This window comes from Streptomyces longisporus (genome assembly GCF_039532765.1).
Lineage (GTDB): Bacteria > Actinomycetota > Actinomycetes > Streptomycetales > Streptomycetaceae > Streptomyces > Streptomyces longisporus.
This window is the reverse complement of sequence record NZ_BAAASG010000028.1, coordinates 280443-336427: the sequence shown is the minus strand read 5'-3', so window position 1 is coordinate 336427 and position 55985 is coordinate 280443. Positions and strand designations below refer to the sequence as shown.

Annotated in this window: 51 protein-coding genes and 1 pseudogene (3 of these 52 running past the window's edge); 22 read left to right on the top strand and 30 right to left on the bottom strand. The window is 70.5% G+C overall.

From position 1 onward, the window contains the following. A protein-coding gene (locus ABD355_RS42535) for an ATP-grasp domain-containing protein (protein ID WP_344406655.1) crosses the window boundary here: on the top strand, positions 1 to 30 show its final stretch. 843 nt of this gene lie to the left of the window's left edge; only the last 30 of its 873 coding nucleotides appear in the window; its start codon lies beyond the left edge, outside the window; it ends in the stop codon at positions 28 to 30. Here the strand turns inward: ABD355_RS42535 and ABD355_RS42530 are convergent. From ABD355_RS42530 to pgfA, 10 genes are all read right to left on the bottom strand, one after another. Next, positions 1 to 622, bottom strand: partial view of a hypothetical protein gene (locus ABD355_RS42530; RefSeq protein ID WP_344406654.1) — the 5' portion only. Its footprint begins 5 nt before the window's first position; the window shows 622 of its 627 coding nt (coding positions 1-622); it begins with the start codon at positions 620 to 622; the stop codon falls past the left edge of the window. The two genes, ABD355_RS42535 and ABD355_RS42530, sit on opposite strands and share 35 nt — an antisense overlap. Then, positions 588 to 1424, bottom strand: coding sequence for an FkbM family methyltransferase (locus ABD355_RS42525; RefSeq protein WP_344406652.1), 837 nt, complete (start codon positions 1422 to 1424; stop codon positions 588 to 590). The genes ABD355_RS42530 and ABD355_RS42525 overlap by 35 nt, the downstream gene beginning before the upstream one ends. Beyond that, on the bottom strand, positions 1421 to 1645 hold the full coding sequence (locus ABD355_RS42520; RefSeq protein WP_115908341.1) for a Trm112 family protein: 225 nt from the start codon (positions 1643 to 1645) through the stop codon (positions 1421 to 1423). The genes ABD355_RS42525 and ABD355_RS42520 overlap by 4 nt, the downstream gene beginning before the upstream one ends. Next, positions 1642 to 2574: a hypothetical protein gene (locus ABD355_RS42515; protein WP_344406651.1), complete on the bottom strand. Its 933-nt coding sequence runs from the start codon at positions 2572 to 2574 to the stop codon at positions 1642 to 1644. The genes ABD355_RS42520 and ABD355_RS42515 overlap by 4 nt, the downstream gene beginning before the upstream one ends. Before the next feature lie 13 nt (positions 2575 to 2587). Further along, positions 2588 to 3337 carry a class I SAM-dependent methyltransferase gene (locus tag ABD355_RS42510; RefSeq protein ID WP_344406649.1) on the bottom strand — a complete coding sequence of 250 codons (750 nt, stop codon included), beginning with the start codon at positions 3335 to 3337 and terminating at the stop codon, positions 2588 to 2590. Further along, positions 3334 to 4719, bottom strand: a complete 1386-nt coding sequence (locus ABD355_RS42505; protein ID WP_344406648.1) for a condensation protein — start codon at positions 4717 to 4719, stop codon at positions 3334 to 3336. The genes ABD355_RS42510 and ABD355_RS42505 overlap by 4 nt, the downstream gene beginning before the upstream one ends. After that, entirely contained in the window at positions 4716 to 9053 is a 4338-nt protein-coding gene (locus tag ABD355_RS42500) for an alpha-(1->3)-arabinofuranosyltransferase (RefSeq protein WP_344406647.1), read from the bottom strand. The genes ABD355_RS42505 and ABD355_RS42500 overlap by 4 nt, the downstream gene beginning before the upstream one ends. After that, positions 9050 to 9853 carry a class I SAM-dependent methyltransferase gene (locus ABD355_RS42495; protein WP_425585861.1) on the bottom strand — a complete coding sequence of 268 codons (804 nt, stop codon included), beginning with the start codon at positions 9851 to 9853 and terminating at the stop codon, positions 9050 to 9052. Before ABD355_RS42495 ends, ABD355_RS42500 begins: the two co-directional genes overlap by 4 nt. 23 nt (positions 9854 to 9876) lie before the next feature. Beyond that, positions 9877 to 11064: a glycosyltransferase family 4 protein gene (locus tag ABD355_RS42490; protein ID WP_344406646.1), complete on the bottom strand. Its 1188-nt coding sequence runs from the start codon at positions 11062 to 11064 to the stop codon at positions 9877 to 9879. Between the two features lie 206 nt (positions 11065 to 11270). Further along, complete coding sequence (pgfA, locus tag ABD355_RS42485) at positions 11271 to 12245, bottom strand: cell envelope lipid trafficking protein PgfA (RefSeq protein WP_344406644.1); 975 nt, start codon at positions 12243 to 12245, stop codon at positions 11271 to 11273. 199 nt (positions 12246 to 12444) lie between these two features. Here pgfA and ABD355_RS42480 point away from each other — a divergent pair, with 199 nt between their 5' ends. Together ABD355_RS42480 and ABD355_RS42475 are read left to right on the top strand one after the other, a co-directional pair. After that, on the top strand, positions 12445 to 12597 hold the full coding sequence (locus ABD355_RS42480) for a hypothetical protein (RefSeq protein ID WP_344406642.1): 153 nt from the start codon (positions 12445 to 12447) through the stop codon (positions 12595 to 12597). A 3-nt stretch (positions 12598 to 12600) separates the two neighbouring features. Beyond that, positions 12601 to 13845, top strand: a complete 1245-nt coding sequence (locus ABD355_RS42475) for a PucR-like N-terminal domain-containing protein (RefSeq protein ID WP_115908349.1) — start codon at positions 12601 to 12603, stop codon at positions 13843 to 13845. Here the strand turns inward: ABD355_RS42475 and ABD355_RS42470 are convergent. Continuing rightward, positions 13842 to 14876 carry an NAD-dependent epimerase/dehydratase family protein gene (locus tag ABD355_RS42470; RefSeq protein WP_425585860.1) on the bottom strand — a complete coding sequence of 345 codons (1035 nt, stop codon included), beginning with the start codon at positions 14874 to 14876 and terminating at the stop codon, positions 13842 to 13844. The two genes, ABD355_RS42475 and ABD355_RS42470, sit on opposite strands and share 4 nt — an antisense overlap. A gap of 128 nt (positions 14877 to 15004) precedes the next feature. Here ABD355_RS42470 and ABD355_RS42465 point away from each other — a divergent pair, with 128 nt between their 5' ends. After that, positions 15005 to 15778, top strand: a complete 774-nt coding sequence (locus tag ABD355_RS42465) for an IclR family transcriptional regulator (protein WP_344406641.1) — start codon at positions 15005 to 15007, stop codon at positions 15776 to 15778. Beyond that, on the top strand, positions 15775 to 16620 hold the full coding sequence (locus ABD355_RS42460) for an SMP-30/gluconolactonase/LRE family protein (RefSeq protein WP_344406640.1): 846 nt from the start codon (positions 15775 to 15777) through the stop codon (positions 16618 to 16620). The genes ABD355_RS42465 and ABD355_RS42460 overlap by 4 nt, the downstream gene beginning before the upstream one ends. On the opposite strand, the gene ABD355_RS42455 is transcribed toward ABD355_RS42460, so the two are convergent. Genes ABD355_RS42455 through ABD355_RS42445 form a run of 3 tightly spaced genes read right to left on the bottom strand, consistent with a single transcriptional unit; the run spans position 16610 to position 19822 of the window. After that, positions 16610 to 18013, bottom strand: a complete 1404-nt coding sequence (locus ABD355_RS42455; RefSeq protein ID WP_344406639.1) for an FAD-dependent oxidoreductase — start codon at positions 18011 to 18013, stop codon at positions 16610 to 16612. The genes ABD355_RS42460 and ABD355_RS42455 overlap by 11 nt on opposite strands. Beyond that, positions 18006 to 19235: an MAB_1171c family putative transporter gene (locus ABD355_RS42450; protein ID WP_344406638.1), complete on the bottom strand. Its 1230-nt coding sequence runs from the start codon at positions 19233 to 19235 to the stop codon at positions 18006 to 18008. Before ABD355_RS42450 ends, ABD355_RS42455 begins: the two co-directional genes overlap by 8 nt. Then, entirely contained in the window at positions 19232 to 19822 is a 591-nt protein-coding gene (locus ABD355_RS42445) for a toxin-antitoxin system, toxin component family protein (RefSeq protein WP_344406732.1), read from the bottom strand. Before ABD355_RS42445 ends, ABD355_RS42450 begins: the two co-directional genes overlap by 4 nt. Positions 19823 to 20154: 332 nt before the next feature. On the opposite strand from ABD355_RS42445, the gene arfA reads away from it, so the two are divergent. Next, complete coding sequence (gene arfA, locus ABD355_RS42440; RefSeq protein ID WP_344406637.1) at positions 20155 to 21666, top strand: arabinosylfuranosidase ArfA; 1512 nt, start codon at positions 20155 to 20157, stop codon at positions 21664 to 21666. Here arfA and ABD355_RS42435 read toward each other — a convergent pair. Beyond that, entirely contained in the window at positions 21653 to 24646 is a 2994-nt protein-coding gene (locus ABD355_RS42435; RefSeq protein WP_344406635.1) for a glycoside hydrolase family 35 protein, read from the bottom strand. The genes arfA and ABD355_RS42435 overlap by 14 nt on opposite strands. 91 nt (positions 24647 to 24737) lie before the next feature. Here ABD355_RS42435 and ABD355_RS42430 point away from each other — a divergent pair, with 91 nt between their 5' ends. After that, on the top strand, positions 24738 to 25196 hold the full coding sequence (locus tag ABD355_RS42430; protein WP_344406633.1) for an RrF2 family transcriptional regulator: 459 nt from the start codon (positions 24738 to 24740) through the stop codon (positions 25194 to 25196). 4 nt (positions 25197 to 25200) lie between these two features. On the opposite strand, the gene ABD355_RS42425 is transcribed toward ABD355_RS42430, so the two are convergent. After that, positions 25201 to 25695, bottom strand: coding sequence for a DUF3515 family protein (locus ABD355_RS42425; RefSeq protein ID WP_344406632.1), 495 nt, complete (start codon positions 25693 to 25695; stop codon positions 25201 to 25203). Between the two features lie 117 nt (positions 25696 to 25812). On the opposite strand from ABD355_RS42425, the gene ABD355_RS42420 reads away from it, so the two are divergent. From ABD355_RS42420 to ABD355_RS42410, 3 genes are all read left to right on the top strand, one after another. Further along, positions 25813 to 26280, top strand: a complete 468-nt coding sequence (locus ABD355_RS42420; protein ID WP_344406630.1) for a hypothetical protein — start codon at positions 25813 to 25815, stop codon at positions 26278 to 26280. Beyond that, positions 26277 to 26834 carry a TlpA family protein disulfide reductase gene (locus ABD355_RS42415; protein ID WP_344406629.1) on the top strand — a complete coding sequence of 186 codons (558 nt, stop codon included), beginning with the start codon at positions 26277 to 26279 and terminating at the stop codon, positions 26832 to 26834. The genes ABD355_RS42420 and ABD355_RS42415 overlap by 4 nt, the downstream gene beginning before the upstream one ends. 160 nt (positions 26835 to 26994) lie before the next feature. Beyond that, entirely contained in the window at positions 26995 to 27645 is a 651-nt protein-coding gene (locus tag ABD355_RS42410) for a DUF4360 domain-containing protein (RefSeq protein WP_344406628.1), read from the top strand. 52 nt (positions 27646 to 27697) lie between these two features. Here ABD355_RS42410 and ABD355_RS42405 read toward each other — a convergent pair whose 3' ends face one another. Beyond that, a complete protein-coding gene (locus tag ABD355_RS42405) occupies positions 27698 to 27955 on the bottom strand; it encodes a DUF397 domain-containing protein (RefSeq protein ID WP_344406627.1) in 258 nt (85 codons plus the stop codon). Continuing rightward, a complete protein-coding gene (locus ABD355_RS42400) occupies positions 27952 to 28737 on the bottom strand; it encodes a helix-turn-helix domain-containing protein (protein WP_344406625.1) in 786 nt (261 codons plus the stop codon). The genes ABD355_RS42405 and ABD355_RS42400 overlap by 4 nt, the downstream gene beginning before the upstream one ends. Before the next feature lie 169 nt (positions 28738 to 28906). On the opposite strand from ABD355_RS42400, the gene ABD355_RS42395 reads away from it, so the two are divergent. Continuing rightward, positions 28907 to 29401 (top strand): ATP-binding protein, encoded by a 495-nt coding sequence (locus tag ABD355_RS42395; protein WP_344406624.1) that lies wholly within the window; start codon positions 28907 to 28909, stop codon positions 29399 to 29401. On the opposite strand, the gene ABD355_RS42390 is transcribed toward ABD355_RS42395, so the two are convergent. The 8 genes and pseudogenes from ABD355_RS42390 to ABD355_RS42355 form a co-directional block, all read right to left on the bottom strand. Then, positions 29398 to 30993 carry a pyridoxal phosphate-dependent aminotransferase gene (locus tag ABD355_RS42390; RefSeq protein WP_344406623.1) on the bottom strand — a complete coding sequence of 532 codons (1596 nt, stop codon included), beginning with the start codon at positions 30991 to 30993 and terminating at the stop codon, positions 29398 to 29400. The genes ABD355_RS42395 and ABD355_RS42390 overlap by 4 nt on opposite strands. Before the next feature lie 190 nt (positions 30994 to 31183). Continuing rightward, positions 31184 to 32239 (bottom strand): annotated as a pseudogene (locus ABD355_RS42385) (aldose epimerase family protein); the annotation flags it as partial. Positions 32240 to 32297: 58 nt separating this feature from the next. Further along, a complete protein-coding gene (gene mmsB / locus ABD355_RS42380; protein WP_344406620.1) occupies positions 32298 to 33545 on the bottom strand; it encodes a multiple monosaccharide ABC transporter permease in 1248 nt (415 codons plus the stop codon). Continuing rightward, a complete protein-coding gene (gene mmsA / locus ABD355_RS42375) occupies positions 33542 to 35092 on the bottom strand; it encodes a multiple monosaccharide ABC transporter ATP-binding protein (RefSeq protein WP_344406619.1) in 1551 nt (516 codons plus the stop codon). Before mmsA ends, mmsB begins: the two co-directional genes overlap by 4 nt. 53 nt (positions 35093 to 35145) lie before the next feature. After that, positions 35146 to 36255 (bottom strand): multiple monosaccharide ABC transporter substrate-binding protein, encoded by a 1110-nt coding sequence (gene chvE / locus ABD355_RS42370; protein ID WP_344406618.1) that lies wholly within the window; start codon positions 36253 to 36255, stop codon positions 35146 to 35148. Between the two features lie 137 nt (positions 36256 to 36392). Beyond that, complete coding sequence (locus tag ABD355_RS42365) at positions 36393 to 37361, bottom strand: hypothetical protein (protein ID WP_344406616.1); 969 nt, start codon at positions 37359 to 37361, stop codon at positions 36393 to 36395. 113 nt (positions 37362 to 37474) lie between these two features. After that, the gene (locus ABD355_RS42360) at positions 37475 to 38482 is read right to left on the bottom strand and encodes a zinc-dependent alcohol dehydrogenase (RefSeq protein WP_425585859.1); all 1008 of its coding nucleotides are present in this window, start codon (positions 38480 to 38482) and stop codon (positions 37475 to 37477) included. After that, positions 38479 to 39642 (bottom strand): mandelate racemase/muconate lactonizing enzyme family protein, encoded by a 1164-nt coding sequence (locus ABD355_RS42355; RefSeq protein ID WP_344406615.1) that lies wholly within the window; start codon positions 39640 to 39642, stop codon positions 38479 to 38481. Before ABD355_RS42355 ends, ABD355_RS42360 begins: the two co-directional genes overlap by 4 nt. A gap of 256 nt (positions 39643 to 39898) precedes the next feature. Here ABD355_RS42355 and ABD355_RS42350 point away from each other — a divergent pair, with 256 nt between their 5' ends. The 6 genes from ABD355_RS42350 to yjfF all read left to right on the top strand — a co-directional run bounded on the left by ABD355_RS42350 (position 39899) and on the right by yjfF (position 47697). Then, a complete protein-coding gene (locus tag ABD355_RS42350) occupies positions 39899 to 40690 on the top strand; it encodes an SCO2400 family protein (protein WP_425585858.1) in 792 nt (263 codons plus the stop codon). Positions 40691 to 41746: 1056 nt separating this feature from the next. Continuing rightward, entirely contained in the window at positions 41747 to 42793 is a 1047-nt protein-coding gene (locus ABD355_RS42345) for a LacI family DNA-binding transcriptional regulator (RefSeq protein ID WP_344406612.1), read from the top strand. A 135-nt stretch (positions 42794 to 42928) separates the two neighbouring features. Further along, on the top strand, positions 42929 to 43933 hold the full coding sequence (locus ABD355_RS42340) for an ABC transporter substrate-binding protein (RefSeq protein ID WP_344406611.1): 1005 nt from the start codon (positions 42929 to 42931) through the stop codon (positions 43931 to 43933). 97 nt (positions 43934 to 44030) lie between these two features. After that, positions 44031 to 45569 (top strand): sugar ABC transporter ATP-binding protein, encoded by a 1539-nt coding sequence (locus tag ABD355_RS42335; protein WP_344406609.1) that lies wholly within the window; start codon positions 44031 to 44033, stop codon positions 45567 to 45569. Then, positions 45566 to 46675, top strand: a complete 1110-nt coding sequence (locus ABD355_RS42330; RefSeq protein WP_344406608.1) for an ABC transporter permease — start codon at positions 45566 to 45568, stop codon at positions 46673 to 46675. Before ABD355_RS42335 ends, ABD355_RS42330 begins: the two co-directional genes overlap by 4 nt. After that, positions 46675 to 47697 carry a galactofuranose ABC transporter, permease protein YjfF gene (yjfF, locus tag ABD355_RS42325; RefSeq protein WP_344406606.1) on the top strand — a complete coding sequence of 341 codons (1023 nt, stop codon included), beginning with the start codon at positions 46675 to 46677 and terminating at the stop codon, positions 47695 to 47697. The genes ABD355_RS42330 and yjfF overlap by 1 nt, the downstream gene beginning before the upstream one ends. A 112-nt stretch (positions 47698 to 47809) precedes the next feature. Here the strand turns inward: yjfF and ABD355_RS42320 are convergent, their stop codons facing one another. Further along, positions 47810 to 48256, bottom strand: a complete 447-nt coding sequence (locus tag ABD355_RS42320; RefSeq protein ID WP_344406604.1) for a MarR family winged helix-turn-helix transcriptional regulator — start codon at positions 48254 to 48256, stop codon at positions 47810 to 47812. 123 nt (positions 48257 to 48379) lie between these two features. Here ABD355_RS42320 and ABD355_RS42315 point away from each other — a divergent pair, with 123 nt between their 5' ends. Beyond that, positions 48380 to 49378, top strand: coding sequence for an NADP-dependent oxidoreductase (locus tag ABD355_RS42315; protein ID WP_344406603.1), 999 nt, complete (start codon positions 48380 to 48382; stop codon positions 49376 to 49378). 107 nt (positions 49379 to 49485) lie between these two features. After that, positions 49486 to 49905 carry an organic hydroperoxide resistance protein gene (locus ABD355_RS42310; protein ID WP_344406601.1) on the top strand — a complete coding sequence of 140 codons (420 nt, stop codon included), beginning with the start codon at positions 49486 to 49488 and terminating at the stop codon, positions 49903 to 49905. 83 nt (positions 49906 to 49988) lie between these two features. On the opposite strand, the gene ABD355_RS42305 is transcribed toward ABD355_RS42310, so the two are convergent. Further along, on the bottom strand, positions 49989 to 51140 hold the full coding sequence (locus ABD355_RS42305) for a serine hydrolase domain-containing protein (RefSeq protein ID WP_344406600.1): 1152 nt from the start codon (positions 51138 to 51140) through the stop codon (positions 49989 to 49991). 215 nt (positions 51141 to 51355) lie between these two features. Between ABD355_RS42305 and ABD355_RS42300 the strand changes: the two genes are divergently transcribed. Then, positions 51356 to 52219: a hypothetical protein gene (locus ABD355_RS42300; protein ID WP_344406599.1), complete on the top strand. Its 864-nt coding sequence runs from the start codon at positions 51356 to 51358 to the stop codon at positions 52217 to 52219. A 53-nt stretch (positions 52220 to 52272) separates the two neighbouring features. Then, the gene (locus ABD355_RS42295) at positions 52273 to 53088 is read left to right on the top strand and encodes an EI24 domain-containing protein (RefSeq protein WP_344406598.1); all 816 of its coding nucleotides are present in this window, start codon (positions 52273 to 52275) and stop codon (positions 53086 to 53088) included. Here ABD355_RS42295 and ABD355_RS42290 read toward each other — a convergent pair. Both ABD355_RS42290 and ABD355_RS42285 read right to left on the bottom strand, forming a co-directional pair. Then, a complete protein-coding gene (locus tag ABD355_RS42290) occupies positions 53066 to 54370 on the bottom strand; it encodes a pyroglutamyl-peptidase I (RefSeq protein WP_344406597.1) in 1305 nt (434 codons plus the stop codon). The genes ABD355_RS42295 and ABD355_RS42290 overlap by 23 nt on opposite strands. A gap of 122 nt (positions 54371 to 54492) precedes the next feature. After that, positions 54493 to 55449, bottom strand: a complete 957-nt coding sequence (locus tag ABD355_RS42285; RefSeq protein ID WP_344406595.1) for a LysR family transcriptional regulator — start codon at positions 55447 to 55449, stop codon at positions 54493 to 54495. A gap of 59 nt (positions 55450 to 55508) precedes the next feature. Here ABD355_RS42285 and ABD355_RS42280 point away from each other — a divergent pair, with 59 nt between their 5' ends. Next, positions 55509 to 55985: the 5' portion of an NAD(P)-dependent oxidoreductase gene (locus tag ABD355_RS42280; protein WP_344406729.1), read on the top strand. The gene runs 333 nt beyond the window's last position; the window shows 477 of its 810 coding nt (coding positions 1-477); it begins with the start codon at positions 55509 to 55511; its stop codon lies beyond the right edge, outside the window.

Sequence of the window (55985 nt, the reverse complement as noted above, 5' to 3'; positions counted from 1 at the left end):
GACGCGATTCTGGGGGCGGCCGGTCGCTGACCGCCACCCGCTGCAGCAGCCCCCAGGTGAACTCGGCGGCCACCTCCCGCCGCACGCCCTGCCCGTCCGGTGCCGTGAACGCCAGCCCCCACCGCGTGGGCGCCGTGCCCTCCAGGGGCCGGGCGGGGGCGAAGGCGCGGGCCACCTCGTCGACCGTGCAGGACCAGGGGGTGAGGTCGTCGAGGGTGCGCAGGGGCGGGCCAGGGGTGCCCGGGGCGCGGATCAGCCATTCGTTCCAGACGGCGCCGTTCGGGGCGAGCAGTACCTCGAAGCGCAGGTCCGGCCAGAGGGGAACGGGCCAGAGCAGGGCCTCGCAGTCAAGGTCGCCGATCTTGCGGTTGATCGTCGACTCGGGGGCGCCCAGGATCGAGCGGTACCGGGAGGCGGCGGCGCGGGAGCGCGGAGAGTGCAGCATCGCCTGCCAGCGCTTGTTGGCCTCCCTCATGTCGGCGATGGAGACGCCCAGTGCGCGGCGGGCGTCCTCCACCAGGTCCGGGTTGTGGTCGGCCATGCGGCGCAGCAGGACCAGCTGGAAGTCGAGGGGTGTGAAGGGGCGGCTAGCGGGGCGCTTGGCGGGCGGCATGGGAACCATGGTGGCGCACCGCGTCGGCGCCCGGACGGCGGCCGTCCGGGAGGAAGAGGACCGAGTTGACATAGCGCGGGTGCCTGCGGAAGGGCAGGACGCGGCCGAGCAGGCCCTGGGCGACGACGTGCGAGGTGCTCGCCTGATGGGCCTCCAAGGGGAACTTCGCCAGCGGCACCCAGCTCGATCCTGGCAGCACCCAGCCCTCGTAGCGGAGCAGCGAGAGGTAGGTGACGACCGGTGTGATCGGCTGGATCCGGCACTCCAGCTCGACGAAGAGGGCCGGGCGGTCGCGGGCCAGCAGGCCCGTGGCGCCGCGCAGCACCGCCAGCTCGTTGCCGTCCACGTCGATCTTGATGAAGCCGACGTCCCGCAGGCCGAGTTCGTCGAGGGTGACACAGGGGACGTGCAGGGCCCGGGCGTGGATGTCGCGGCGGACCAGCGAGGACACGCCCCGGTCGCCCGCGTCGTCCGCCGGGAGCCAGAGGCGGGCGGTGCCGGGGCGGTCGGAGGCGGCGGCCTGGACGACACGGACGTTCGGCGGGGCGGCGGAGGTGAGCAGACGGGCCAGATGGGGGACCGGTTCGACGGTCACCACCTGGCGGGCGCGGCCGGCCAGGCGCCGGGTCCAGGGGCCGTACCAGCCGCCCACGTCCACGGCGGTGCCGCAGCCGGGCGGGCACAGGTCGGCGAGCCGGGCCAGCTCGGGCTCGAAGCGCGGGTAGACCGCCCGGGCGGCGGCGGCGACCACGCGGACGGGCAGCAGGGGGGCGAGGTGGGCGGCCAGGGTGCGGGTCGGGGTGACGGTCACTGGGCCATCCGCTTGAGCAAGGCCTCGTGCTCGTCGTCCGACACCTGCTCCCCGGACGACGGCAGCAGCTGCGGGATGCCGTCGACGATGGGGTAACGGCGGTGCAGGCGCGGGTTGTACAGGGCCTCGGGGACGGCCGGGCCGTCCGGCCTCACGAGGTGCAGCGGGCCCTTGTCGAGCGGGCACGCCAGGATCCTCAGCAGCGGGTCGTCGGGGTTCATGGAGGGGTCAACTCCTTGGTGGCGACGGGGGGTTGGGGAGGCGGCGGAGGTGCGGGCTGATCGTGTCTGGGCATGGCCAGCAGGACGGAGACGGCGAGGACCGTGCCCGCAAGGCGCAGGGCGAGCCGCAGCGGGTCGTGCGGGAGCGCCTCGCCGAAGGAGAGGGTGCCGAGTACGGCCGTGTAGAGACTGGTCACCGTCGTGCACACCGGCACGATCAGCGAGGCCCGGCAGCGCTGCAGTGCGGCCTGCGACATCACCAGACCGAACGCGCCGGTGAAGAGGAGGAGATACGGGTACGGGGACTTGAGCAGGCCGACCACCGCACCGCCCAGCCCGCTCGACGTCAGACAGCTCGACACGCCCTTGATGGCGAGCGAGCTGACCCCGTAGAGCAGCCCGACGGCCACCCCGTACTCCACGCCCGTCGTCGGTGCGCGGTGTCGGTGGCGGGTGCGTCGCTCCGCGGCGCCGTACAGCCACACACCGCCCGCCAGCGACGGCACGCACACCAGCAGGATCAACTGGTAGGGCGCGCTGCGGCTGACCGTGTCCGAGCCCTCCTTGAGGGAGAGCACGACCATCAGCAGCGCGGCGAGGATCGCACCGAGCGCATACCGTTCCCGCCCGGTCGTCTCCTCGCCCAGCAGCCGGGCGGACAGCAGGACGAGGAGCACCAGACCGGAGACGAAGATGCCCTGGGCGGCGGCGATCGGCAGCGTCCGGTACACGACGAGCTGCGCGCCGAAACCGGAGGCGAGGGCGAGGGAGCCGCCGATCCACAGCGGGCTGCCCAGCACCAGTCTCAGCAGCCGGGCGGGGTTGCGGATCGTCACCTCGGGCAGCGCGGTGAGCGCCCGTTTCTCCAGGACGAAACCGAGGCTGTACAGGGTGTTCGCCAGCAGCGCCGCAGCTACTCCCCACCACATGACGTGCCCCCCTCTACGTCTTTGTCCTGCGCGCGTGCAGGAGAAGGATCGAGGCGAGCGAGGGTCTGGAGCAGGCCAGGCGGTCGAGGGGGCGCAGGGGCCGGGGTACGCCGTGGAAGGGGGCGCCCTTGAGGTCCACGATCTCGAAGCCGGACGCGGCGACGAACTCCCGTAGCGCCCGGGCGGTGTACAGCCGCAGATGTCCCACGACCTCCGTGCCCGGTCGGCCGTGGATCGCCCGCAGGCTGACCTCGGAGAAGACGGGCTGTACGCCGGCCAGCAGCAGGCCGCGGTTGTACCAGGCGGCCAGGTTCGGGGTGGAGAGCATCAGGTGGCCGCCCGGGCGCAGGATGCGGTGGATCTCGTCGAGGGCGGCGTCCGGGTCGACCAGATGCTCGATGACCTCGCTGAACAGCACGGCGTCCGCGGAGGCCGCCTTGAAGGGGAGCCCGCCGTCGGTGAGTTCGCCGCGGATGGCGTACGACAGATGGGTGCGGGCCCGTTTCAGGGCGTCCTGGGACCAGTCGACGCCGATGATGCGGTGGCCGGTCAGCAGCGGGGCCGCGGTGGCGGCCGCGGTGCCGTCGCCGCAGCCGATGTCGAGGATGGTGCGGGGTGCACCCGCGGCCGCCGGGCCGAGGGCGGCGGCGAGCATGCGGGCCTGGCGGAGGCTGCGGGGGGTGCCCGAGGCGACCGGGACGGCGGGGTCCTCGTAGAAGTCGCGCAGCTCGGGGCGGTGCACGGGGGCGGTGGTCGCGTTCACGGGGTCACCTCCGTGGCGTGCAGGTAGTGCTCGAACAGATCGCGCAGGTGCGCGCCGTCGCCGTGGCTGAGCAGGGCGCGGGACCAGCGCAGGGCGAGGTGGAGGCGGCCCGCGGTGGAGGCGGTGGTGACGGTGAGGCCGCGGGGCATACGGGCCGGCGCCGAGAACCAGACCGCGTGCGCGCGGCCCGCCTCCTCGCCGAAGTCGAGGGGGTACGGGATGCGGCCGATGTTGCTGAGGAGTGTCGTCGACGTCCAGGGGGCGGCTGCTCTGCGCAGGCCGCGGGTGAGGGCGGCGCGCCAGGCCACCGGGGTGACGGGGGCCGTGAGGAGGGCCGCGCCGTGGCCCAGTTGGGGGCGGGGGAGGGATTTGAGGGCGCGTGTGCGGGTTGCCGTGCGGCGCAGTAGGGCGGGCATGGCGGTGGGGCCGTGGGCGGCCAACTCCTCTGGGGAGAAGGGGACTTCGACGAGGCGGGTGCCGTTGCCCATGGGCATGGTGGCGTCTCGGGGGCGGTCGTCCACGGGCATCGTGATGCGGAGGGGGCGGGGGGGTGTGCCGTGTTCTCTGTTCCAGTGGGCGAGGGTGAGGGCCGTGGTGACCATGAGCTGGTCGTTGACCGTGTAGGGGGAGCCCTTGGGGCGGTGGGGGAGGGGGAGTTCGGTGACGAGCATGCCGTTGCCGGGGGAGGGCTCGGGGGTGCCTTGGGCCACCCTGGCGGGCGGGGACCAGTTGGACGGGGTGTCCATGGGGGGCTGGGGGGTTGGGTCGGGGGTGCGGGTGGGGGGTGCGGTGGGGTCGTTGTTGCGGCCGCCGTATATTTCCGCGGCGGTTGCCAGGACTCGGAGGCAGGCGGGGCCGTCCAGGGCGGTGTGGTTGATCGTGAGGAAGAGGACGGTGCCGGTGCCGTGTGCGGTGCCGACGTGGGTGCCCGCGCCCGCCGCTGCCGCCGTAGTGCCGACCGCGTCCGACGCCTCGCTGCCCTCCGCCGGTCCCGCCCCCTCCACCACCTCCAGTCGTATCGGTGGTGACAACGTCAGCGGTGGTGCCGTCGTCAGGGCTCGGGTTCGGGCGTCGCGCAGTGCCGATGGGCCCGTTGGGGGGAAGGTCACCACCTCTGTGTCCGGGGCGGGCGTCAGTTCCCACTCGTAGCGGCGGCGGTACCAGGGGCCGGAGGCCTCGCGCATCAGGATGCGGGGGTGGCGGTGAAGGGCGTCCGCGAAGGCTGTGCGGAGGCGGTCGCGGTCCAGGCGGCCCGGTAGGTGGACCTCGATGTGGACCGTTTCCGGTTCCTCCTCCTGGAGGCAGTGCCGGGCGACCTCGTCGACGACGGGGAAGGGGATGCGGCGGCCGTCGGCGCGGACGGCGTCTTCGAGTGCGGTCACGTGGGTTCGTCCCTCCCCCTGGGGGCTTTGGGCTGCTTGCGGAGCTGGAGCCGCGCGGTCGGCGGGTCGGGATCGGGTCCGCCGGGCCCGCGTGCCGAGACGGTCGGCCCGGAGTCCGGGGGCGGGGGTGGCGCTGTCGCGCTGCGCCGCCGCTGCGGCAGGGGGCGGGTCGGTGCCTGCGAACCCGGTACCGGCGGCAGTACCGCCGTGGACCCCGGTCCCTCGTCGGGCTCCCGTACGCTCACTACGCCCGCGAACAGCCCGACCAGCGCGAGCAGTTGGGCCGGGTGGCCGAAGGCGCCCTCGCCCGCGCCGACGGGCTCCCCGGCCCCCGTGGCCGCCGCGATCCCCGCCCCCGCGAGGGCGACGAACGCGACCGGCACGAGCAGCGCGTGCCGCCGGTACGCCAGCAGCGCCAGCGCCGGCACCAGCAGCGCGAACCAGCCGGCGATCAGCACCCCCACCACCGTCAGGGCCACCGTGCCGAGCCAGAGCCCGGGAAGCGGCGGTACCGGCTGCGGCGGGTCGGGGTTCGGAGAGCGGCGGCGCCAGACCACCAGCCCGACCAGGACCGCCAGGCCCACCGCACCGCCGATCAGGCCGCCCTGGTAGGTCGTCGCGGGCTCGTACGACAGCTTGACGGTGCCGCCCGCCCCGGCCGGGATCCGCCAGCCCTGCTGCCAGCCGTCGAGGCGGACCGGGGTCAGCTCCTTGCCGCCCAGGGTCGCCTTCCAGCCGTCGTTGTAGTTCTCGTACGTCGTCAGATACGTGGCCGCCCCGGAGCCGACCGTCACCTCGCGGCGGTCGCCCAGCCAGTCCCGTATCGTCAACGGCCGGTCCACGGCGGTGGGTTCGGTGACCGTGCCGCGGGTCAGGGTCACATCGGTGAGGGTGAGCGGTCCTGCGTCCCCGGCCTCGACTCGGTGCGTACCGGCTGCCAGCTCCACCTCGCCGTCATTGCGGCCCTGCCGGCAGAGCGTCACATCGACCGTCCGGCGTTCCGTCAGATCCCGTACCGTCCCCTTCGCGCTGGTCTGGTACAGCTTGCCGTCCACCGCGACGTCCGGCCCCTGCCCGCACGGCAGCGAGAAAGTGCGGGAGCCGCTGGGCTGCGGGGTGCGGTACTGGTCGAGCGCCGGGATGTACGCCTCGCTCAGGCCCACCGGGAGCTGCAGGTCCTCGTCGGCGACGGGGTTGTGCAGGGTCAGGGGTGCCGTCTGGGTGATCGTGATGTCCAGGTGGTCGGTGGTGATCGGGTCGAAGCGGGCCACGCCGTTCTCGTCGACGCCGGCGATGGTCGCGCCGTCGGGGGAGCTGATGTCCACCTGGGTGGGACGGGTGGACAGCCCGCCCGCGGGCGCCAGCACGATCTCCCCCACCGGCTGTTTGCCGTTCCAGCTCAGATGGATCGTCGGCCGGTCGCCCGCGATCCACGCCGTGGTCAGATCACCGTCGGTGAGGTTGCGCGCCGACAGACCCGCGCCGAGGGCCGCCGTGGAGTCGGCGGTGGCGACGATGCGGTTCTGCTGGTCGGGCGCGACCTCGTACAGCAGCTTGTCCAGCGCCTCTCCGCTGACCGGCACGGCGGCCGCCTTCACCTCGTACGTCCCCGCCGTGGGCGTGGTGAAGCGCCGGTGCAGGCCCGCCTCGGTGCCGGTCGCGGAGAGGCCGGTGGGGTCGGGGGTGCGGTGCAGGGAGATCAGCGTGGCGGCGGCGTCGGAGTCGTCCGCGTCCGTGGGCAGCCGCAGCAGCCGGGTCACCTGGACGTGCGGGAGGGCGATCTCGGAGAAGCCCGCCCCCGTCAGACCCGAACGGCGCTCCACCGACTCGACGATCGTCAGCTTCATCCAACTGGTCGCGCCCGCCGGTGCCTTGATGCTCTGCGTCTGGCCGTCCGGCCGCAGGAAACTGGTCCGGGCCCCCTTCTCCGTCTCCACCCGCACCTTCGTCGCGGCCGACCGCACGCTCTCCTGCGGCAGCGGGGTCACCTTGAACGAGGACGGCATGTCGTACGAGCCGGTGAAGCCGATCCGCAGCCACTGCCCGTCCGCCGAGCCGGGTGCGCCCTCCGCCCAGGCCGTGTCCGGGTTGCCGTCGAAGGCGTTCACCGGGTCGTACTGCGGGAGGTGGAAGAGCCAGTTGCCGCTGGAGGACGCCGTCACCGAGCGGGCACCGCGCAACTGGGCCACCGTCTGGTGGTCGAGCCCCTTGACCGGCAGGATCTGGTGCGGTTGCCTCCCCGCGTCCTGTACGGCGTCCGGTGCGTTCCGTTCAGAACTGGTGTACGTGTAGGAGGTGTTGCCGCTGACCAGCCCGAACCGGGTGTCCGCGCGGCGCAGCCCGTCGCCCACCACCTGGAGCGGCGGGGAGCCGAGCCCCGGGTGGTTGTCGCCGGTCAGCACGGTCGCACGGCCGCGCAGCTCGGAGGCGAGCGGCAGCAGAGCCTCGGGCCCGCCGGAGACCACCGCCGTGTCGGACACCGGCAGCAGATGGGCCTGGCCCGGTCGCGGGACGTCCTTGTCCGTGGGTTCGTAGATCTCGACCGCCCGCTGTCGCGGATAGAGCCCTTCCACCTGCAGCGGCGCGTCATGGGCGATACGGCCGCCGGTCATGACCGGCCCGAACCCGGTCACCCGGACATACCCCGACTGCTCCAAGGTCCGCTTCACCGTCGTCGTCGGCACGGAGCCGATCTGGTCGGGATCGAGGTCGTTGCGTACGACGACGTAGTAGATCCCCGCCCGGCTCAGGTAGTCGGCCAGCCCCGGCACGTCGCTCCCCGAGGCCAGCGCGTCCTCCACCGCGTCCATGGCCCGCCGGTTGCCGGGGGTGCCGAAGGGGACGTAATCCCTTTGTGCCCAGCGGGACTTGGCGAGGACGTCGAGGGGCTGGTCGATGGGGGAGCCCCAGGTGTAGATGCCGTGCGAGGTGGCCGGGACGACCAGGGCCCGGGAGTCGGGGGAGTACTTCTCCAGCCAACCGGCCGTGGTCTTCCAGTACTGGGGAAGCTCCTGGAAGGACCCCGGGTTGAGGATCGAGCCGTTGAGGTACGGCCACATCAGCCCCGGCAGGATCAGCACCGCAGCGACCAGCGGGGCGAACCGGCGCCCGCGCACCGGCCGGGCGCCCCGCGGCTCGGCCGCGATGCCCACCACATGCGCGAGCCCCAGCACCAGCGCCAGAGCCAGCCCGGTCTGGAACTTGTAGATGTTCCGGAAGGGGACGAGCCCGCCGTTCAGCCAGTCCTGCACGACCCCGTGGAAGGGTGCGCCGAACGCGCCGCCGTACCCGGCGAGCAGCACCACAGCCGTGGAGATCACGGTCAGCACCAGCCACCGCCGCTCCGGCATGTCCCGTCTCGCCAGGCCCGCCAGACCGAGCCCGGCGGCGAGCGTCGAACACACGACGACGACCACCGACGCGGCGACCGTCCACCCGGCCGGCAGCCAGGCCTGCCCGAAGTGCAGATAAGCGACCCAGTTGCCGGCCCCGCGCAGGGCCTCCGTCCCCGACATGGTGGCCGTCGTGGTCTGCGAAGTCTCCACGTACGGAAGGAAGTTCTCGCCGTAGACACCGAGCATGAGCAGCGGTATCCACCACCAGGCGGTCGCCACGATCACACCCGGCACCCACCAGGCGATCAGCTTGCGCTGCCGTGGCCCGGGCGGGCGGGAGAGCAGATACAGCCCGACCGGCAGCAGCGAGGCCAGGGTGGAGGCGCCGTTGACGCCGCCCATGAACGGGACGATCAGCGCCGAGCGCAGGGCGGCGACCCGGGCGCTGTACCGCTCGTTCGTCAGCGGCAGCAGCACCCAGGGCAGAAAGGCACCCGGCAGCGCGGCCGCGGACGTCGAGCCGACGACGATGGTGAAGACGGGCCACAGCGCATACGCGACCCCCGCGAGCAGCCGCGCCCCACTGCTCCCCACCCGCAGCCGCTCGGCCAGCCGCAGCGCACCCCAGAAGGCGACCGACACGATCAGCGACATCCACAGCCGCTCCGCCAGCCACACGGGCAGACTGATCGCGTGGCACAGCCAGTAGAACGGCAGCATCGGCCACAGATAGCCGGCGTACTGGTCCTGGATGCCCCCGAAGCTGCCCTGGTCGTGCCAGAGCTGCCCCAGACCGGAGAAGAAGGCACCAGGGTCGACCGTCACACCCAGCTTGGTGTCGAAGGTCTGCCGCCCCGGGTGCACCACCAGGAACAGCAGCAACGCCACGGCCCAGAACCCCACCAGCCAGCGCCGCGACCGCGGGCCCTCCGGCGGGCCCGCGGTGGCCGCGGTGGTGTGGACGGCTGCCGGAGGAGGGGCCTGGACCGTGGTCGTCATGGGGGACACCGCCGGAGGATGAGGAGAAGGTTCCAGGTGGCCACCTCACGTATCCCCGGCGCTTTCACGACGGTCTCCGCGAGGAAGGGCCAGTAGCGGGAGCGCGCCGAGACGACCGTGACGTCGTCGCGGGCGCGCACCTGCCGCAGGGTGGCGCCGATGTGCACGGCGAAGAGGTTCTCGCCGAGGGTGTGCTTGGCGGGCTTCCCGGTACGCCGCCGGTAGCGGGCGCGGGCCCGCTCGGCACCGAAGTAGTGCCACGGCGCCCACTCGTGACCGCCCCACGGGGACAGCCAGTTGGTGAACGACACATAGATCAGCCCACCGGGCCGCGTCACCCGGGCGAGTTCGCTGAGGAACGTCTGCGGATCGGCGACGTGCTCCAGGACGTTGGAGGAGAAGGTCACGTCCGCGACCCCGTCCCGCAAGGGCAACAGATACCCGTCGGCGACCACGGCCCCGCCGGGCGGCTTCTCGCCGAGTTCCCGCACGTCCGGCTCGAAGAGATAGGCCTTGGCGCCCCGCCTCCGGAACTCCTCCGTGAAGTACCCGCCCCCACCGCCGACGTCCACGACGGTACGGCCGTCGACGGCCCCGCCGTAGGCCTCGACCTGATCGGCAGCGTCACGGGCGAGCAGGGAGTAGCAGGCTTCGGGGTCGTCCTGTTCACGGCGGAAGGCCCGGAAGAGGGCGAGGGAGCGTCGAAAAGACGGATCCTTGAAACCGGGGTGTACTGGAGCGCCCCCGAAGGGGCGCGGGACTGTGTTGAATTTGCGGCTACCGCCGCGTGGGCGCGACAAGCCACGACGAACCCGCAGCCGACTCACGGAGCCCAGCCCCGCACAGCCTCCGCGGCCACCGCCCGAAACTGTCTCACCGTCCGATGCCAGCGATACCGCGCCGCCCGGTCACGGGCAGCCTTCCCCATGGCCTCACGCCGATGCCCGGACAGGGCAAGCGTGCACCAGGCGGCGGCGAACGAAGACTCCCCGTGCGCGAGCACGCCGGTCTCCCCGTCCACGACGGAATCCCGCAGACCAGGCACATCGAACGCAATCGTCGGCGTCTCACGGGTGGCGGCCTCGGTGACGACCAGCCCCCACCCCTCCACGGCAGACGGATGCAGCAACAGCCACGCCGCACACAACAGCCGATGCTTCTCCGCCTCGGAGACGTGCCCGACGAACTCCACGCCGGGCCCGGCAAGCTGCTCAAGCCGCCCCCGCTCGGGTCCGTCCCCGACGATGACGAGCCGACCCCCGGTCACGGGCCGCACCCGCTCCCAGAGCCGCAGCAGCAGATCGATCCGCTTGTACTCCACGAGTCTGCCCACCGCCACGAACAGCGGCTCGGCCGACCGGTCGGCTCGCGGCCCGGGCTCCTCCACGCCGTTGTGCACGACACGGATCCGGTCCCGCTCGACCCCGATCGCCCGCAGGGCATGCGCGGTCGAGGGAGAGACCGCGACCAGCAGGCTGCGATGTTGCGCACCGGTCAGCGCCCACTGCTCGAGTCTTCGGCCGATCCGCGCGGCTGGCGCGAGGGGTCCGCCGAACCGCATCTTCCACAGATCAGTGTGAACGTGGTTGACCAGGCACACCGTGGGCCCGCGGTGCCAGTAGGGCGCGAGGTACGGCATCCCGTTGCAGACCTCGACCAGCAGATCGGTCTCGCCGACCTGACGGGCGAAGGCGGAACGGGCACGCAGATAGTGGCCGAACTCGCCGCCGGCCGACACGACCCGGTAGTCCCGGAAGGCCGCGGGACCCCCGCAGATCAGGGTCACCTGGTGGCCGAGGTCGGTCAGCCCTTCGGCGAGCCGGTCGACCAGCAGCTCCGAGCCGCCGGCCGCCGGATTGTCGAGATCACGATGGGCGAGGAAAACGATTCGGCGCGGTTGTGGGGGGAGCGCCGAGGGGTGCTGCGGGGCCCGGGAGTGCGTGGCGCGGTGGGGGTCCCCCCGCCCGAGCGAATTCGAGGGTGGGGGAGGGGAAGGCACGTGCTGGGGCATGGGTGCTCCAACTCGTCTCAGGGTGCGGAACTCAGCAGTGGCTTTCCGGACTTGCTGTGGGGGGACTGAGCTCTTCATGGGCGGGGGGTGTGGACACGCTGTGCTTGGGTGGGGTTGGACAGTTTTCGCCCAGCCGTTCGCCACGGCTACTCACCGGGGTGACAAATTTCCGCCTTATTAGAACTGACGTCATGTCACATCGTGAGCTAAGCCTGTGAAGTCCCGGGCGTCTCGGGCGAATCGGGGCGCTTCCGTCCTCGTACCACCAAAACCGCACCCACCACCGCCAGTACGAATCCGGCCACAGCGGCGGTAATCGGCAACGTCTGCCCCACCATGAGCAGCTGGCCACTCTCCTTTTTGGCCAGCTTCACCTGGTCCTTCTGCGTGGCCGTGGTGAACGCCAGCTTCTGGCTGTCCAGCAGCACCACGGCGTCCTTCTCGGCGCCCGGCGCCCGCAGGGTGCGCCGCGGGCCGACCTGGGCGTAGAGCACCCGGCCGGTGCGCTGGTCGACGACCAGCTCGATGCCGTGGTTGGAGTACCACTCCTCGGCCAGGACCTGCGGTTTGTTCTTCTGCCCGACGATGGTGCCGGGGACCAGGCGCGTCCCGATCTTCGACGGCGGGACGGTGCCGGTGAAGCGGTAGCCCCGGTACCCCTGGATCTTCTCGGTGCCGGAGTAATGCAAAGTGACGGTCGAACCCAGTGAGTTGTCCCACCACTGGTACGACTTTCGGGCCACATCGAAGGGGAACTTCAGATAGGCGTCGCCCTCGAAGTACGGGTTCTCCTTGCAGCAGTGCACCGGCTGGTTGGTGTGGCGGTCGGTGACCCAGCGGTTGAGGAAGAACTCCAGCGCGTCGTGCGGATCGGCGGCCGGCAGCGACTTGTCCGTGTCGACCGTCGTCGTCACGTCCCACACCGCCCGCCCGCTCTTCTCGCTGTCCGCGACATTGCCGCGCACCTGCTGGGTGACCGTGATCCGCTTGTCGTGGACTGTCTGGATCTGGTCGGTGTCGAAGTAGCTTCCGGTGCCTCTGTAGACGGCTGTGGTGTCGATGTCGATCGGGTTCACGGCGGCCCGCGGTTCCACGTACCAGGCCAGCATCGGCGCCAGGACCAGCAAAAACGCGCCCAGTCCCAGCAGGATCAGCGAAAGGGGGGAGGCTGTACGGCGCATCCGGACACTCCAGGGGGAGGGATGACGGAGTTGGGGCCGCTCCGGCCCGCGACGCCGGACTGGCGGGAAGACGGGGCCTTGGGCCGGGAACCGTAGGCTGCTCTTGACGGGGTGTCAATGCTTGTCGAAACTGGGGCCGACAGGCAGGGGTGGGGGCACCGGGGTGGGACGACCTCCGGACAGAGAGGCTGACCCTGCGATGTCCAGACTGCTCGCTGCCCTTCTCACCGTCGTGGCCGCCGCCGCACTCGCCGTGGGCGCCGCACTCGGTATCGTCGCGCTGCTCGACGCGACGCCCGCCCAGCCCAACACCCCCTTGATCACGTACGAGCAAGCAGGGCAAGGGAGTTGACCTGTGACGCCCGCTCACTCACCGGCCGTCACCACCCGCTCGGCCTGGCACGACGTCCCCCGTCTCCAGGTCCGCCGGTTCGCCGCCCTCGCCATGGCCGAGGCGCCCGCGCTCGCCGAGGAGATCCTGCGCGAGATCCGCCGCGAGTACCCGCACCTGCCCGTGGTCCTCGACGAGTCGGGCGAGCCGATGGCCCTGGTCGGCATCCGCCGCGCCATCGAGGTCTTCGTCCAGCACCTGGAGCAGTCGGAGGGCCGCCCGACGGTCCCGCCGGGCGTCTTCCAGGAGTTCGGCCGGGGCGAGGGCCTGCACGGCCGCTCGCTCGACTCCCTGCAGGCGATCTACCGGATGGGCGTACGCCTGGCCTGGCGCCGTTTCGCCGAGATCGGGCAGCGGGTCGAGATCCCGCCGCCCGCGATGTACGAGCTCGTCGACGCGGGTTACGAGTACCTGGACGGCCTGGTCGACCAGTCGGTGCGCGGCTATGCGGAGGCGGCGGCCAGGCAGGCCGGGGAGCGGCTGAGGCTCCAGCGGCGGCTGATGGAACTGCTGCTCGCCGAACACCACCGGGGCGACCCGGCCGACGCGCTGACCGAACGGGCCGCCCGGGTCGGCTGGACACTGCCGCGCAAGGTCGCGGTCGGCGTCCTGCTGCGCCCGGCCCGCGAGGCGGTCGCACCCGCCGTGGGACAGGGCGTGCTGCTCGACATGGAGTACGAGCAGCCCCGCATGGTCGTCCCCGAACCCGACGCGGCCGGCCGCCCCGAACTGCTGCACCGGGCGCTGACCGGCTGGTCCGGGGCGATCGGGCCGCCTGTGCCCCTGTCCGACGCGGGGAAGTCGCTGCGCTGGGCCGAGGCGGCCGTACACCTGATGGAACGGGGACTGCTGCCCGCCGGGGACGTCCTGTACTGCACCGAACACACCGAGGCCCTGGTCCTGCTCCAGCCCGAGGAACTCATCGACGACCTGGCGCTGCGCTGTCTGGCCCCGCTCGCCCATTGCGGCCCGGCGCACGGGCGCCGGCTTGCTGAAACGTTACTGGCGTGGTTGGAGACGCGGGGCGGGGCCCCGGAGGTGGCCGCCCGACTGGGCGTCCACCCCCAGACCGTCCGCTACCGCCTCCGCCAGATCCGCGAACTGTGGGGCGACGAGATCGACGACCCGGACCGCCGCTTCGAACTGGAACTGGTGCTCAGGGCACAGCGGTTGAGGGGGGTGCTTGGGGAGGCGGGGGCCCGCGGCTAGGACCGTTGCGCGCGCCAGGCCTCGTAATGATCCAGAACGGTCTCCTCGATCGACCGGTAGGAGATGCCCAACTCCCGGACGCTTCGGCTGTTGTCGACCCGGAACCGGATGCCGAGGTGCTTGCGTATGTAGTCCTGGGTGAGCCCGAAGGCGGGCCCGAGGACACGGACGGGCCAGTGCGGCAGGCGGGTCCGCGGCAGCCGCAGATCCCTGGGATACCGGGTGCGGATGATGCGCGCCATGTCATGGAAGGACGTCATGGTCTCGGCGGCGAGGATGTAACGCCCCTGCGCGTCGGGCTTCTCGGCGGCGGCGATGTGCGCGTCGGCCACGTCTCTCACATCGACCGTGGTGAAGCTGAAGTCGGGGGCGCCGTAGAAGAAGTACCCCTTGAAGAGCTCGTCGAGGAGGAAGAGACTGCCGGACTCGGAGGCGGGCGTGAGGGAGGGCCCGAGCACAAGACCCGGATTGACGGCGACCATCCGCCACCGCGACTGCCCCTTCGCCGCCTCCCAGGCGGCCTGTTCCGCGACGGTCTTGGCGTAGTGGTACGGATTGTTCTCGACGGTGCTGCTGGTGTTGAAGTACGCCTCGGTCAGGACCTGCCCCTCCATGGCGCGTACGTCCGCGTAGTCGCCGAATATCGCGCCGACGGTGGAGGTGAGGACGAGCCTGCGGACGTCGGCCGTCCGCTCGATGCTCCCGATCACATTGCGGGTGCCGGCGAGGGCGGGCTCGACCATGTCCCGCTGTCCGTCCTTGATCTTCTCCGGCATGAGGAAGGGCGAGGCGACATGGAAGACGACCTCGCACCCCTTCATGGCCGCGTCGAAGGCCCCGTCGACGAGCAGATCGGCCTCGAAGATCTCCAGCCGCCCGGGAAAGCGGTCCTGCAGTGCGGTCAGGGGCGCGACCTTCGCGATGTCGGTGACACTGCGGACAGTGGTGCGCACGTGGTACCCGCGCTCCAGCAGCCTCCCCACCAGATGACACCCGACGAACCCGCTGCCTCCGGTCACCAGCACGTCCACGCGCACTCCCATCATTCGGTCAGAACCATTGCCCGGGCAAACGCACTTGCGTAGCCTGTGTTCGTCATGCCGATCGTCTGTTGAAATTTCGAACAGACAGCCTCAGATAACAAGGGAGGGGGCCGGTCGTGGGACGCCTTGTACCTGCCGTGACCCGGGCTCTCGACATTCTTGAGCTCTTCCTCGACGGGGACGGGACGCTCTCCGCCCCGGACATAGTGCGCAAGCTGCAGCTGCCGCGCACCACCGTGCACGAGCTGGTCACCACGCTCGCCGCCCGGTCGTACATCGTCCAGGTGCCCGGGCAGCCGGGACGCTACCGGCTCGGTGTACGTCCGTACCAGCTCGGGAGCCGGTACGCCGAGCAGCTGGACCTCGCGGCCGAGGGGCAGCAGGTGGCACGGTCCGTCGCCGAGACCTGTGACGAGACGGTGCACGTGGCAATCCTCGAGGGTACCGACGTCATCTACATCGCCAAGGTGGACTCCACCCACGCGGTGCGTATGGTGTCGGCGGCCGGACGGCGGCTGCCGGCGCACTGCACGTCTGTGGGGAAGATGCTGCTGGCCTCCCTTCCGGAGCAGGAGCTCACCGCGCGGATCCCGGACGACGCCGAGCTCGTCGCGATGACTCCCAACAGCATCACCGAGCCGTCCGCCCTGCGCGAGACCCTGGCGCAGATCCGTCAGCGCGGGCTCGCGGTGGAGAACCGTGAGTCCAACCCGGATGTGAGCTGTGTGGCGGCGCCGGTGCGGGACCGCACGGGGCAGGTCGTGGCCGCCCTCTCGATCTCCGTGCCCATGATCCGCTGGAGCGAAGAGCGCCGCGCCGAGCTGGAGCAGCTCGCCGCCAAGGGCGCCGTCGAGCTGTCGGAGCGCCTCGGCCACCGGACCGTCGTATGACGGCGTACGAGGTGGCGGTGCGCGCCGAGGCCACCCTGGGCGAGGGGCCGACCTGGGACGCGGCGGCCGGGCGGCTGATCTGGATCGACATCCTGGGCGCGCGTGTGTACACCTACGACCCGGTGACCGGTCGTCGCACGACCCGCGTCACCGACCAGCACGTGGGTGCGGCGAAGCCGAGGGCCGGCGGCGGGCTGGTCCTGAACCTCCGGGACGGAGTCGGCCTGGTCGACCCCGACGGCACCTTCCGCTGGCTGCACCGCGAGGTCGTACCCGGCCGCCGCGCCAACGATGCCGCCGTCGCCCCCGACGGATCGCTGTGGGCCGGCACCATGCGCTACGACGAGGCGGCGGGCGGCGGCACGCTGTCCCGGATCACCGGGGACGGCTCGGCCGAGCTCGTCCTCGACGACGTGGCGGTGAGCAACGGCACCGGCTGGAGCCCCGACGGCCGCCTGATGTACTACGTCGACTCGCCGACGCGGCAGGTCGACGTCTTCCACCACGAGGACGGCCGGGTCGCGGACCGCCGCCGGTTCGCACAGATCGAGGACGGCGCCGGCTTCCCCGACGGGCTGACGGTGGACGCCGACGGCTGTGTATGGGTGGCGCTGTGGGACGGCGCGGCGGTACGCCGCTACACCCCCGACGGCGAACTGGACCGCGTGATCGAACTCCCCACCCCCCGCGTGACCGCCTGCGCCTTCGGCGGCCCGGACCTCACGGACCTGTACATCACCACAGCACGGGTGGGCCTCACGGCACCCCACCCGGTGGCGGGTTCCCTGCTGGTCGTGCCCGGCGCCGGAAAGGGTCTGGAGCAACCGCCCTTCAGGGGCTGAGCCCCGCCGCCTTTCGCTCCTCCGCCGTCAACGGCGGCCCGCTCAACGCCGGTCTGAGCGGGCCGACGAGTGCGGCCAGCAGCACGGACGGTGTCAGCAGCACCTCCGCTCCCCGCTCCAGCGACGTCACATCCGTGACGCGCGCGGCGATCCGCCCGTTTCCGGTGGCGGTGTACAGCAGTCGGCCGACGTACGCCGCCACCAGCCGTTCGCGCAGGGTGGGGCCGTTCTCGGTCGCTCCGGGATAGAACACGTCCATCCCCAGAGCCAGGTCCCAGGCCGCCGAGGCCGGCCGCGCCACGGCCTTCTGGATGCGCCGGGCCAGGCCCGCCGAACCCCAGCCGTGCCGCCGTACCGTGTCGCGCAGGGCGACCGCGCTCTGGGCGGCGACCGACATCCCGTGCCCGTAGATCGGGTTGAGCGCGCACAGGGCGTCCCCGACCACGGCGAAGTTCTCGGGCCAGGCCGCCATCCGCTCGTGGTGGTGGCGGCGGTTGGCGGTCGTCCGCGTGTAGGCCACGTCCGTCAACGGCTCGGCGTGCGTGAGCAGTTCGGCGATCACGGGATGGCGCAGGTCCTCACGCGCGTACCGCAGGAAGTCGGCGGCCCCGGTGGGCGGTTCGGCGCCCCGGGAGCCGAAGAGCGTGACGATCCACCGTCCGTCCTCGACGGGCAGCAGCACGCCCCCGCGCCCGGGTTCTCCGGTGCGCGGGTCCGGCTGGACGTTGACGACCGGGAAGCCCTCCCGCGCCCCGGCGGGGGCGAGGAACACCCGGCTCGCGTACGCCACCCCGGAGTCGACCTCGCGCCGCTCGACCTCCGGCAGCCCGAGCTCCGTCAGCCAGTGCGCCGCGCGCGAGCCGCGTCCGGTGGCGTCGACGACCAGGTCGGCCGGCAGAGTCCGTTCGGCGGCGCCGGAGCGGTGCGGCCGGATCCGTACGCCGGTCACCGCCGCGGCGCTGCCGACCGGCCCGAGCACCTCGGTGCCGTCGACGAGTGAGATGCGCTCGTCGGCGAGGACGGCCGCCCGCACCGTCGCATCCAGCAGGTCCCGGCTGCACAGCAGCATGTGGTGCGACTCGGCCCACCGCCGGTACCAGCCGTACGGCGACAGCGCCACCATGTCCTCGGTCACCGGCAGCCGGTGCGCTCCGGCGTCGTGCAGCCGCCCGACGATGCCCGGCAGCAGCTCCTCCAGCGCGTGCACCCCGCCCGACCACAGCTGGTGGACGTGGCGGGCCTGGGGGAGGCCCCTGCGGGGCTCGGGGCCGGCCGGCAGCACGTCGCGTTCCACGACGGTGACGTGGCCGGCCACGTCGGCCAGCGCGCGGGCGGCGAGCATACCGGCGAGGGAGCCGCCGAGGACCACGGCGGTGGTGGGGCGTTCAGTCATGTACGGGCGCGTCCTGTGCCGGGGCGGCCGTGCGGGCACGGACCGCGTCGAGGTCGTCGGGGTTGCGGAGGGCTCGGGAGACGGCCCCGATCTCCTGCAGGAGAACGGTCGTGTCGGGGCCGCCGGTGTCGCTGCCGTCCGGGGCCCGGCTCCGACGGCCGACGGCGTCCTGGATGGTCACGGCGGCGGCCAGCGCCTTCGCCCGTCCGGGCGGGAAGCCGAGGGCGAGCGCGGCGTCGTACGAGCGCCTGCGCAGGTCCTCGTCGATGTGCCGGGCCAGCGGCAGGAGTATGTCGCGGATGAAGGTCTCGCGACGGATCAGCCGCAGATCCGGGGAGGCGCGCAGGACGAACGGCACGCCGGAGCCGTTGACGGACTTCATCAGCAGGTACAGGGGCCGCAGTTCGTGGTGGACCACGCGCACCCGCCAGCGGTCGTGCAGGAACTGGCCGACGTGCGGGAGGATGAAGCCCACGGCGATCAGGATGGCGGACAGACAGGCGACCGGCGGCGCGAGATCGGTGCTCAGCCAGTCCAGGTCGTGGCCCGTCCAGCGGGCGCCGACGGCGGTCAGCTTGGCGGCGTCGAAGATGAGGTTGAGGGCGTAGCCGACGCCCAGGCACACCAGCCCCCAGCGCAGCCAGGCGTCGAGTCCGTCGGTGCGCACCCAGTTCCAGATCAGCCGGGACGTGATGAGGACGGCCGTGCAGTGCGCGAGGAGATAGAGCAGGGTCTCCTCGCGCATGAACGGGGTGTTGGCGTAGTACGTGTCCAGGTCACGCACCCGCTCCACCGGCGCGTGGGCGAGGGCGAACAGCACCCACAGCGCGACGATCACGCCCGAGTAGGCCCAGATGACGAGGCGCATGGCGCGGCGGGTCCCGGTGGAGCGGTCGGACAGGCCGTTGCGCCAGGCGATGATCAGCAGCAGACAGGAGCCGCAGAAGGCGGTGAGCAGGGAGTAGACCAGGGGAGCCGCGAAGTTCGGTATGCCCGTGATGCGGTTGACCCGTGCGATCGTCGCCGGAGCCGCGAAGACGAACACGGCGCAGGCGAGCAGCAGCAGCCCGCCGACCGAGCGCAGCAGCGGGTCCCGCCAGAGCCGGATGATGGTGGGCAGCTTGATCGCGAGGGCGGCGGTCAGGACGACGGTGGGGATCCAGAAGGAGATGTACAGCTGGCCGAGGAGGCCGGAGGGGTCGAGCGCCAGCACAGTGCTCACCCCGTCCTCCCGCCGCTGCGGTAGCCCAGCGAACGCTGCACGGGTCCGGGCCGCGTCTCCTGGCCGTGCCCCGTCAGCAGTGGCCGGAAGGCGCCCGCGAGCCGGTGTCCGAAGTCGTCGGCCTCCGCCTCGTCGGCGACGCGCGAACCGTCGCGCGCGGCGACCGACAGGGCCATGGCGGTCCACTTGCGGCGGTCGGCCAGCGCCGCGCCCGCCACATGGTGATGGCTGTGTCCCGCGTGCAGGTGCCACAGCTCATGGCCGAGGATGACCAGTTGCTGCACCGCCTCGGCCCGCTCCTCGACGATCACCAGGTCGAAGTCGGAGAACTCCACCCACAGCCCGGTGACTTCGATCTCGTCGGGAAACCGCTCGAAGCGCAGCTCCACCGGTCGCCCGCCGCGCAGCACGCTCATCTCCTCGCACAGCGCCCGGCACAGCTCCCGTGCATCGGCCGGCGGGCGGGGTCTGGCCCGCATCGCCGCCCCGAGGTGGTCCGTCAGCTTCCGCATCCCGGACACCCTCCGCGAGCGCCGCAGCCCGGCGACGATCCGGGCCGCTTTGCGGCGCGCGCCCGCGATTCCCATCACTCCCCCTTCCGACAACAGGCCGTCCGAGACTACGCCGTCGTTCAACGGCGAACGGCCTCCTTGCCGGTAACTCCTGTCCAAACCATTGACTGGCAAGCGCTTCCTATCTACGGTCCCGTTCGAAGTTACGAGCACACTTCGAAATGTCGAACAAGGACTGGCACGTCCAAGCTGGGGCTCAACCGCCTCAGCCGGACACGAGACGGCTGGCCGGCGGCCCTTCAGGGGCGCGGGGCAGTGTCCATGTGCGGCTCCGCCGCGTGGGCGCGAGCAACCCCCACGACCCGCAGCCGCCAACGAACCGGAACCAACCACCCCGAAAGGCGCCCATGAGCACCGCCCGCTTCACCCTCGACCCCGCCTTCACCGTCGGCAAGGTCGACCCCCGTCTCTTCGGATCCTTCGTGGAACACCTCGGCCGCTGCGTCTACACCGGCATCTTCGAGCCAGGGCACCCCGCGGCCGACGAGGACGGCATCCGCACCGACGTCCTGGACCTCGTCCGCGAACTCGGCGTCACCGCCATCCGCTACCCCGGCGGCAACTTCGTCTCCGGCTACAAGTGGGAGGACTCGGTCGGCCCCGCCGAGGACCGCCCCCGCCGCCTCGACCTCGCCTGGCGCTCCACCGAGACCAACCGCTTCGGCCTCTCCGAGTACATCGCCTTCCTGAGGAAGATCGGCCCCCAGGCCGAGCCCATGATGGCCCTCAACCTCGGCACCCGGGGCGTCGCCGAGGCCCTCGAACTCCAGGAGTACGCCAACCATCCCGCCGGCACGGCCCTGTCCGACCTCCGTGCCGCGCACGGCGACAAGGATCCCTTCGGCATCAAGCTGTGGTGCCTGGGCAACGAGATGGACGGCCCCTGGCAGACCGGCCACAAGACCGCCCAGGAGTACGGCCGGACCGCCGCCGAGACCGCCCGCGCGATGCGCCAGATCGATCCGGGCGTCGAACTCGTCGCCTGCGGCTCCTCCAGCCAGTCCATGCCGACCTTCGCCGCCTGGGAGGCGACGGTCCTGGAGGAGACGTACGACCTCGTCGACTACATCTCCCTGCACGCCTACTACCAGCCCGAGGACGGTGACGTCGACTCCTTTCTGGCCTCCGCCGTCGACATGGAGTCCTTCATCGAGAACGTGGTCGCCACCGCCGACCACATCGGTGCGAAGCTGAAGTCGAAGAAGAAGATCAACCTCTCCTTCGACGAGTGGAACGTCTGGTACATCTCGAAGTGGCACGAGATCGAGAACTCCGGCGCGCGGGACTGGGCGGAGGCCCCCCGCCTCCTGGAGGACAACTACAGCGTCCTGGACGCCGTCGTCTTCGGCTCGCTGCTCATCGCACTCCTCCGGCACGCGGACCGCGTCACCGTCGCCTGTCTCGCCCAGCTCGTCAACGTCATCGCCCCGATCATGACCGAGCCCGGCGGCCCCGCCTGGCGCCAGACGACCTTCTTCCCCTTCGCCCAGGCCTCGCGGTACGGCCGCGGCCAGGTCCTCGACGTCCGGGTGGACTCGCCGACGTACGAGACGAAGAAGTACGGCGAGACGGACCTCCTGCACGCCACCGCCGTGCGCGCGGAGGACGGCACCGTCACCGTCTTCGCCGTCAACCGCAGCCGCACCGAGGCACTGCCCCTCGAAGTCGCCCTGAACGCCCTGGACCTGACGGAGGTCGTCGAGCACAGCGCCCTCGCCGACGCCGACCCGGACGCCCGCAACACCCTCGACGACCCCGAGCGGGTGGCCCTACACACGGTCGAGGGCACCGCGCTGCGGGACGGCACCCTCACCGCCGTACTGGAACCGCTGTCCTGGAACGTGATCAGGCTCGCCTAGCCGCCGACGGGCCGGGGGAGGGCACAGGGATCACCGGTACTCCTCCGGCCGCCGCGCCCAGCAGGGTCAGCCGTACGTCCGACGGGCCCGACGGTGTGGTTCCGTCGGACAGGACGGCCAGGGCGAGTGTGTTGGCGCCGCGTGTGCGCAGGATCCCGTTCGGGAGCGCGAAGGTGTGCTGGGGGCCCACGTCGTTGATGTACTGGCCCATGTTCCAGCCGTTCAGGAAGATCTGGACGCGGTAGGCCCGGGCCGGGTCGTCGTCGAGGACCAGCCCGACAGAGGCGTCGATGCCGGCGTCGACCGCGAGCCGGAAGGACGTCCGGTACCAGGTCACCCCCTGCCGCCGGTCCGCCCGCGGCAGCTGCACCGGCTCCCAGTGGCCGTCGCCGTACCCCGGCAGATGCCAGCCGCTGCGCTCCCCGTACAGCCCGCCGTTGTTCTGCGGCCCGCGCACGGGGTCCGGCGCCGCCTCGCCCTGCAGCCGCCAGCTCAGCCGCGGGGCGGCCCCCGAGAAGGTGACCGCCGTCAGCCCGCGCGCCACCTTGTGCGTGTCCTGGGACTTGCCGTCCTGGTCGTGCTGCATGCGGCGGACGAGGACCGACAGCACATGCGGCTCGTCCGTGCGCAGCTCCTCCGGTACGGAGAAGACGGCCGTGGCGGCCCAACTCCCCTTCCGCACCGTCTTTTTGCCGGGCACGGGCATCCGGTGCGTGCCCAGCGGCCGCCCGTCCAGCCAGGCCATCAGCAGCCCCTGGGTGCCGGTGCTGTAGGCGAGCGACACGGACTCGGCGCCGGTCGCGTCGGTGAAGCGCCCGCGGTACCAGACGTCGCCGTAGTGGAAGGAGTAGTCGTCGGCGAAGAGGACCGGCTGTCCGGCGGGGACCGGGGTGGTGCTGTGGGTGGTGGTCTTGTCGGCGGGTGTCCAGGAGGAGTCGTCGAAGGCGGGCGCCGACTCGGGGTTCTCCGTCTTCCGCAGCCAGCCGTTGCTGAGCGCGGGCAGTGCGACCGCCCCGACACCGGCCAGCGGCTGCGCGGCGCGCAGACCGCCGGAGGAGGTCGCGTGCGCCTTCAACTCCCGTCCGTTCCAGGTGAGTTCATGGACACCTCGTGGTCCCCACACCTCCAGGTCCGCCGCCTCGACGGTGTCCCCGGTCAGCCGGACCGTCGTTCCGTCGACGGCCGCGGTCCGCAGCAGGGCGGGCCCGTACACCAGGACCGGGCCGGACGGGGTGTCGTGCGGCCACAGCCGTACGGAGGTCTCGTCGTCGGCGAGGAGCAGCAGCAGGGGGGTGGAGGTTCCGCCGCCGCTCACCGACACCCGGGTCAGACCGTCCAGTTGGGCTTCGACCCGCAACAGCCCGTCCGCGTACGAGTGCTCGGCCTCCCCTTCCAGCACGGCGACCGCCGGCTCGCTCGCGCACTCCAGTGCGGTCACCGTGTCCTCTCCCGGCCGCCCGGTGAGCACGGCGATCTGCTGTCGCCCGGCGGTGAGGGCCAGCATGGGCTGGGCGTTGGAGTAGCGCAGCCTCCGCAGACCCAGCCTGATCCCGGTGGCCAGCAGCCGCGCGTCCTGCGCCGGGACCGCCACCGGGACGGGGAGTTCAACGCCGTGCAGCGGGAGTTCGGAGGCGACCGGCACCTCGCCGTCGTTGCGCAGGACGTACACATGGGCGCCGGTGTCGGGGTTGGTCAGGTGGTACACCTTCAGCCCGTCCGCCGCGGTGTCCGCCCGGACGTCCGCCGCGCGGTCCAGCTTGGCGAGGTCGGGGAAGTGCCGCAGCAGATGCCCGAGCTGGTGCATGGGGACCAGCTTGGCGGTCGGCCGGCGGCCCTCGTCGATGGCCGCCCCGTAGTCGTACGACGTGTAGACGACCGGTGCGGGCAGCCAGCCCCACGAGGTGCCGCCGAAGGTCATGTAGACGTTGTGCAGGGTGATGCCGTTGGCGAGGTTGGTGAGGTAGAAGCGCCGCTCGTACGCCGCGTCCCGCAGCCGCCGCGACTCCGCGTACCCCTTCCTGTCGAACCAGGCACCGCCCCAGGGGTCGAACCAGCCGCCCCCGAACTCCGGGACGAAACCCGGCGTTCGGGGGCTCGCGGTCGCGCCGCCCTTGACCCCGCCGGTCCCGAAGTGCCCCCAGTCGGGCGGGGCCAGGGTCGGTGACGGATAGCCGTCGAAGCCGTACAGCCAGCGGCCCTGCTCGCCGCCCGTGTCGAAGGAGCCGGGGATCCAGTAACCGTTCCGGCCCTTGTCGTTGTGGAAGAGCGGCACGTCGATGCCGTCGGAGCGGACCTTGCGGTACAGGTGGGCCATGTAGTCGCGGCCGGTGGGCTCGTCGACGTACGCGTCGTACTCGTTCTCGATCTGGTAGAGCAGGACCGTCCCGCCGCCCCTGGTGTACAGATGCCGGGCGACGATGGCGTTCACCTGGGTCAGCCACTCGTCGGCGTACGACAGATAGGCCGGGTCGGCGGTCCGGGCCCGGCCCTCGGTGGCCGTCAGCCAGCCGGGGAAGCCGCCGCCGTCGATCTCGGCGTTGATGTAGGGGCCGGGACGGAGGATGACGTACAGGCCGGTCTCGCTCGCCGTCCGCAGGAACAGGTCCAGGTCGCGGATGCCGGTGAAGTCGTAGTGCCCGGGGGCGGGGGAGTGGTAGTTCCAGGACACGTAGATGCTGACCGTGTTGTAGCCGTGGGCGCGCATCTTCTGCAGCACGTCGCGCCACAGGGACGGGCTCGGCAGCCGGAAGGGGTGCATCTCGCCCGACCAGACGACCAGCCGTCTGCCGTCGACGAGGAGCGAGTAGCGGTCGAAGCCGACCGTGTGCCGCCGCCCGTCCGCGCCCGGTGTCCCGGGCGGCGGGCCCGTGGGGGCGGTCTGGGCGGCGTAGGCGCAGGTCATGGCGCCGCTGCCGCCCAGGGCCAGACCGAGGGCCGTGGCGCCGGCGAGGGCGTGGAAGGTACGTCTGCTGAGCCCCAAGGGAGCCTCCCGTCGGACCGGCCGGTCGGCGGCGCGTGTGAGGTCATCGTGCGAGGTCATTGTGTACGGCCGCACCCAGCACAATGGTCGTATGAGGATCTCGGCACGGGCGGATTACGCGGTACGGGCGGTTCTTGAACTTGCGGTCCGGCAGGACGACGGGCCCGTGAAGGCGGAGGCCATCGCCGCCGTGCAGGACATCCCGCACAAGTTCCTGGAGGGGATCCTCGGCGATCTGCGGCGCGGTGGCATCGTCGACAGCCGGCGCGGGGGAGGCGGCGGCTACCGGCTGGCCCGCGAGGCCGCGCGGATCACGGTCGCGGATGTGATCCGGGCGGTCGACGGCCCGATCGTGTCCGTACGCGGGGAGCGGCCCACGGGCCTGGAGTACACGGGCTCCGCGCAGCCGCTGCTGCCGCTGTGGATCGCGCTGCGCGCCAACGTCCGCCGCATCCTGGAGGGCGTCACCATCGCGGACATCGCGGCCGACGCCCTGCCCGAACCGGTACGGGAGCTGGCGGCGGAGCCGGCGGCCTGGGAGAACCCGTAGCAGGTCAGTCGCGCTTGATGCAGTGGGACGTCTGCCGGACGGAGGCGACGGTCCGGGAGAGGTCGATCAGGGCCGCGTCGGTCTGGCTCGAACCGTCGAAGACGACCTGGGTCGCCGGGTCGCGCCCGTAGGTGACGATCACCTTCCTGGTGTCCGTGGACTGCGCGAGATCCATGACCCAGTCCACGCCGTCGACCGCGAAACACGGGTCGGCGGTGACGCCCGGAGGCGCGACTCCGCAGCGCAGCACGATGTCACGGTCCCCCCAGACGGCGATCCCGGGAAGGCTGCTGTCCTGGCGGGACAGGCCGCCGAGGGAGGCCGGGGCGCTGTCGGCGATGCGGTGGCAGTGCGGCGCGCCGGAGAACCTGGCGGGGCGTACGCCGGCGTCGGCGTCGGTGTAGGCGAAGCTGTGGGCGGCGAGGGCGGCACCGCCGGCGAGGACGCAGGCGCCCACGGCCAGGGTGAGGCGGGTCGGGCGCAGACGTATCGACGGCATGGACGAAACGTTAGGACAGTCCGCCGCCGACCCCGGACCGGGCCCCCGCGGTGCCGCGGAGGACAATGACCGTGTGGCGGGCCGCAGTTGGGGCCCGCCGGTGAAAGGGGGAGTGACGTGACCGTCACTTGGCGGGGCGCCGTCTCGTACGCGCTCACCGTCGTCGTCCTGTCCTGGCTGGTCGGAGCCGGGGTGGACCTGGCCTGGCAGGCCGCGCCCGGCGGGAGTGTCGGGGGCTGGGCCGACTTCTGGTGGAAGAACCCGTGGCACGCGGTCTTCGTGGGCGCCGCGACCGTCTCCCTGGTGCTGGCCCGGCGTCTTCTGGCGCCCCTGCCGCGCTGGCGCGTGACGCTGGTCGACGGGTCCGTCTACCTGGCGGCGCTGCTGCTCTGCTGGGGCGTGTCGGCGTGGGCCGAAGGCGACGGCGCACCGGCGGACTGGGCGTTCGTCATGGCGATCGTCGCGCTGTACACGCTCCAACTGCCCGCCGCGTGGCTGCTGTCCGGCTGGCGGTCGGGAAGCCTGGAGGTCGTCCTCAGCAGGACGGGGACGGACGAACTGCACGGGGGACTGGCCGGCCGATGACGAAGACCCGATTCATGTACGCGGCGGTGGCGGCGGCCTGTGCGGCGGTCCTCGCCGGCTGCTCCTCCCCGGCGCCGATCAGCGACACCAGCCCCGGGGATCCGCTGATCAGGACCTGGAAGGAGGGCGAGCGACCTGCCGTCCCGAACCTTTCCGGGCCCTCCCTTGAGGGTAGGACGGTCAGCCTGTCCGACTACCGGGGCAAGGTCGTCCTGATCAACGCGTGGGCCTCCTACTGCGGTCCCTGCCGGGCGGAGGCGCCCGAGCTGAAGAGGATCCAGCAGAAGTACGGCGCCCGCGGGCTGCGCGTACTGGGTCTCGACAACGACGGCGGCCGGGGCGCCGGTCTCGCCTTCCAGAAGCAGTACCGGCTGGACTACCCCTCCCTGCACGACCCGTCGGGCAAGCAGCTGTTGAGGCTGCCGCGGGGCGTGGTGACCACACAGGGGCTGCCATTCACGATCGTCGTCGACTCTTCGGGGAAGGTGGCGGCGGTGCGGATGGGAGCCGTGACGGAAGCACGACTCGCGAAGATCATCGAACCGTTGCTGTGAAATCCCTGTCTGTGAATGGCTTGAGTTCGCCCTGACGGGTTCGCGTGCGCCTCCCTACGATGCGATCGCCTCGCGCCTTCACAGGATCCCCATGGTTTCTTCAAAGGGCTCCGGGCCGGCCGGGGTGAGCCACCCCCCACTCACAGAACCGGAGAAGACCATGCCTGGTGCACTCCTTCTGGGCGGCGCGGTCGCCGCTCTGCTCACCACCGCGATACCCGCGCACAACTCGTCCGGGGTGTTCGACAACCCGCCCCCGGACAAGATCGTCATCGACGTGGCGACCGTGAACGGCTCCGGCTGTCCCCAGGGCACGGCGGCCGTCGCCGTCTCCCCGGACAACACGGCCTTCACGGTGACCTACAGCCAGTACCTCGCCCAGGCCGGCGGCAACTCCGACCCCACGGCGTTCCGCAAGAACTGCCAGCTCAACCTCATCGTGCACGTCCCCCAGGGCTTCACCTACGCCATCGCCAGCGCCGACTACCGGGGCTTCCTCTCGCTCCAGCCCGGCGCGTCCGCGACGCAGAAGGCCTCGTACTACTTCCAGGGCTCCTCGAACACGGTGCCCAAGACCCACCCGTTCAGCGGCACGTACAACGACGACTGGCAGGCCACCGACTCCACCGACTGGGCCCAACTGGTCTGGGCGCCCTGCGGAGTCGAGCGCAACTTCAACATCAACACCGAGCTGAGAGTGAACGCGGGAACCGCGAACCCGGGCAAGGTCAGCTTCATGACCATGGACTCGACCGACGGGAACATCAGCACGGTGTACCACATGGCGTGGAAGGAGTGCCCGGCGTCCTGACGCGCTGAGGGCAGGGGTGGGCCGCAGCACGGACCACCCCTGTTCGTACGGGTTACGGAACGTCGAGTTCGTCGTCCGCGAGGCCGAGGAAGCGGGCCCAGGCGGTGGGAGATACGGCGAGCTGGGGGCCCTGTTTGTTCTTGGAGTCGCGGATGTGGATGGTGTGGGGACAGGCGGCGATCTCGACGCAGTCGCCATCGCCGCCGCTGCTGTAGCTCGACTTGTGCCAGGAGAGGGCCACCTCGACGCAGTCGCCGTCTCCGCTGCTGCTGTAGCTCGACTTGAACCAGGCCAGTTCGCCGCTGCTCATAGCGCTCCTCGCATCCGCTCCAACAGGCTCACGGAGTCTTCGAGGGTGAGAGCCTGCGAACGCATCCTGGCATACCGCCTCTGGAGGACGCTGATCTCTTTCGGGTCGCTGACGAACAGGCCGCCGCGCTGTCCTTCGTTGTACGCGAACCACTGGTTCTCGGGCGTTTCCAGCAGTTGGACGGGGCCCGCCAGTCCGGCATGGGTCCCGTGAGTCAGAGGCATGATCTGGATCTCGACGTTCCGCAACTCCCCGACGTGCAGGACGTGTTCGATGAGCTCCCGGGTGACCTCCACCCCGCCCGTCCGCCGGAGGAACAGATGCTCCTCCAGGATGAAGCTGAACGTCGTGTTGGGCCGTTCCCGCAGCAACCTCTGCCGCTCCGCCCGCGCGCACCACCGCTCCTCGATCTGGGGGTCGTCCAGCGGCGGCAGCTGACCGGCGAACAAAGCCCTTGCATAGGCCTCCGTCTGCAACAGCCCCGGCACCATGCGGCATTCGTACGTGTACAAGGTGATCGCCAGCTGCTCCAACCGCGCCCACCGCCGAAACCAGGCCGCCAACCCCGGCTGCCGAGCCAGCGTCGGCAGCGCCTTGCGCAGCGCGCCCGTGTTGCCCAGCAGCTCTTCCGCCCGTTCCACGAACGCCGGGTCCGGCATGCGCCTCCCCAACTCCACGGACGCCACCGTGTGTTTGGAGAACCGCACCAGATCGGCGTACTCCTCCCGGCTGATCCCGGCGTGCTCACGCAAAGCCTGATGCACCGCCCCGAACGTCCGCATGCTGTCCGACGACTCCGGCTCACCGCCACCATCGACCACAGTCGGTCACCTCCCGGGATCATGGTTACGGACAGTCACAAGTACTGTCCAGTCCGTGACCGCGTACGCTGCGGCGGAGTACGCGCGCCCTACCTGGTGAAGTCCCGGGCTCACCCCTCAGATTGGGGTCATGACCGCACCGCTCACCCCCCAACTCCCGATCACCCCGCGTACGTTCGCCCAGCGTCTGAGTTCCACCCCGCGTGGCGCCCGTCTGGCCCGCCACCTCGCCGTGGATCAGCTGGCCGAATGGGGCGTCCCGTACGGCAGTGACGCCTCCGAGGCGGTCGCGGTGATCGTCGGCGAGCTCGCCGCCAATGCCGTCACCCATGGGCGCGTCCCGGGGCGGGACTTCGAGCTGCGGCTCTTGCTCGTGACCGGCAGCGTCCGCATCGAGGTCACCGACACCCGTGCCGAACTGCGGCCGCCCGCACCCGGCGCCGTACCGACTCCGCGTCCGCTCGAAGAGCACGGACGCGGGCTCGTCCTCGTCGACGCGCTCGCCGACCGCTGGGAGATCGCGGACCGTGAGCCGCCCGGGAAGACCGTACGCGCGGAGGTCGATCTGCCCCTGCGGGTGCGTCGTGGCTTGTCGCGCAGTTCCCCGCGCCCCTACGACGACTAGCCCGCTTGTCCCATCCCGGCCGCGTTCGGCCAGCTCTGGGCGTTCGGCCAGCCCGTTGCCGGGGCAGGGGTGAGGCCCGGGGCGGGACCGGTCGTACCCCGTACCTGGGCCGCCGTGAGGCCACCGCGGGCGGGGACGCCGGGCGGGGTCGGACCCGGGGCTGGAGCGGGCACCGGAGTGGGCATGGGCGCCGGGGCCGGCTGCTGCATCGGGGCCGGGGCCGGTACCGGCTGCATCGGCGTCTGGGCGGGGTAGCCGACCGGCTGGGGCCCCGCCTGGGCCACCGCCGGCATCGGGGCCTGCGCAGCCGCCGGCATGGGCATGGGCATCGGCGCCCCACCCCCCACCGAACCGCCGGAGGCCATCGCGGCAAGCGCCATGCCCGCCCCGTTGGTGGCGCTGACCAGGCGGTCCACGGCCGCCGTACCCGAGCTGTAGCTGGTCCCGGTGCCCAGCTCGGGTACGGCGGCTCCCCTCCTGGTCCCGTAGAGCACCTGTTCCAGGCCGGACACCAGGCGACGCACATCCACCTGGGGGCGCACCACGAGTCGCAGGAAGCGGCTGGACGAACCGATCTTGTTGCCGCACTCGCGGACCAGGATCCGGTGCTCGGTGAGCATCCGGTCCCGGACCACGGTGCCTTCTGCGCCCACGGGGAGGCGCACGAAGAGGAAGTTGCCCTGGGAGGGGTAGACCGTGAGGCCGGGGAGGGCGGAGAGCTGGCTGGCCATGTCCAGGCGGTCACGGCGCACCTGGTGGAGGCTCTGCGCGTACTCGGCGCCGTGCTCCTTGAGCATGAACACCACGTACTCGGCGAAGGCGTTGAGGTTCCACTTCGGGAGCATGGCGCGGACCCGGCCGGCCAGCGCCGGGTTGGCGACCAGGTAGCCGAACCGTATGCCGTGCAGGCCGAAGTTCTTGCCGAGGCTGCGCAGCACCACGACGTTCGGGCGGATCATCGCCTCCTGGACGACCGAGGGTTCGGCCTCGGCGTCCGCGAACTCCAGGAACGACTCGTCGATGACGATCAGATCCAGGTCGGCCATCGCGTCCATGAACTGCACGAGGGACTGCCGGTGCAGAAAGCCGCCGTCGGGGTTGTTCGGGTTGCAGACGACGGCGACGCGGGTGCCGCGGGCCCGGATGAACTCGGCGTACTTGGCGAGGTCCAGGGCGAAGCCGCTGGACTCCTGCAGCGGGAACATGTCGACCCGCTTGCCGGTCTCCATCGGCTGGTCGGTCCAGCGTCCGAAGGTGGGGACGGGGATGGCGAGGGACTCGCGGACCATCAGGTGGTCGATCCAGGTGATCAGCTCGGTCGAGCCGTTGCCCATCGCCACGCACTGCGGCGGGAGCTGCAGCAGGGTGCACAGCTCGGCGGTGATCGTGTCGGCGCTGCTCGGGTAGTACGTGACGATGTCGCGCAGGCGGGCCGACATCTCCTCGAACATGGCCGGGGTGGGGAAGTACGGATTGCAGGGGATGCAGAAGTCCACGGGGCCGGTCCCGTCGCCGCCCTGCCGCGCCAGCGCCGCCATCGACGGGCTGTGTGCCGCGTCGCCGCGGAACAGCGAGGTGACATTGTCGGCCATGGAACCTCCGTATGGGGCGGGCCCGGCAGGGACGACCGGGCCCGTCGCGTTTGGGTGGCCCGCGCGGGGGAGCACGGGCCGCCCTTAGATACGGGGGCTGGGGTGGCGTCGTTCAACGCATGTGAAAGAGGTGTGAGTTCGGGAACCAGGGCGTCTCTTGTCGCGTCCGGCCGTGGAACTCAGAGGAGTGCTACGCGCTGAACGTATGGACGGTCCGCGTCCGATACGTCTGCCCCGGCCGCAGCACCGTCGACGGGAAGTCCGCATGGTTCGGCGAGTCCGGGAAGTGCTGCGTCTCCAGGCACAGACCGTCACCCTGGCGGTAGGTCCTGCCGCCGGTGCCGGTGAGCGTGCCGTCGAGGAAGTTGCCGGAGTAGAACTGCAGCCCCGGCTGGTCGGTGGCGATCTTCAGGGTGCGGCCGGAGCGCGGGTCGCGCAGGGTGGCGACGTGCTCGGGCTCGGACGTGATGCCCTTGTCCAGGACCCAGTTGTGGTCGTAGCCCTTGGCCTGCATCTGCTGGACGTGGCCGTCGCGGATGTCGCGGCCGATCGGCTTGGTCTCGCGGAAGTCGAAGGGGGTGCCGGCCACCTCCGCCAGTTCGCCGGTCGGGATGAGGCCCGAGTCGGTGGGCGTGTAGCGGGAGGCCTCGATCGTGAGCTCGTGGTCCTCGATGGTGCCGCTGCCCTCGCCGGCGAGGTTCCAGTAGACGTGGCTGGTGAGGTTGACGACGGTGGCCTTGTCGGTGGTGGCCTCGTAGTCGATGATCCAGTCGCCCTGCCCGGTGAGGGTGTACGTCACCTTCGCCTTGAGGGTGCCCGGGTAGCCCATCTCGCCGTCGCTGCTGGTGTGGTGCAGCACCAGACCGACGTCGGAGCCCTCGGCGAACGGCTCGACGTCCCAGATGTGCTTGTCGAAGCCCTGCTCGCCGCCGTGCAGGCTGTTGACACCGTCGTTCACGGACAGCTGGTAGGTCTTGCCGTCCAGGGTGAACCGGCCCTTGGCCATGCGGTTGCCGTAGCGGCCGATCAGGGCCCCGAAGTACGGGGACTCGGCGACGTAGTCGTCGACGGTGTCGAAGCCCAGGCAGACGTTGCCGTAGTGGCCGCGCCGGTCCGGGATCTCCAGAGCCTGGACCACACCGCCCCAGTTCAGGACCTTCAGCCGGGTGCCGCCGTTCTCCAGCGACCAGCGGTGGATTTCCGTGCCGTCGGCGAGCTTGCCGAAGAGCGATTTCACCGGTCCTGCCTCTCCTCCCACGGGAAGGGCCCCGCCGTGCGGCGGGGCCCGATCCGGTCACTTCGGTCTACGAGCCGGACTTGCGCTTGTTCCACACGTCGAACCCGACCGCGGCGAGCAGGGCGAGGCCCTTGATGACCTGCTGCCAGTCGGTGCCGACACTGAGCAGGTTCATGCCGTTGTTCAGCACACCGAGGACGAGACCACCGATGATCGCGCCGAGGACGGTGCCGACACCGCCGCTCATGGACGCGCCACCGATGAACGACGAGGCGATCGCCTCGAGTTCGAAGTTCAGGCCCGCCTTCGGAGACGCCGCGTTCAGGCGGGCGGCGACCACCAGACCCGCCAGGGCCGCGAGCACGCCCATGTTCAGGAAGACGAGGAAGGTGACCTTCTTGTCCTTGACGCCGGACAGCTTCGCCGCCGGCAGGTTGCCGCCGATGGCGTAGATGTGCCGGCCGAAGACCGCGTTGCGCATGACGTAGCCGTAGCCGACCACCAGCACACCGAGGACGATCAGGATGATCGGGGCGCCCTGGTAGCTGGCGAGCAGCATCGTGACCGCGAGGATCGCGGCGGCGATGGCGACCAGCTTCAGCAGGAAGGCGTTGCGCGGCAGCACGTCCAGCGAGAACTCCTGCTGGCGCTTGCGGTCGCGGACCTCCTGGTAGACCACGAACGCCAGCAGGACGAAGCCCAGCAGCAGCGTGAGGTTGTGGTAGTTGGTGTTCGGGCCGACCTCCGGCAGGAAGCCGTTGCCGAGGTCCTGCAGACCGTTCGGGAACGGGCCGAGGGTCTGGCCCTGCAGGAAGATCTCCGTCAGACCACGGAAGAGCAGCATGCCCGCGAGGGTCACGATGAACGACGGTATGCCGAGATACGCGATCAGGAACCCTTGCACCGCGCCGGCGGCAGCGCCCACCAGCAGACACAGCATCAGGGCGAGGGGCCATGCCACATGATGGTTGACCGTCAGCACGGCCGCGAAAGCGCCCACGAACGCCGTCAGCGAGCCGACCGACAGGTCGATATGACCCGCGATGATCACCAGCATCATGCCGATGGCGAGGATCAGGATGTAGCTGTTCTGCAGCACCAGGTTGGAGACGTTGCGCGGCAGCAGCAGGTCGCCGCCGGTCCACACCTGGAACAGGACCACGATCAGGCCGAGCGCGATCAGCATGCCGTACTGCCGCATGTTGCGGCGCAGACCGCCCAGCATCAGCTGCAGCAGGTTCTCGCCGGAGGCCGACCCCCCGCTCTTCCCGGGCGGCGCCGAGGCCGGGACCTTGTCCGTCACATCCGTGCTCATCGGGTTACCTCTTTGTCCTTCGTCATCTGGCGCATCAGCACTTCCTGCGTGGCCTCGGCCCGCGGGACCTCACCCGTGAGCCGCCCGGCGGCCATGGTGTAGATGCGGTCGCACATTCCGAGCAGCTCCGGCAGCTCGGAGGAGATGAAGACGACCGCCTTGCCCTCCGCGGCCAGCTGGTCGATGACCGTGTAGATCTCGTACTTGGCGCCCACGTCGATGCCGCGCGTCGGCTCGTCCAGGATCAGCACCTCGGGACCCGCGAAGATCCACTTGCTGAGGACGACCTTCTGCTGGTTGCCGCCGGAGAGCCGGCCCACCGTCTCGAAGACGGTCGGCGCCTTGATGTTCATGGACTTGCGGAAGCGCTCGGAGACCTTCCGCTCCTCGTGCTCGTCGACCACACCACGCTTGGCGACCTTGCCCAGGGCGGTCAGCGAGATGTTCCGGTTGATGTTGTCGATGAGGTTGAGGCCGTAGTGCTTGCGGTCCTCGGTGACGTACGCGATGCCGTGCTCGACCGCCTCCGCGACGGTCTTCGTACGGATCTCCTTGCCGTCCTTGAGGACCGTGCCGCCCGCGTGCCGGCCGTAGCTGCGCCCGAAGACGCTCATGGCCAGCTCCGTGCGGCCCGCGCCCATCAGACCCGCGATGCCGACGATCTCCCCGCGCCGCACGTTGATCGACACGTCGTCGACCACCTTGCGCTGCTGGTCGATCGGGTGGTGCACGGTCCAGTTACGGATCTCCAGCGCGGGTGCCGCGTCCAGCTCACCCTCGTACGCGGTGCGTTCGGGGAAGCGGTTGTCGAGGTCGCGGCCGACCATGCCGGAGATGATGCGGTCCTCGGTGGTGTCCGCCGACTTCACGTCCAGGGTCTCGATGGACTTGCCGTCGCGGATGATCGTCACCGAGTCGGCGACCCGCCGGATCTCGTTCAGCTTGTGGGAGATGATGATCGAGGTGATGCCCTGCTTCTTCAACTCCAGGATGAGCTCCAGGAGTTTGCCGCTGTCCTCGTCGTTGAGAGCCGCGGTCGGCTCGTCGAGGATCAGCAGCTTCACCTTCTTGGACAGCGCCTTGGCGATCTCCACCAGCTGCTGCTTGCCCACGCCGATGTCGGCGATCCGGGTCTCCGGGTGGTCGGTCAGACCCACCCGGCGCAGCAGTTCCGTGGCGTGCTTGAGCGTCTCGTTCCAGTTGATGAACCCGCCCGAGGCGTGTTCGTTGCCGAGGAAGATGTTCTCCGCGATCGACAGGAACGGCACCAGGGCCAGCTCCTGATGGATGATCACGATGCCGCGCTGCTCGCTCGCCCGGATGTCCTTGAACTCGCAGGTCTCACCCTCGAAGAGGATGTCGCCCTCGTAGGTGCCGTGCGGATGGACGCCGGAGAGCACCTTCATCAAGGTGGACTTCCCGGCGCCGTTCTCGCCGCAGATGGCATGGACCTCGCCCTGACGGACGGTCAGCGTGACGTCCGACAGCGCTTTGACCCCGGGAAAGGTCTTGACGATCGAGCGCATTTCCAGGACGGGTCCCGCCATGGTGTGCCCTTTCAATCCGTAGGAATGGCCGGTCCGTTCACCGACAGAGGGGACTACTTCAGCTGGTCCGCCGTGTAGTAGCCGGTGTCGACCAGTTCCTTCGTGTAGTTGGTCTTGTCGACGCTCACCGGCTGCAGCAGGTAGGCGGGGACGGTCTTGACACCGTTGCCGTACGACTTGGTGTCGTTGATCTCCGGCTTCTTGCCGTTGAGGACGTCGTCGATCATGGTCGAGGCGACCTTGGCGAGCTTGCGGATGTCCTTGTAGACGGTCTGCGTCTGCTGGCCCGCGATGATCGACTTCACCGAGGCGAGCTCGGCGTCCTGGCCGGTGATGACGGGCAGCGGCTTGCTGGCCGAGCCGTAACCGTCCGACTTCAGGGCGGCGATGATGCCGATGGAGATGCCGTCGTACGGCGACAGGACCGCGTCGACCTTGCCGCTGGTGTACGTCGAGGTGAGGATGTCCTCCATGCGCTTCTGCGCGGTGGCTCCGTCCCAGCGCAGCGTGGTGACCTGGTTGAGCGCGGTCTGCTTGGACTTGACGACCAGCTGCTTCTTGTCGATGTACGGCTGGAGCACGCTCATCGCGCCGTTGAAGAAGTACTTGGTGTTGTTGTCGTCGTTGGAGCCGGCGAACAGCTCGATGTTGAACGGGCCCTTCTTGCCGCTGTCCAGGCCGAGCTTCTGCACGATGTAGGAGCCCTGGAGCTTGCCGACCTTCTCGTTGTCGAACGAGGCGTAGTAGTCGACGTTCTTCGTGCCGAGGATCAGGCGGTCGTAGGAGATCACCGGGATCTTGGCGTCCGCGGCCTGCTGCAGCACGTTGTTCAGCGACTTGTTGTCGATGGCCGCGATGATCAGGCCCTTGACGCCCTGCGTGATCAGGTTCTCGATCTGCGAGACCTGCTGGTCGGGGTCGTCCTCGCCGTAGACCAGCTTGGTCTTGTAGCCCTTGGCCTGCAGGTCCTTGACGACGTTCTTGCCGTCGGCGATCCAGCGCTCGGAGGACTTGGTGGGCATCGCGATGCCGATGGTGCCGCCCTTGGCACTGCCCTTGTCCTCCTTGCTGCCGCCCGCACCGCTCTGGCCGCAGGCGGACAGGGTCAGGGCGAGGGAAGCGGCTCCGGCGACGGCGGCGAGTGCGGCTCTGCGAGTGGGCATGATCATCATCCTTGATGTGTGTGGGGCAGGCTCGGTCCGGCTGTGCAAGGACGCTTGGACGGCGGGTGTGGAGACCGAGTGGTATGTGGGATTCTGTTTGAGCCCGTCTTCTTCTGTGAAGGGGCGTTGTTTGAACGTTATACGGACGTGTCGAATCGCTTGAGCGTGCCGGGCAGCCGCGAGCCGAGGGGCGCCATGTCGCCGTCGGCTCCGTGCCGTGCGAGCAGGTCGAGGGCCAACCGACCACGTCTGACGCGTTCCTTGGCGGTGGCCAGCGTCAGGTCCCGCATGTGGTTGCCGTACGGGTAGATCCCGGGCGCCTTGGAGAGCCCGAACTTCAGGTACAGCGGTGCCCCGCGCCGGATCAGCTCGGCCACCTCGTACATGCGGACATAGCCCCCCAGGTCGTCGGGGGCCTCGATGTACATGTCCATGGGGGCGGCGGACACCCGCCGGATCTCGGTGAGGTGATCCAGCGTCAGATCGCTGGGCACGTTGATGGAGTCGCCGCCCAACTGCTCGTACACCGCGTACGCGGCCGGGTTGACCGGCCCGATCAGCGCCGAGACCTTCAGGGTGGTGTCGGCCGGGATGATCCCGGCGACGCGTGCGCGGTGCAGCGTCCACAGCACGCCCTCGTCGGCGACCAGGAGGCACTTGACGCCCAACTCCGTGGCGCGGACGGCATCTTCGACGCACCCGGCGACGGCGTCGTGCCCGCGGGCGCGCAGACCGGCCCCCCGGGAGTCGGTGCGCGTGGAACCGCCGATGTCCCAGGTGCCGCGCGGGCCGGTGAACAGGCAGAGTTCGATGTCACGTTCGCCGGCCGCCTCGACCATCTCGGTGATCTCGGCGTCGGTCAGCATCCACACACCGCTGCCCTGGCTGATCCGGTGGATCGGCACATCGAGCCGCGAGGCTTCCTTCAGGACGACGGCCAGCGCTTCGGGACCCTCGCACGAGGGGATCTCGGTGCGCCAGCGGCCGCCGCCCGGGAAGGTGTGGGGCGAGGCGTCGGCGGGGGAGAGGTCGGGCGCGCTCAGACCGAGGGCGGCGAGCGCCTGCTCGCCTGGTCGACGGGCTGACGGGGCGGAAGCGTCGGTCACAAGGTGTCCTTAGAATGTTCGAGATTTCGGACGAAGTTCGCGGCTCAAGTCGTGCGGGGCTTGGGTGTACGCCGGTGCGGGAGCCGTCAGTTCGCTCCCGTACCGGCGTACGGCTAGGGGCGAAGGAGGACCTTGCCGACCTTCGGATCACCGGACCCGACGAGCTCGATGGCCTGCGGGAACTCGGCGAGCGGCAGCTCGTGCGTGACCAGCGGCAGCGGGTCGAGCAACCCGGCCCCGAACACCCGCACGGTGTGCGCCCACGCGTCCGGCGGCGCCCCGAAGACGGAGTGCACCTCCAGCTGTCGTACGACCAGATCCGTGGGGTCGAGCCCGTTCGCACCCGGCGCCGGGATCCCGGTGAGGACCAGGCGCCCGCCACGCCGCAGCAGAGCGGCGGAGGTCCGCGCGGCATCGGCGGACCCGGCGGTCTCGATGACGACGTCGAAGTCGTCCGGGAGCGGCTCGTCCTTCGTACGGAAGTCGGTCGCGCCGTACTGCCGAGACAGCCCCTCGCGGTCCCGGCGGGTGCCGACGACCAGCAGCTCCACAGGGGAGACGGCCTTGAGGAACTGCACCGCGAACATCCCGAGGGTGCCGGTGCCGACCACGGCGACCTTCTCGCCCGGCTGCGCGTTCGCCTTCAGGGCGGCGGCCGCGATGCAGGCGGCCGGCTCCAGCAGGGCCGCCGCCGTCAGGTCGGCGTCGTCGGGCAGCACGTGCAGCAGCCTCGCCGGGAGGGTGAGCGTGGGCGCCATCGCGCCCGGCTGGGTGAACCCGGTCTCCTCGTACCCGGCGCTGCACAGCGTGGTCTCACCCGCGTGGCAGCGGTCGCACACCTGGCAGTTCCGGAAGCCCTCGCCGACGACCTTGCGGCCGACGAGCGTCTCGGTGACCCCGGCGCCGACCCGCTCCACCGTTCCGGACCACTCGTGGCCGGGCGTGAGCGGATAGCGCACGTACCCCTCGGGCCGGTTGCCCTGGAACACCTCCCGGTCGCTGCCGCAGATCCCGCTCGCGTGCACCCGCACCAGCGCCTCGCCCGGACCGGGGTCGCGGGGCGTGTGCTCGGCCAGGTGGAAGGTGCCCGGGGCGTCGACGACGACGGCGGCGGAGCTCACTGGTCGCCCTTCGGGTTCCGCTTCTCCCAGCCCTCGGCCCACAGGTCGAAGTGCGCCCGCTGCTGGGGGAACTCGGCAGCCGCGTCCACGTCCAGCTCCACGCCCAGGCCGGGCGCGTCGGAGAGGTGGAAGCAGCCGTCCTCCGGGTTCACCTGCGGCGCGCCCTTGACCACCTTCTTGATCTCGGCGTCCGCGAAGTCGTTGAAGTGCTCAAGGATCTTGAAGTTCGGGGAGGTGAAGCCGACCTGGAGGGAGGCGGCGGTGAGCACCGGCCCACCCACGTTGTGCGGGGCGACCAGCATGTAGTGGGTTTCGGCGGTCGCGGCGAGCTTGCGGGTCTCCCAGATGCCGCCGATGTGGCCGACGTCCGGCTGGATGATGTCGACGGCCTGGCTCTCGAAGAGCTCCCGGAACTCGATCCGGTCGTGGATGCGCTCGCCCGTGGCCACCGGCATGTCCACCTTCGCGGCGACCTTCTCCAGCGCCTTGAGGTTCTCCGGCGGCACCGGCTCCTCCAGCCAGGCCGGCTTGAAGGGCGCGAGCTCCTTGGCCAGCCGGACGGCGGTGGAGGGAGAGAAGCGGCCGTGCATCTCCAGCATCAGCTCGGAGTCGGGGCCGATGGCGTCCCGTACGGCCTCGATCAGCGAGACGGCGTACATGGTCTGCTCGTGGTCGAGCTCGAAGTGCCCGGTGCCGAAGGGGTCGATCTTCAGTGCCCGGTAACCGCGCTCCATGACGCCCTGAGCGGCCTTGTGGTACGCCTCGGGCGTCCGCTCGGTGGTGTACCACCCGTTGGCGTAGGCCTTCACCTTGTCGGTGACCTTGCCGCCGAGCAGCTGCCAGACCGGAACGCCGAGGGCCTTGCCCTTGATGTCCCAGCAGGCCATCTCGACGACGGCGATGCCGGACATCACGATCTCGCCTGCGCGGCCGTAGTCGCCGTACTTCATGCGGCGGGTCAGGTCCTCGACGGCGAACGAGTCCGAGCCGAGAATGTGGTTCTGCTCGGCCTCTCTCAGGTATCCGATCAGCGCGTCTGTGTGGCCCAGCATGCGGGTCTCGCCGACACCCGTGATGCCTTCGTCGGTGTGCACCAGGACGTAGGTCAGGTTGCGCCACGGCGTGCCGACCACGTGCGTGCTGATTCCGGTGATGCGCACGGAAGCTACCCTTCGAATGTTCGAGATTTCGGCTCATGTTCGAAATGCTGGGCAGACAGTAAGGATGGTGCGAGCGGAGTGTCAATGGGTAGGACGGTTAACGGTTTCGCCAGTTTCGTCGCCTCTTGCCCAGGTGGCCACTCCCCGGTGTGTGCCAGTTCACTCCGGAGGTCGCGTCGATATGGCTGGTTTCCCACACAACCTTCACAGTCGTGCCTAGGAACGTGACCCTCCGGGAACTTAATCTTCCCGCGTCATGGACTACTGCCACCCGTGCCAACGGCACCTCAACGGCGCCCTTGCCTGTCCGGGGTGCGGGACACGCGTCGAGCAGATGCGCGCGTACTGGGATGCCTACGAGCCGGAGCCCTACGATCACGCCGTCGCTCCCGTGGACGATGATGCACCGGTGGCTCCCGTCGATGATGACGCCCATCCTGACGACGACGGTCACGACGGTGACGAAGGCGACGGCGACGAGCCGCACGGGCGTGCCGCGCGCCGCCGCGAGCGGGGTCGCGGTGGCCGGAGGGGCCCCGCCGGCGCGGTCGGTGCGACGGACGCGAGCCGTCGCGACCGCAAGGCCGCGCTCCACCGCCGGCGGCGCAAGCGCACGCTGCTCGTCGCGGCGGGTTTCGTCCTGGCGGCGGGTGGTCTGAGTCTGGCCGAACTCGGCATGGACGCGCCGGTGTTCTCCTCGTCCTCCGACCCGTCCGCGGCCGGGAACGAGTCGTCCGAGGTCGACCGCTCGACGGCGGAGCCGAGCGAGTCCGCAGGGCCCCGGGACGGCGGGACGGGTGCCTCCCACGGCAAGCCCTCGGCCTCCCCGGACACCTCCGCCTCGCCCTCGGCGTCCAAGTCCCCCCACGGCAAGGACGAAGCGTCCCCGACCCCCGGCAAGGCGACCCGGTCGGCAACCGTCCCCGGCTCCGCCGGCTCGACACCCCCGCCCGCCGCGGGCTCGACCCCGACCTCGGACCCGACGACCTCTGCCCCGTCCCCGCGGCCGTCACCGTCGTGCACGCGCTTTTTGTGGTGGTGTACGTAACGTTGCCGGTCGGCGTCAACCTTCCCTGATGTGACGGCGTTTGAGGCACTGTCCGACCGTGCCTTTCCCGGCGCTCCGGCTCGCCGTTTCCGTCCTGCTCGGGCTCGGTCCCCGCCCGTCCGGGGGCTTGACCCGGACCGCGGATCCGATGACCTCTGGCCTGCCCCTGTGGTTGTCTCCGTCGCGGGCGTGCGTGCCCTTTCGGGGTGACTTCCGCTGATGCGGTGGTATTTGAGGCGCTGTCCGGCCGTGTCTTTCCCGGCGCTCCGGCTCGGCGTTTTCGCCCTGCTCGGGCTCGGTCCCCGCCCGTCCGGGGGCTCGACCCCGACCTCGGATCCGATGACCTCTGGTCCGCCCGCGGGTTTGGCCCCCGCCCGCCCGGCGGCTTGACCCCGCCCGCCCGGGGGCTTGACCCCGGTCTCGGGTCCGATGGCCTCTGGTCCGCTACTGCGGTCGTCTCCGTCGCGGGCGTGCGGGTCCTTCCGGAGTCAACCTCCGGTGGCGCGGTGGCGTTTGAGGCGCTGTCCGCGTGGCTGTCCGGTCGAGCCATCCCGGGCTCTCCGGCTCGCCGTTTCCGTCCGACTCGGGCTCGGCCCCCGCCCGCCTGAGGCTTGGCCCCCGACCTCGGGTCCGGCGACTTCCGGCCCGTCCCTGTGGCCGTCCCCCGGCCGTCGGAGACGGGCACGGGCTTCCTGCGGGGGTGCGTCCAGCGCTGCAGGTCGGTGTCAACTTTCGCTGATGTGGTGGCGGTTGAGGGGTTTGCCTGAGTGGCCACACGGCCGGCCCCTCTCCGGCCGCGTTATTCAACCGTGACGGCCTTCTGCCTGCAGCCCTCTTGACCGCCGTGATTTGTTAGCGCTCACAATGACCTCCGCATTCACCGGTCAGCGTCCAACGTCAGCGTGGGAGATATGAGCGTCGTGCCCGCAGTGTCCCGACCGTTAGATCCCGCCAGTGCTGTTGAACCTTCCCGGAGACCTGTGTGAAGCCGCAGGGGCGGGACCGTCCGCCCGCGACGCGGGCTTTGCCGCAGTCGAGCGCCAAGGAGGTGCGGTCGTGACCCACGCGCAGCTTCGGCCGCCCACCATGGCCGACGTGGCACGCCTGGCAGGCGTGTCCCACCAGACGGTGTCCCGCGTGCTGGGAAACCACCCCAACGTGCGGGACGAGACACGGGCCAGGGTGCTGCGGGTGATCGAGGAGACGGGCTACCGCCGCAACTCCTCCGCACGGGCCCTGGTGACCCGGCGCACCAGGACGCTGGGGGTGGTGGCCTCCGACACCACCCTCTACGGACCGGCCAGCACCTTGTTCGCGCTGGAGGAGGCGGCCCGGGCCGAGGGATATCTCGTCTCGACGGTCACGTTGCGCAAGCTGACCATGGAGACGCTGTCCGAGGCCCTGGACCACCTCAGTGAGGGCGGGGTGGAAGGAGTGGTCGCGATCGCCCCGCAGCGGTCCGCGGTGGCCGAACTGGCCGAACTGCGCTGTCCCTTCCCGGTGGTGGTCGTGGGCAGCGGTCCGGGCGTGGAGATCCCCAGCGTCAGCGTGGACCAGCACCTCGGAGCCAGGCTGGCCACCCGGCACCTGCTCGCCGCCGGTCACCGTAACGTCTGGCACCTCGCCGGGCCCGAGGACTGGCAGGAGGCGGCCGACCGGGCGGCCGGCTGGCGGGCGACCCTCGAAGCCGCGGGGGCGGAGCCGCCCATGCTCCTGCGCGGGGACTGGAGTCCGCTGTCGGGTTACCGCGCGGGCCAGGAACTGGCCGGCTGGGTGGGCCGGGGCCTGACCGCCGTCTTCGTCGCCAACGACCAGATGGCGCTGGGGGTGTTGCGGGCGCTGCGGGAGGCCGGGGTTCGAACTCCCCAGGACGTCGCGGTGGTGGGCTTCGACGACATCCCGGAGTCGGAGTACTTCGCCCCTCCCCTCACCACCGTCCGGCAGGACTTCTCGACGGTGGGAAAGCGCGGCATCGCGATGCTCCTGGAGCTGATCGAGGGGCGGCCGCCCGCCACCGCGCGCAGGATCGCCATCGAACCCCAACTCGTCGTGAGGGCCAGTACCTTCCCGCATCCCGTCCAACCGGAGGGCGTACCTCTCTGACGTACCGACCAACCACACACGCGCTTCCGTGTGGTCGAAATACCGAACAATGATCGACAGGCTGGACGTAGTGCGGCCGGTCCCACCGAGTACCAGCGGGTCCATCCCAGGGCCGGCTCTTCAAAGGAGAAGAACATGCTCAACAGAAGGAACTTCCTCACCGCGGCGGTCGGCGTGGCAGCCGCGGGCGGACTGGCCGCCTGCGCCAAGAAGGACGACTCCGGCTCCGGCTCGGGAGGCGGCGGCAGCAAGGCGATCTCGCTCGGCTTCTCCCAGGTCGGCGCGGAGAGCGGCTGGCGCGCCGCCAACACCACCTCGGTGAAGTCCGCGGCCAAGGAGGCGGGCATCAACCTCAAGTTCTCCGACGCCCAGCAGAAGCAGGAGAACCAGATCTCCGCGATCCGCAGCTACATCGCGCAGAAGGTCGACGTCATCGCCTTCTCGCCGGTGGTCGTCACCGGCTGGGACGCGGTGCTCAAGGAGGCCAAGGCCGCGAAGATCCCGGTGGTTCTCACCGACCGCTCGGTGGAGACCTCCGACAGCTCCCTGTACGTCACGCTGGTCGGTTCCGACTTCACCGACGAGGGCCGGCGTGCCGCCCGGATGCTGGAGAAGGTCCTCGCGAAGGCCGGCCTCAAGGGCCCGGTGAAGATCGCCCAGCTGGAGGGCACCACCGGCGCCGCTCCCGCGATCGAGCGCGGCAAGGGCTTCAAGGAGATCATGGACGCGGAGCACAAGTCCGACTGGAAGATCGTCGCCAGTCAGAGCGGTGACTTCACCCGCGCCGGCGGCAAGCAGGTCATGGCGGCCTTCCTGCAGTCCCACTCGGACATCAACGTGCTCTTCGCGCACAACGACGACATGGCCATCGGCGCCATCCAGTCGATCGAGGCGGCCGGCAAGAAGCCCGGCAAGGACATCCTGATCGTCTCGGTCGACGGCGTCCACGACGGCTTCGTCGCCATGTCCGAGGGCAAGATCAACGGCATCGTCGAGTGCAACCCGCTGCTCGGCCCCCAGCTGATGGAGGTCGTGAAGAAGGTCCACGAAGGCCAGAAGGTCGAGCGCTGGATCAAGACCAAGGAGGGCGACTACACGCAGGACCAGGCCAAGGCCGCGCTCCCCACCCGGAAGTACTGACCCACCGCACCCACCGGCAGGGAGCCTCCGGCCGACCGAGCCATCGGTCCGAGGGGGCTCCCTGCGGGAGTGAACGAATCCCACAAGGAGCGCTGCCATGGCAGAGCCGCGGCCCGTGCTGGAAATGACGGGCATAGTCAAAGAGTTCCCGGGGGTACGGGCTCTGTCGGACGTCGACTTCCGGCTCTTCCCCGGCGAGATCCACGCCCTGATGGGCGAGAACGGCGCGGGGAAGTCCACCCTCATCAAGGTGCTGACGGGGGTCCACTCCCTGGACGGCGGCACGATCACCCTGGACGGGAAGTCCGTGCTGTTCGGCAGCCCGCTGCAGGCGCAGCACGCCGGCATCAGCACCGTCTACCAGGAGGTGAACCTCTGCCCCAACCTGTCGGTGGCGGAGAACATCTTCATCGGCCGCGAGCCGACCCGCATGGGCCGTATCCAGTGGAAGCGGATGCGCAAGGAGGCGGCGGAGCTGGTGGACCGGCTCGGCCTCGACATCGACGTCACCGCCCCCCTGTCCACGTACCCGCTGGCCGTGCAGCAACTGGTCGCGATCGTGCGGTCGGTGGGCACCGGCGACAGCGACGGCCAGGGATCGGGCACCAAGGTGCTGGTCCTGGACGAGCCGACCTCCAGCCTCGACCGTGACGAGGTCCAGGAGCTGTTCCGCCTGATGCGGCGGCTCAAGGACGAGGGCGTGGCGATCCTGTTCGTCTCGCACTTCCTCGACCAGATCTACGAGATCTGCGACCGGATGACCGTCCTGCGCAACGGCACGCTCGTCGGCGAGCACATGGTCGCCGACCTCGACCAGGTCGGGCTGATCCAGCTGATGATCGGCAAGGCCCTGGACCAGCTGGAGGAGCTGCACGACCAGCAGCTGCACTCCGACGTCGGCGAGACACTGCTGAAGGCGGAGGGCCTCGGCAGGACCGGCGGCATCGCCCCCTTCGACCTGGAGATCAAGAAGGGCGAGGTGCTCGGGCTCGCCGGACTGCTGGGATCGGGCCGGACCGAACTCGCCCGGCTGCTCTTCGGCGCCGACCAGCCGGACAGCGGCAGGATGACCATCGGCGGCAAGCAGGTCTCGATGAGCGCCCCGAACGCCGCGATCGGCGCCGGCGTCGCCTTCTGCTCCGAGAACCGCAAGACCGAGGGCCTGGTGCCCGATCTGACGGTCCGGGAGAACATCATCCTGGCCCTGCAGGCCGCGCGCGGCTGGACGCGGCCCATCCCCGTCGCCCAGCGCGACGAACTCGTCGCCAAGTACATCAAGGCGCTGGACATCCGGCCCGCCAACCCCGAGGCCAGGGTCGGCCAGCTCAGCGGCGGCAACCAGCAGAAGGTGCTGCTGGCCCGCTGGCTGATCACCCAGCCGAAGCTGCTGATCCTGGACGAGCCGACACGCGGTATCGACGTCGGCGCCAAGGCGGAGATCCAGAAGCTCGTGGTCTCGCTCTCCGAGGAGGGCATGTCCGTGCTGTACATCGCGGCCGAGCTGGAGGAGGTACTCCGGCTCAGTCACACCATCGGAGTGCTGCGCGACCGCCGGCTGGTGGCGCAGCTCGCCAACGGGCCGGAGATCACCAGCAGCCGGATCATGGAGACCATCGCGAGCGGAGAACACCAGTGAGCACCAACTCCCGATGGCGAGCACTGACACACCACCACCTGTTCTGGCCGGTCGCGGTCCTTGTCTTCCTGCTGCTCGTCAACGTGCCCTTCACCCCTGACTTCTTCTCGGTCAAGATGACGGACGGCCACCTCTACGGCAGCCTCGTCTCGATCGTGCTGTTCGGATCGCCCCTCATCCTGGTGGCGGTCGGCATGACCGTGGTCATCGCCACGGGCGGAATCGACCTCTCGGTCGGTGCCGTGGTCGCCATCACCGGGGCACTCGCCTGCTCGTACATCAGCCACCAGGCCGACCAGAACGCCCTGTCCGGGGTGCTTCTCGCCATGGGTCTCGGCCTGCTGGCCGCGGTCGTCTGCGGCCTGTGGAACGGCTTCCTGGTCGCCAGGATGGGCATCCAGCCGATCATCGCCACGCTGATCATCATGGTCGCCGGACGCGGTGTCGCCCAGCTGATCACCGGCGGCCAGATCATCACCATCGACAGCGACCCGTACAAGCTGATCGGCGGCGGCTACTGGCTGACGCTGCCGTTCTCCATCTTCGTGGTGGCCGTGGTCGTGGCCGTCACCGTGGCGCTGACCCGCCGCACGGCGCTCGGCCTGCTGATCGAGGCGGTCGGCGGCAACGCCGAGGCCAGCCGCCTCGTGGGCATCAGGTCCCGGCGCATCAAGATCATGGTCTACGTCTTCTGCGCGCTGTGTGCAGCCGTCGCGGGCCTGATGATCAGTTCCAACACCTCGGCGGCGGACGGCAACAACGCCGGTCTGTGGATCGAACTCGACGCGATCCTCGCGGTGGTGATCGGCGGCACCTCGCTGCTCGGCGGCCGGTTCTCCATCGGCGGCACCGTGGTCGGCGCCCTGGTCATCCAGACCCTGACGACCACGATCTACACCATCGGTGTGCCGACCCAGACCACCCTGGTCTTCAAGGCCGTCGTCGTCATCGTCGTCTGCCTGCTCCAGTCCCCGAAGTTCCGCGCCAAGGTCTTCGGTGCCAAGCTCGGCGCCCGGTTCGGCGCGAGGGGCGGCGCCAAGCCGGCCGCGGCCGGGACGGACACCGCCGCGGCGACCGACGCCGCTCCGAAGATGGAGGTGTCGTGATGAGCGCGACCACCCAGAGCCCCACGGCCGCGGACAGCCGCACCCCGTCCAAGGCCCAGCGTCTGCTGGGCGACCGGCGCCTGCCCGTCGCGGCGACGGCCCTGCTCTTCCTCGTGATGTACGGGGTGGGCCTGGTCCGGTACCAGTTCTACGGTTTCGCCGAACCCCAGGTCTTCCTGAACCTGTTCATCGACAACAGCTACCTGCTGGTCGCCGCCGTCGGTGCCACCTTCGTCATCCTGTCCGGCGGCATCGACCTGTCCGTCGGCTCGGTGATCGGCTTCACCACGATGCTGACGGCCTGGCTGGTGGAGCGCGAGGGGCTGCCCCTCCTGGTGGTGATCCCCATCGCGCTGGCGGTGGGCGCCTTCGGCGGCTTCCTGATGGGCTATGTGATCCACAACTTCGAGATCCAGCCCTTCATCGTGACCCTCGCCGGCCTCTTCCTCTTCCGCGGCCTGTGCCTGGTCATCAGCAAGGAGTCGATCTCCATCAGCGACTCCTCGGTGAGCAGCATGGCCTCGGCGCAGGTGTCGCTGGGGATGGGGTTCCTGTCGATCGGTGCGGTCGTCGCGCTGGTCGTCCTCGCCGTGGCGTTCTACGTCCTGCACTACACCCGCTTCGGGCGGCGCGTGTACGCCATCGGCGGCAACGAGCAGTCGGCCCTGCTGATGGGTCTCCCGCAGGGCGGTACGAAGATCGCCGTGTACACGGTGAGCGGCTTCTGCTCGGCGCTCGCCGGTCTGCTGTTCACCCTCTACATCCAGTCCGGTGACCCGCTGCACGCGACCGGCATGGAACTGGACGCGATCGCCGCGGTCGTCATCGGCGGCACGCTGCTGACGGGCGGTTCCGGCTATGTGGTGGGCACCCTGTTCGGCGTGCTGGTGCTGGGCCTGATCAAGAGCATCATCCAGTTCGAGGGCACGCTCAGCTCCTGGTGGACGAAGATCGCCACCGGCGTGCTGCTGTGCGTGTTCATCCTGGTCCAGCGCGTCATGACGGCCCGCAAGAAGACATGACGTCCGGTCGCGGGAGCTGAGCCGCCCGGCCCGCTCCCCGTGCGAAGAGGTCCGGCGTACGCATCCCGTGCGCCGGACCTCTCGCATGCCGGGTCCTGCCGGCCTCAGGCTCTCAGCTCTCTGGCTGCCGCAGCATCCGCTGCAGCAGGCCCCTCAGCGCCAGCCGTTCCTCCCTGCCGAGCCCCGCCAGCGGTTCGCGCGCGAAGCGCAGGGACTCGCGCAGGTTCTTGGCCACCCGCCGGCCCTCCTGCGTCGCCGCCGCCAGCTTCACGCGCCGGTCGGCCGGGTCGGGGCGGCGCTCCACCAGGCCGCGGGACTCCAGGCGGTCGACGATGCCGGTCACGTTGGACGGCTCGCACTTCAGTTTCTGGGCCAGCTTGCGCATGGGCAGCGGTTCCAGGGAGAGCAGGCTCAGCAGACGGGCCTGGGCGCCGGTCAGCGAGTGCTCGGCGGCGGCGCTCTCGTAGTCCTCGTGATAACGGGCCACGATGTCGCCGATGAGTTCGACGACCTCAAGGGTCAGTTCATCGGGACGACGGGTGTTCGGTGGAGTGGCCATGCGTTCAGCGTACCTCGTTACTTGACAACCTGAAATATTCAGGAGCATGGTTGTTTCAGGTACTGAAGTATTTGGTACCCGCAGCATCTGGAGTACTTCCCGCACGCTTGAAAGGCGCTCGTCATGATCAACCGCGAATGGCACCTGCTCAGCCGTCCCGTCGGCTGGCCGAAGCCCGAGGACTTCGCCCTGGTCGAGACGGAGGTCGGGGCGCCCGGCGAGGGCCAGGTGCTGGTCCGCAACAAGTACCTCTCCGTCGACCCGTACATGCGCGGCCGCATGAGCGACGCCAAGTCGTACGTCGCGCCCTTCGAGCTGGGCAAGGTCATGCAGGGCGGCGCGGTCGGGGAGGTCGTCGAGTCCAACGCCGAGGGCATCGCCGTCGGCGACCACGTGCTGCACTTCCTCGGCTGGCGCGAGTACGCGGTCGTGGACGCGAAGACCGCCGTCAAGGTCGACCCGGAGGCCGCGCCGCTGAGCACGTACCTCGGTGTGCTCGGTATGACGGGTCTGACGGCGTACGCGGGCCTGCTGCGGGTCGGCGCGTTCAAGGAGGGCGACGCGGTCTTCGTCTCCGGCGCCGCGGGTGCCGTCGGCAGCCAGGTGGGCCAGATCGCCAAGCTCAAGGGCGCCTCCCGGGTCATCGGCTCGGCCGGCTCCGACGAGAAGGTCAAGCTGCTGGTCGAGGAGTACGGCTTCGACGCCGCCTTCAACTACAAGAACGGCCCGGTCTGGGAGCAGCTCAAGGAGGCCGCCCCGGACGGCATCGACGTCTACTTCGACAACGTCGGAGGCGAGCACCTCGAGGCCGCGATCGGCGCGCTGAACCTCAAGGGCCGTGCCGTGATCTGCGGCATGATCTCGCAGTACAACTCGACCGAGCCGACGCCCGGCCCGCGCAACATGGTCAAGATCCTGCAGAACCGGCTCCGGGTCGAGGGCGTCCTGGTCGGCGACCACTACGACCTGCAGCCCGAGTTCGTCCGGGAGGTCGGCCCCTGGGTCGCCTCGGGGCAGCTGAAGTACCGCGAGACGGTCGTCGAGGGCATCGAGAACAACCTGGAGGCCTTCCTCGGGGTGCTGCGCGGCGACAACACCGGAAAGATGATCGTCAAGCTGTAGGTCTTCCCCGGAGCTTTCTCACTGTTTCCGGCATGCGGTAACTTCTTTCCGAAACCGTCGTCGATCGTGGGCGCGAGTCGCGGCGGACCGAGGAGGAAGACAACCGCATGTCCATCCAGCAGACCGACGTCCTCTACACGGCCGTCGCCACCGCCGAGAACGGTCGCGACGGCCGTGTCGCCACCGACGACGGCAAGCTCGACGTCGTCGTGAACCCGCCCGAGGAGATGGGCGGCAGTGGCGCCGGCACCAACCCGGAACAGCTGTTCGCGGCCGGCTACAGCGCCTGCTTCCAGGGCGCGCTTGGCGTAGTGGCCCGCCAGCAGAAGGCCGACATCTCCGGCTCGACGGTCACCGCGAAGGTCGGCATCGGCAAGAACGACGACGGCTTCGGGATCATCGTCGAGATCTCGGCCCACATCCCGAACGTCGACGCGGAAACCGCCGGGGCCCTCCTGGAGAAGGCCCACCAGGTCTGCCCGTACTCGAAGGCAACCCGCGGCAACATCACCGTGACGCTGGTCTGACGAACTCGTTGCTACGACGGAGGCCGCACCCTTGGACGTGGGGTGCGGCCTCTGCCGTACGGCGAACAGACGGCGTACGGGGGTCAGGAAGCCAGCGCCGCCGTGTGTACCGCCTTCACCAGCCGCTCGTTCTCCGGTGCCGCCCCGCCCGGGAAGGCGATGCGCCGCCGGGTGTAGCCGTACGCCAGCCCGCTGCGCGGGTCCGCGAAGGCCTGGGAGCCGCCCGCTCCGGCGTGCCCGAAGGCCCCGGCGCCCAGGAACAGGTACCAGGCCTCGCCCGTCGCCTGGAAGCCGAGGCCGAAGGCGCGGTGGCCGCGGGCCACCAGGTCGTACCCGACCGAGTGGACCTGTCCGACCTCGGCGACCGTGTCCGGCTTCAGCAGCGGCGGCCGCCCCGCCACCTCGCTGATCGCCGCCGCGTACATCCCGGCGAGCCCGCGCGCCGCGGCCACCCCGCCCGCCGACGCAGGCCCCTTGGCGCGCACCGTACGGGAGTTGGCGTGGCCGACCAGGTCCCCCGCGTCGGGCACATGGGTGTTGGACGCGATCGAGGCGAGTGTGTGCGGCCCTCTGGGCGCCGCGTCCAGCACGGCCTGCTGCTTCGCCGTCGGGGCCATCGGCTGCACGGACCGGAAGCGGGGCTCCAGTGCCTCGGGCAGCCCCAGGAAGAAGTCCAGCCCGTACGGCGCCCGTACCCGTTCCTCGTAGATCTCCTGGAGGGTGTGGCCCGTGGCCCGCCGCACCACCTCACCGGTGAGCGCGCCGATGACGAGCGCGTGGTAGCCGAACGCCGTGCCCGGGCGCCAGAACGGCCGCTGGTCGGCAAGGCGTTCCGCGATCGCGCGGTCGTCGGCCAGCTCGTCCTTGCTGAACCCGGCGTCGAGCCCGATCAGCCCGGCGCGGTGCGTGACCAGATCGCGCAGCGTCAGCGCCGCCTTGCCCTCGGTGCCGAACTCGGGCCAGTAGTACGTCACTCTGCGGTCCAGCTCCAGCGTGCCGTCCTGCACGAGAAGGGCCACGACAAGATGGGCGGCGCCCTTGGTCGACGAGAACACACCGTAGAGGGACTCGGCGTCGTTGCCGTCCCCGGCCCACAGGTCGACGACCTTCCGGCCGTGCACATAGGCGCACAACTGGCCCTCGTAGTCGGGCAGTTCCCCCGCCACGAACGCGGCGAACTCCTCACGCACTGCCTCGAAGCCGTCCGCGACGGTGCCGTGGATCTGCTGCGTCATCCGTTCTCCTCAAGCTCGGGCGCTGGGCGAGGGGGCTTCCTGAGATCGATACGGCGAGATGTACCTGTTCGACTCAACCCCAACAAGGGGCGGTTCATGTCACGGATGCCCCGTATGGCTCACCCCGGGTGGGCCGGAGGGGGCGACGGAGTCCGTCGGATGGGGGCATGCTGAGGGGCGACCGTCGGCACCGAGGCTCCATTCGAGGAGAGCCCATGGCAACGATCCCTTCGCTCCCCAGCAGGGACGACGTGCTGCGCATGGCACGCAACACCACCGACATCACCGGCCAGCTCCTGGACACCGCCGGGAACATCACCCGGATCGCGATCAACACCTTCGACCCGCGGGACGGCTCGGGCGCGGAGGTGCTGCGCGTGCTGCGCCAGACCACCGCGGAACTGGCCGAGGCGAGCGCGTCTCCGCAGGCCCAGGAGGCGTTCTACCGGATCGTCGACACCCTGACCCGGCTGGGCACGAGCGGGGCGCCGCTCGCCGTGCACCCGGTGAGCGAACCGGCACAGGCCCTGCTGACGGCGATCGGCGACAGCCTCCTGCCGGTGCTGGACGCGGTCGAGCCGGCCGTCGCGGAGTTCGCGGACGCCCTCGGCGACCTGGTCGAGGCGACGTCCCCCGTGCTGCCCGCGGCGGCGGGCGTGGCCGCGGGAGCGCTTCTCGCGGTGACGCCGGTGCTCCGGGCGGCAGCGGAGGTCCTGCGCGACTCGTCCCCCGAACTGCGCCGCGTCGCCGACGCGCTGACCGCCGCCCTCGCCCCCCTGATGCCACTCCAGGTCGCCCTCGCAGAACGCGCGGCGGCCGCCGGAGCAGGCGTGGTCCGAGCAACCCTCCCCCCACTGGCCGACCTCGCGGAAGCAGCAGCAGCCACGACAAAGGCGGCCCGCCCGCTCCTGGTCGCGGGCGAGGAACTCCTGGTGTCCGGCCTGGAGCAACTCCAGCCCCTGCTCCTGACGACGGCATCCCGAGCGGGGCGGGTGGCACGGGCGGCCGCGGTACGGGTGAGCGCGGCGGTGTCACCGGCGGCGGACCAGGGGGTCGTGGTGGCCGTCACCCCGGTGTAGTGCCAGGTGTTCGGCGATGCCGTCCGGGAGATGGGGCCCGATAGGGTTTCCACATGCGCGATCTCGGGGCGGGCTTCACCTACCTACTCAAGGGCCAGCGATGGGTGGCCAGGCACGGCAAGCAGTACGGCTTCGGCCTGCTGCCGGGCCTGATCACCCTCGTCCTCTACTCGGCCGCGCTGGTCAGCCTGGCCCTCTGGGGCGAAGACGCCGTCACCTGGGCGACCCCCTTCGCAGGCGACTGGTCCAGCCCCTGGCAAGGCCTCTTCCGCGGCTTCCTCACGGCGGTACTCTTCGCCCTCGCCCTGCTCCTCGCCGTCCTCACCTTCACGGCCGTAACGCTCCTCATCGGCCAGCCCTTCTACGAGAACCTCTCCGAAAAGGTCGACGCCGACGTAGACCCGAACGGCACGGCCCCCGAGTCCGGCCTCCCCCTCTGGCGCGAGCTGTGGATCTCGGCCCGAGACAGCCTCCGTATCCTCGTGCGGGCACTGCTCTGGGGTGTCCTGCTCTTCGCCCTCGGTTTCCTCCCGCTCGTCGGCCAGACCGTGGTCCCGGTGATCGGCTTCTTCGTCACGGGCTTCTTCCTCACGGAGGAACTGACCGCCGTCGCCCTCCAGCGCCGAGGCGTCGAACTGCGCGCCCGCCTCACCCTGCTGCGCTCCCGCAAGACCCTGGTCTGGGGCTTCGGCACCCCGCTGGGCCTGGCCTTCCTGGTGCCGTTCGTCGCGGTGTTCCTGATGCCGGGCGCGGTCGCGGGCGCGACGCTGCTGGCGCGGGAGCTGCTGGGCGAGGAGACCGACGACGGTCACGACGACACCGCCGGGGACCCCGAAGGGGAGGACCTCACCCAGCGGTCGTGGCGTTGACCGCGACGGTCAGGATCGCCCGTACCTGAGTGATGATGTCCTGCCGGTTCTGCAGGAACTCCGGGTCCGTGACCGTCCCGGTCGCCGGATCGGTGTTGCCCGTGCCGAACTGCAGCACCGGTGTGTGCACATGGCCGCCGGGCAGGGTGTCGTGCAGTCCGAGGCGGTCCCGCAGCAGGGTGGCCCGGTAGGCGATCTCGTTGGACAGGTAGTTGCCGCCGCCTCCGGCCCGCGCGGTGGACCCCGCCGTCGGCCCGTCCGGCCGTACGACCGGATCGGTGCCGCCCGCCGGGATCTCGGTCACCTCCGTGTGGTCGTACACTGGGAAGCGTCCCGTGTTCGCGGCCACGATCTCCTTGTACGGCAGGGTGGTCGTCGTCCACTGCGGCTGTGAGGCGGGATCGGTGACGGGGACGGTCTCCGTCCGGCTGATGTTGTCGTTGTCGGGGAACCCGCCCCGCCAGGCCCCGTTGGTCCGCTCCACGTCGAACCGCCCGACCCGCCCCTGGCTCACGGTCGTGAACAGGTCCACCTGCTTCAGATACGGCCGCAGCGTCCGCTCCACGGTCCCGTCCGCGAAGTCCTGCCAGCGCACCGGGAACACGACCGTCTCGATCCGCGCGGGCCCCTTCGCCGTCTGGATCACCGTTCCGTCGAGCGCCAGCGCGGTGGCCCCGGAGGGATTGGAGATCCGGATGTCCCGGTCCAGCGTGAACGGGTCGAAGCCGGTGACGAGCACCCGCCTGAGGCCCTTGCCGTGCTGCGGATAGCGGACGTCGGTCTGCCCGCGCGAGGTGCGCTCCAAGGCATCGATCAGCGCGGTCCGTTGCTGGTCGCCCAGCTCGAACTCCGGCTCCCAGGTGCGCACTTCACGGGTCATCCCGAGCCGCGCCCAGTACAGCGGCCGGTCGTCGTCCCGGGCCAGGCCCGCCCGTCGCCCACCACCACCCTTCCAAGGAAGCGCTTCGCGCCTTTCTGATTCCGCCGCCCCGCGCCCCTGCGCCCGGTCCACGGCCCGCCGCCACAGCGCCGACCCCTCCTGTATGACGATGCGGCGGGCCTGCGCATAGGAACCGGCCTTCTCCAGCGCGCGGGTGAGCCGTGGAGCCACGTCGTCGAAACCGGACCGTTCGAGGATCTCCTGCGGTACGGCCTTGTCCAGCCGCTGCTCCTCGACGGTGGGGGAGGGGACGGTCCCCGCGGCGGTCGCCGTGGTGGGGGTCGCGAACCCGGTCAGCAGAGCCAGTCCGAGTACACCGATCCGAACGCGTATGGAATTCAAGGGATTTCAGGTCCTTCCGTCGCCGTCGTGGGGGAGCGTGGTGCGGACGGCCGCAGTATCGCCCGACGGAAGTGGTCTACGCCATGGTGCGGGTGTGTCGGGTGTGCATCGAGTACGCGCACCTACCCGGGAACGGGGATACGGGCCACCGCCTCCCGCAGCGCCCCGACGAACGCCTCCACGGCCGGCGTCAGCGCCCGCCCACGTGCCGTCGCCGCGTACACCGCCCGGGCCGGGGCTCCTTCGTCGAGGACCGGAAGCAGTGCGATGTCCGGGCGTACGGACTCGGCGGCCAGGGCGGGGACCAGAGTGACTCCGAGGCCTGCGGCGACGTACCCCTGCTTGGCGGTCCACTCGCCGACGACGTGCGTCACGCGCGGGCGGAAACCCTGGCGCAGGGCCGCGTCCAGGAGGGTGCCCTCGGGACGGGAGCTGCCGGAGATCCAGTCGGCGTCGGCGAGTCGACCGAGCCGCACCGGGCCCTCGTGGCCGGCCAGGGGGTGGTCGGCAGGGACGGCGACGTACAGCGACTCGTCGAGGAGGTGGTGCAGTTCGTACGACTCCAAGGGTGCTCGGCCGGTCGTCGAGACGACCGCCAGGTCCAGGTGGCCCGCGGCCAGCCGGTCCAGGAGGCCGGGGGTGAGGCCCTCCTCACGGGAGAGCCGGACCCGCGGGTGGCGGGCCCGGAACGCGGCCAGGGCGTGCGGCACCAGCGCCGCGTCGGCCGTCGCGAACGCCCCGAACCGCAGCCGCCCGCCCGCCACTTCACGCAGGTCCGCCAGTTCGCGTGCGGCGCCGTGCAGCGTCTCGGCGACCGACTCCGCATGCGGGACGAGCAGCCGGCCGGCCTCCGTGAGCCGTACGCCGCGCGGCAGCCGATCGAAGAGCGCGGCCCCGCCGAGCGCCGCCTCCAGCGAGGAGATCTGCCGCGAGACCGCCGACTGCGTCCACCCGAGCGCCCGAGCGGCCACGGTGAACGAGCCGTGCCGGGCGACCACCAGGAACACCCGCAGCCACACGGTGGACAGGTCCGGTACCGCTACGCCTGCTACGGGATGCTGTTTCGGCATGGGAGCCATGCTAGACATTCGCTTGTCGCATCGCGGATGGCGGTTCTAGCGTCGATGGCATGCCGCAGATGGATCAGATCGCCTTCCTGGGCCTGGGACACATGGGTACCCCCATGGCCCGCCGACTCCTCGCCGCCGGGCACCCGTTGACCGTCTGGAACCGCACCGCGGCCAAGGCCGCGCCGCTGGTCGCCGAGGGAGCCGTGCTCGCCGCGTCCCCCGCCCACGCCGTGCGGGACGCCGAGGTGGTGGTCACGATGGTCGCCGACCCGGCCGCGCTCGACGCGGTGGCCGACGAGATCGTGCCCGCGCTGCGCCCCGGCACCCGGTGGATTGAGATGTCGACGGTCGGTCCGGACGCCGTACGCGAACTCTCCGCCCGAGCAGGAGAGTCGGTCACTGTCATCGACGCCCCGGTCATGGGCAGCACCGACCGGGCGGCGGCCGGTGAGCTCGGCATCCTCGCCGGCGGCGACACGGCGGGCGTCGAGCACGTCCTGGCCCGCCTCGGCACCGTCACCCGCACCGGTGGCATCGGCTCCGCC

What these genes read in the sequence shown, in the direction of transcription:
- ABD355_RS42305 (WP_344406600.1), bottom strand. Translation starts at nt 51,140, where the DNA reads ATGACGCAGCAGATCCACGGCACCGTCGCGGACGGCTTCGAGGCAGTG.
- ABD355_RS42445 (WP_344406732.1), bottom strand. Translation starts at nt 19,822, where the DNA reads ATGGGAATCGCGGGCGCGCGCCGCAAAGCGGCCCGGATCGTCGCCGGG.
- ABD355_RS42490 (WP_344406646.1), bottom strand. Translation starts at nt 11,064, where the DNA reads ATGCCCCAGCACGTGCCTTCCCCTCCCCCACCCTCGAATTCGCTCGGG.
- ABD355_RS42410 (WP_344406628.1), top strand. Translation starts at nt 26,995, where the DNA reads ATGCCTGGTGCACTCCTTCTGGGCGGCGCGGTCGCCGCTCTGCTCACC.
- ABD355_RS42455 (WP_344406639.1), bottom strand. Translation starts at nt 18,013, where the DNA reads ATGACTGAACGCCCCACCACCGCCGTGGTCCTCGGCGGCTCCCTCGCC.
- chvE (WP_344406618.1), bottom strand. Translation starts at nt 36,255, where the DNA reads ATGCCCACTCGCAGAGCCGCACTCGCCGCCGTCGCCGGAGCCGCTTCC.
- ABD355_RS42300 (WP_344406599.1), top strand. Translation starts at nt 51,356, where the DNA reads ATGGCAACGATCCCTTCGCTCCCCAGCAGGGACGACGTGCTGCGCATG.
- ABD355_RS42310 (WP_344406601.1), top strand. Translation starts at nt 49,486, where the DNA reads ATGTCCATCCAGCAGACCGACGTCCTCTACACGGCCGTCGCCACCGCC.
- ABD355_RS42335 (WP_344406609.1), top strand. Translation starts at nt 44,031, where the DNA reads ATGGCAGAGCCGCGGCCCGTGCTGGAAATGACGGGCATAGTCAAAGAG.
- mmsB (WP_344406620.1), bottom strand. Translation starts at nt 33,545, where the DNA reads ATGAGCACGGATGTGACGGACAAGGTCCCGGCCTCGGCGCCGCCCGGG.
- ABD355_RS42520 (WP_115908341.1), bottom strand. Translation starts at nt 1,645, where the DNA reads ATGAACCCCGACGACCCGCTGCTGAGGATCCTGGCGTGCCCGCTCGAC.
- ABD355_RS42430 (WP_344406633.1), top strand. Translation starts at nt 24,738, where the DNA reads ATGAGGATCTCGGCACGGGCGGATTACGCGGTACGGGCGGTTCTTGAA.
- ABD355_RS42395 (WP_344406624.1), top strand. Translation starts at nt 28,907, where the DNA reads ATGACCGCACCGCTCACCCCCCAACTCCCGATCACCCCGCGTACGTTC.
- ABD355_RS42390 (WP_344406623.1), bottom strand. Translation starts at nt 30,993, where the DNA reads ATGGCCGACAATGTCACCTCGCTGTTCCGCGGCGACGCGGCACACAGC.
- ABD355_RS42320 (WP_344406604.1), bottom strand. Translation starts at nt 48,256, where the DNA reads ATGGCCACTCCACCGAACACCCGTCGTCCCGATGAACTGACCCTTGAG.
- ABD355_RS42500 (WP_344406647.1), bottom strand. Translation starts at nt 9,053, where the DNA reads ATGACGACCACGGTCCAGGCCCCTCCTCCGGCAGCCGTCCACACCACC.
- arfA (WP_344406637.1), top strand. Translation starts at nt 20,155, where the DNA reads ATGAGCACCGCCCGCTTCACCCTCGACCCCGCCTTCACCGTCGGCAAG.
- ABD355_RS42405 (WP_344406627.1), bottom strand. Translation starts at nt 27,955, where the DNA reads ATGAGCAGCGGCGAACTGGCCTGGTTCAAGTCGAGCTACAGCAGCAGC.
- ABD355_RS42340 (WP_344406611.1), top strand. Translation starts at nt 42,929, where the DNA reads ATGCTCAACAGAAGGAACTTCCTCACCGCGGCGGTCGGCGTGGCAGCC.
- ABD355_RS42295 (WP_344406598.1), top strand. Translation starts at nt 52,273, where the DNA reads ATGCGCGATCTCGGGGCGGGCTTCACCTACCTACTCAAGGGCCAGCGA.
- ABD355_RS42315 (WP_344406603.1), top strand. Translation starts at nt 48,380, where the DNA reads ATGATCAACCGCGAATGGCACCTGCTCAGCCGTCCCGTCGGCTGGCCG.
- pgfA (WP_344406644.1), bottom strand. Translation starts at nt 12,245, where the DNA reads ATGCGCCGTACAGCCTCCCCCCTTTCGCTGATCCTGCTGGGACTGGGC.
- ABD355_RS42425 (WP_344406632.1), bottom strand. Translation starts at nt 25,695, where the DNA reads ATGCCGTCGATACGTCTGCGCCCGACCCGCCTCACCCTGGCCGTGGGC.
- mmsA (WP_344406619.1), bottom strand. Translation starts at nt 35,092, where the DNA reads ATGGCGGGACCCGTCCTGGAAATGCGCTCGATCGTCAAGACCTTTCCC.
- ABD355_RS42515 (WP_344406651.1), bottom strand. Translation starts at nt 2,574, where the DNA reads ATGTGGTGGGGAGTAGCTGCGGCGCTGCTGGCGAACACCCTGTACAGC.
- ABD355_RS42285 (WP_344406595.1), bottom strand. Translation starts at nt 55,449, where the DNA reads ATGGCTCCCATGCCGAAACAGCATCCCGTAGCAGGCGTAGCGGTACCG.
- ABD355_RS42400 (WP_344406625.1), bottom strand. Translation starts at nt 28,737, where the DNA reads ATGCGGACGTTCGGGGCGGTGCATCAGGCTTTGCGTGAGCACGCCGGG.
- ABD355_RS42480 (WP_344406642.1), top strand. Translation starts at nt 12,445, where the DNA reads ATGTCCAGACTGCTCGCTGCCCTTCTCACCGTCGTGGCCGCCGCCGCA.
- ABD355_RS42460 (WP_344406640.1), top strand. Translation starts at nt 15,775, where the DNA reads ATGACGGCGTACGAGGTGGCGGTGCGCGCCGAGGCCACCCTGGGCGAG.
- yjfF (WP_344406606.1), top strand. Translation starts at nt 46,675, where the DNA reads ATGAGCGCGACCACCCAGAGCCCCACGGCCGCGGACAGCCGCACCCCG.
- ABD355_RS42350 (WP_425585858.1), top strand. Translation starts at nt 39,899, where the DNA reads ATGGACTACTGCCACCCGTGCCAACGGCACCTCAACGGCGCCCTTGCC.
- ABD355_RS42415 (WP_344406629.1), top strand. Translation starts at nt 26,277, where the DNA reads ATGACGAAGACCCGATTCATGTACGCGGCGGTGGCGGCGGCCTGTGCG.